General features: G+C 68.9%; 54 protein-coding genes and 7 pseudogenes (1 of these 61 cut by a window edge). 5 read left to right on the top strand and 56 right to left on the bottom strand.

All coding sequences use genetic code 11. The annotated features are described in order from the left end of the window. The 8 genes from HUX88_RS26045 to HUX88_RS26010 form a co-directional block, all read right to left on the bottom strand. Nucleotides 1–63, bottom strand: partial view of a hypothetical protein gene (locus HUX88_RS26045; protein WP_176363645.1) — the beginning only. 780 nt of this gene lie to the left of the window's left edge; only the first 63 of its 843 coding nucleotides appear in the window; it begins with the start codon at nt 61–63; its stop codon lies beyond the left edge, outside the window. Then, nucleotides 56–1,771 (bottom strand): GspE/PulE family protein, encoded by a 1,716-nt coding sequence (locus HUX88_RS26040; RefSeq protein WP_176363644.1) that lies wholly within the window; start codon nt 1,769–1,771, stop codon nt 56–58. Before HUX88_RS26040 ends, HUX88_RS26045 begins: the two co-directional genes overlap by 8 nt. After that, entirely contained in the window at nt 1,768–2,964 is a 1,197-nt protein-coding gene (locus tag HUX88_RS26035; protein ID WP_117014641.1) for a type II secretion system F family protein, read from the bottom strand. Before HUX88_RS26035 ends, HUX88_RS26040 begins: the two co-directional genes overlap by 4 nt. A 30-nt stretch (nt 2,965–2,994) precedes the next feature. Next, nucleotides 2,995–3,438 carry a type II secretion system major pseudopilin GspG gene (gene gspG / locus HUX88_RS26030; RefSeq protein ID WP_117014642.1) on the bottom strand — a complete coding sequence of 148 codons (444 nt, stop codon included), beginning with the start codon at nt 3,436–3,438 and terminating at the stop codon, nt 2,995–2,997. A gap of 117 nt (nt 3,439–3,555) precedes the next feature. Next, a complete protein-coding gene (gene epsA, locus HUX88_RS26025; protein ID WP_176363643.1) occupies nt 3,556–4,347 on the bottom strand; it encodes an XrtB/PEP-CTERM-associated transcriptional regulator EpsA in 792 nt (263 codons plus the stop codon). A 2-nt stretch (nt 4,348–4,349) separates the two neighbouring features. Further along, the gene (locus tag HUX88_RS26020) at nt 4,350–5,090 is read right to left on the bottom strand and encodes a winged helix-turn-helix domain-containing protein (RefSeq protein WP_176363642.1); all 741 of its coding nucleotides are present in this window, start codon (nt 5,088–5,090) and stop codon (nt 4,350–4,352) included. Nucleotides 5,091–5,275: 185 nt separating this feature from the next. Then, nucleotides 5,276–5,905 carry an NF038129 family PEP-CTERM protein gene (locus tag HUX88_RS26015; protein ID WP_176363641.1) on the bottom strand — a complete coding sequence of 210 codons (630 nt, stop codon included), beginning with the start codon at nt 5,903–5,905 and terminating at the stop codon, nt 5,276–5,278. A gap of 10 nt (nt 5,906–5,915) precedes the next feature. Continuing rightward, nucleotides 5,916–8,942, bottom strand: coding sequence for an ExeM/NucH family extracellular endonuclease (locus tag HUX88_RS26010; protein WP_176363640.1), 3,027 nt, complete (start codon nt 8,940–8,942; stop codon nt 5,916–5,918). 318 nt (nt 8,943–9,260) lie between these two features. Here HUX88_RS26010 and HUX88_RS26005 point away from each other — a divergent pair, with 318 nt between their 5' ends. Continuing rightward, complete coding sequence (locus HUX88_RS26005; protein ID WP_117014647.1) at nt 9,261–9,869, top strand: PEP-CTERM sorting domain-containing protein; 609 nt, start codon at nt 9,261–9,263, stop codon at nt 9,867–9,869. On the opposite strand, the gene HUX88_RS26000 is transcribed toward HUX88_RS26005, so the two are convergent. From HUX88_RS26000 to HUX88_RS25950, 11 genes and pseudogenes are all read right to left on the bottom strand, one after another. Then, on the bottom strand, nt 9,829–10,875 hold the full coding sequence (locus HUX88_RS26000) for an acyltransferase (RefSeq protein WP_117014648.1): 1,047 nt from the start codon (nt 10,873–10,875) through the stop codon (nt 9,829–9,831). The genes HUX88_RS26005 and HUX88_RS26000 overlap by 41 nt on opposite strands. 104 nt (nt 10,876–10,979) lie before the next feature. Continuing rightward, a complete protein-coding gene (locus HUX88_RS25995; RefSeq protein ID WP_229213363.1) occupies nt 10,980–11,999 on the bottom strand; it encodes a TIGR03790 family protein in 1,020 nt (339 codons plus the stop codon). A 72-nt stretch (nt 12,000–12,071) separates the two neighbouring features. After that, nucleotides 12,072–12,611 carry an FxDxF family PEP-CTERM protein gene (locus tag HUX88_RS25990; protein WP_117014649.1) on the bottom strand — a complete coding sequence of 180 codons (540 nt, stop codon included), beginning with the start codon at nt 12,609–12,611 and terminating at the stop codon, nt 12,072–12,074. A 251-nt stretch (nt 12,612–12,862) separates the two neighbouring features. Next, nucleotides 12,863–14,277: pseudogene (locus tag HUX88_RS25985) on the bottom strand (mannose-1-phosphate guanylyltransferase/mannose-6-phosphate isomerase). Further along, nucleotides 14,274–15,434 carry a sugar phosphate nucleotidyltransferase gene (locus HUX88_RS25980; RefSeq protein WP_117014652.1) on the bottom strand — a complete coding sequence of 387 codons (1,161 nt, stop codon included), beginning with the start codon at nt 15,432–15,434 and terminating at the stop codon, nt 14,274–14,276. The pseudogene HUX88_RS25985 and the gene HUX88_RS25980 overlap by 4 nt, the downstream one beginning before the upstream one ends. Nucleotides 15,435–15,443: 9 nt before the next feature. Further along, nucleotides 15,444–16,454 (bottom strand): UDP-glucose 4-epimerase GalE, encoded by a 1,011-nt coding sequence (gene galE / locus HUX88_RS25975; protein ID WP_117014653.1) that lies wholly within the window; start codon nt 16,452–16,454, stop codon nt 15,444–15,446. 14 nt (nt 16,455–16,468) lie between these two features. Then, nucleotides 16,469–17,584 (bottom strand): non-hydrolyzing UDP-N-acetylglucosamine 2-epimerase, encoded by a 1,116-nt coding sequence (gene wecB / locus HUX88_RS25970; RefSeq protein ID WP_176363638.1) that lies wholly within the window; start codon nt 17,582–17,584, stop codon nt 16,469–16,471. After that, nucleotides 17,584–18,465, bottom strand: coding sequence for a hypothetical protein (locus HUX88_RS25965; RefSeq protein ID WP_117014655.1), 882 nt, complete (start codon nt 18,463–18,465; stop codon nt 17,584–17,586). Before HUX88_RS25965 ends, wecB begins: the two co-directional genes overlap by 1 nt. Nucleotides 18,466–18,503: 38 nt before the next feature. Next, on the bottom strand, nt 18,504–19,598 hold the full coding sequence (locus HUX88_RS25960) for a Gfo/Idh/MocA family protein (protein WP_176363637.1): 1,095 nt from the start codon (nt 19,596–19,598) through the stop codon (nt 18,504–18,506). A 31-nt stretch (nt 19,599–19,629) separates the two neighbouring features. After that, entirely contained in the window at nt 19,630–20,655 is a 1,026-nt protein-coding gene (locus tag HUX88_RS25955) for a DUF354 domain-containing protein (RefSeq protein ID WP_176363636.1), read from the bottom strand. Nucleotides 20,656–20,687: 32 nt separating this feature from the next. After that, complete coding sequence (locus HUX88_RS25950) at nt 20,688–21,584, bottom strand: heparinase II/III-family protein (RefSeq protein WP_229219556.1); 897 nt, start codon at nt 21,582–21,584, stop codon at nt 20,688–20,690. Here HUX88_RS25950 and HUX88_RS25945 point away from each other — a divergent pair. After that, entirely contained in the window at nt 21,475–21,735 is a 261-nt protein-coding gene (locus HUX88_RS25945) for a hypothetical protein (RefSeq protein ID WP_176363634.1), read from the top strand. The genes HUX88_RS25950 and HUX88_RS25945 overlap by 110 nt on opposite strands. A 108-nt stretch (nt 21,736–21,843) precedes the next feature. On the opposite strand, the pseudogene HUX88_RS33400 reads toward HUX88_RS25945, so the two are convergent. From HUX88_RS33400 to HUX88_RS25905, 10 genes and pseudogenes are all read right to left on the bottom strand, one after another. Next, nucleotides 21,844–22,011: pseudogene (locus tag HUX88_RS33400) on the bottom strand (hypothetical protein); the annotation flags it as partial. 118 nt (nt 22,012–22,129) lie between these two features. Further along, nucleotides 22,130–22,420: pseudogene (locus HUX88_RS33395) on the bottom strand (heparinase II/III family protein); the annotation flags it as partial. A 113-nt stretch (nt 22,421–22,533) separates the two neighbouring features. After that, a complete protein-coding gene (locus HUX88_RS25935; protein ID WP_176363632.1) occupies nt 22,534–22,689 on the bottom strand; it encodes a hypothetical protein in 156 nt (51 codons plus the stop codon). Continuing rightward, a complete protein-coding gene (locus tag HUX88_RS33035) occupies nt 22,670–22,798 on the bottom strand; it encodes a hypothetical protein (RefSeq protein WP_301549494.1) in 129 nt (42 codons plus the stop codon). Before HUX88_RS33035 ends, HUX88_RS25935 begins: the two co-directional genes overlap by 20 nt. Then, nucleotides 22,795–23,382, bottom strand: a complete 588-nt coding sequence (locus HUX88_RS31935) for a glycosyltransferase (RefSeq protein WP_176363631.1) — start codon at nt 23,380–23,382, stop codon at nt 22,795–22,797. The genes HUX88_RS33035 and HUX88_RS31935 overlap by 4 nt, the downstream gene beginning before the upstream one ends. Beyond that, nucleotides 23,367–23,552: pseudogene (locus HUX88_RS33390) on the bottom strand (glycosyltransferase family 1 protein); the annotation flags it as partial. The gene HUX88_RS31935 and the pseudogene HUX88_RS33390, both read right to left, overlap by 16 nt. After that, nucleotides 23,553–23,768 carry a hypothetical protein gene (locus HUX88_RS31930; RefSeq protein WP_217916457.1) on the bottom strand — a complete coding sequence of 72 codons (216 nt, stop codon included), beginning with the start codon at nt 23,766–23,768 and terminating at the stop codon, nt 23,553–23,555. Between the two features lie 9 nt (nt 23,769–23,777). Continuing rightward, entirely contained in the window at nt 23,778–25,211 is a 1,434-nt protein-coding gene (locus HUX88_RS25915; RefSeq protein ID WP_117014659.1) for a phenylacetate--CoA ligase family protein, read from the bottom strand. A gap of 33 nt (nt 25,212–25,244) precedes the next feature. Beyond that, entirely contained in the window at nt 25,245–25,877 is a 633-nt protein-coding gene (locus HUX88_RS25910) for a glycosyltransferase (protein WP_373886845.1), read from the bottom strand. Between the two features lie 2 nt (nt 25,878–25,879). Next, nucleotides 25,880–26,203: a glycosyltransferase family 4 protein gene (locus HUX88_RS25905; protein WP_176363628.1), complete on the bottom strand. Its 324-nt coding sequence runs from the start codon at nt 26,201–26,203 to the stop codon at nt 25,880–25,882. Between HUX88_RS25905 and HUX88_RS25900 the strand changes: the two genes are divergently transcribed. Next, nucleotides 26,202–26,465 (top strand): hypothetical protein, encoded by a 264-nt coding sequence (locus HUX88_RS25900; RefSeq protein ID WP_176363627.1) that lies wholly within the window; start codon nt 26,202–26,204, stop codon nt 26,463–26,465. The genes HUX88_RS25905 and HUX88_RS25900 overlap by 2 nt on opposite strands. A gap of 32 nt (nt 26,466–26,497) precedes the next feature. On the opposite strand, the gene HUX88_RS31925 is transcribed toward HUX88_RS25900, so the two are convergent. Beyond that, entirely contained in the window at nt 26,498–26,641 is a 144-nt protein-coding gene (locus HUX88_RS31925; protein WP_217916460.1) for a hypothetical protein, read from the bottom strand. 9 nt (nt 26,642–26,650) lie between these two features. On the opposite strand from HUX88_RS31925, the gene HUX88_RS31920 reads away from it, so the two are divergent. After that, nucleotides 26,651–26,815, top strand: a complete 165-nt coding sequence (locus HUX88_RS31920; RefSeq protein ID WP_217916456.1) for a hypothetical protein — start codon at nt 26,651–26,653, stop codon at nt 26,813–26,815. Between the two features lie 372 nt (nt 26,816–27,187). Here the strand turns inward: HUX88_RS31920 and HUX88_RS33385 are convergent. The 26 genes and pseudogenes from HUX88_RS33385 to HUX88_RS25785 all read right to left on the bottom strand — a co-directional run. Beyond that, a pseudogene (locus HUX88_RS33385) lies at nt 27,188–27,421 on the bottom strand (Gfo/Idh/MocA family oxidoreductase); the annotation flags it as partial. A gap of 193 nt (nt 27,422–27,614) precedes the next feature. After that, nucleotides 27,615–28,475 (bottom strand): annotated as a pseudogene (locus HUX88_RS33380) (zinc-binding alcohol dehydrogenase); the annotation flags it as partial. 206 nt (nt 28,476–28,681) lie between these two features. Beyond that, complete coding sequence (locus HUX88_RS25890) at nt 28,682–29,695, bottom strand: glycosyltransferase (RefSeq protein ID WP_117014662.1); 1,014 nt, start codon at nt 29,693–29,695, stop codon at nt 28,682–28,684. Nucleotides 29,696–29,797: 102 nt separating this feature from the next. Beyond that, entirely contained in the window at nt 29,798–30,841 is a 1,044-nt protein-coding gene (locus tag HUX88_RS25885) for an NAD-dependent epimerase/dehydratase family protein (protein ID WP_176363626.1), read from the bottom strand. 10 nt (nt 30,842–30,851) lie between these two features. Beyond that, nucleotides 30,852–32,135, bottom strand: coding sequence for a nucleotide sugar dehydrogenase (locus HUX88_RS25880; RefSeq protein ID WP_117014664.1), 1,284 nt, complete (start codon nt 32,133–32,135; stop codon nt 30,852–30,854). A gap of 221 nt (nt 32,136–32,356) precedes the next feature. Then, nucleotides 32,357–33,799: a hypothetical protein gene (locus tag HUX88_RS25875; protein WP_147330498.1), complete on the bottom strand. Its 1,443-nt coding sequence runs from the start codon at nt 33,797–33,799 to the stop codon at nt 32,357–32,359. A gap of 254 nt (nt 33,800–34,053) precedes the next feature. After that, a complete protein-coding gene (locus HUX88_RS25870; RefSeq protein ID WP_117014666.1) occupies nt 34,054–35,046 on the bottom strand; it encodes an acyltransferase in 993 nt (330 codons plus the stop codon). Beyond that, entirely contained in the window at nt 35,039–36,364 is a 1,326-nt protein-coding gene (locus tag HUX88_RS25865) for a hypothetical protein (RefSeq protein WP_176363625.1), read from the bottom strand. The genes HUX88_RS25870 and HUX88_RS25865 overlap by 8 nt, the downstream gene beginning before the upstream one ends. Nucleotides 36,365–36,455: 91 nt before the next feature. Further along, nucleotides 36,456–36,647 carry a hypothetical protein gene (locus HUX88_RS25860; protein WP_176363624.1) on the bottom strand — a complete coding sequence of 64 codons (192 nt, stop codon included), beginning with the start codon at nt 36,645–36,647 and terminating at the stop codon, nt 36,456–36,458. 52 nt (nt 36,648–36,699) lie between these two features. Further along, nucleotides 36,700–38,235 (bottom strand): O-antigen ligase, encoded by a 1,536-nt coding sequence (locus HUX88_RS25855; protein ID WP_117014668.1) that lies wholly within the window; start codon nt 38,233–38,235, stop codon nt 36,700–36,702. After that, nucleotides 38,213–39,475, bottom strand: coding sequence for an oligosaccharide flippase family protein (locus HUX88_RS25850; RefSeq protein ID WP_117014669.1), 1,263 nt, complete (start codon nt 39,473–39,475; stop codon nt 38,213–38,215). Before HUX88_RS25850 ends, HUX88_RS25855 begins: the two co-directional genes overlap by 23 nt. Before the next feature lie 22 nt (nt 39,476–39,497). Next, the gene (locus tag HUX88_RS25845; RefSeq protein ID WP_117014670.1) at nt 39,498–40,661 is read right to left on the bottom strand and encodes a glycosyltransferase family 4 protein; all 1,164 of its coding nucleotides are present in this window, start codon (nt 40,659–40,661) and stop codon (nt 39,498–39,500) included. Further along, entirely contained in the window at nt 40,658–41,776 is a 1,119-nt protein-coding gene (locus HUX88_RS25840) for a glycosyltransferase family 4 protein (RefSeq protein ID WP_117014671.1), read from the bottom strand. Before HUX88_RS25840 ends, HUX88_RS25845 begins: the two co-directional genes overlap by 4 nt. After that, on the bottom strand, nt 41,773–43,689 hold the full coding sequence (gene asnB / locus HUX88_RS25835) for an asparagine synthase (glutamine-hydrolyzing) (RefSeq protein WP_117014672.1): 1,917 nt from the start codon (nt 43,687–43,689) through the stop codon (nt 41,773–41,775). The genes HUX88_RS25840 and asnB overlap by 4 nt, the downstream gene beginning before the upstream one ends. Before the next feature lie 67 nt (nt 43,690–43,756). Next, a complete protein-coding gene (gene epsI, locus HUX88_RS25830) occupies nt 43,757–44,458 on the bottom strand; it encodes an exosortase-associated protein EpsI, B-type (protein ID WP_158568937.1) in 702 nt (233 codons plus the stop codon). Then, complete coding sequence (xrtB, locus tag HUX88_RS25825; RefSeq protein ID WP_117014767.1) at nt 44,455–45,345, bottom strand: exosortase B; 891 nt, start codon at nt 45,343–45,345, stop codon at nt 44,455–44,457. Before xrtB ends, epsI begins: the two co-directional genes overlap by 4 nt. Before the next feature lie 8 nt (nt 45,346–45,353). Then, entirely contained in the window at nt 45,354–46,229 is an 876-nt protein-coding gene (gene epsG, locus HUX88_RS25820) for a chain length determinant protein tyrosine kinase EpsG (RefSeq protein WP_117014674.1), read from the bottom strand. 11 nt (nt 46,230–46,240) lie between these two features. Beyond that, nucleotides 46,241–47,644, bottom strand: a complete 1,404-nt coding sequence (epsF, locus tag HUX88_RS25815) for a chain length determinant protein EpsF (RefSeq protein ID WP_117014675.1) — start codon at nt 47,642–47,644, stop codon at nt 46,241–46,243. A 52-nt stretch (nt 47,645–47,696) separates the two neighbouring features. Then, the gene (gene epsE, locus HUX88_RS25810) at nt 47,697–48,482 is read right to left on the bottom strand and encodes a polysaccharide export protein EpsE (protein ID WP_117014768.1); all 786 of its coding nucleotides are present in this window, start codon (nt 48,480–48,482) and stop codon (nt 47,697–47,699) included. 36 nt (nt 48,483–48,518) lie between these two features. After that, on the bottom strand, nt 48,519–49,466 hold the full coding sequence (locus HUX88_RS25805; RefSeq protein WP_217916454.1) for an EpsD family peptidyl-prolyl cis-trans isomerase: 948 nt from the start codon (nt 49,464–49,466) through the stop codon (nt 48,519–48,521). A 449-nt stretch (nt 49,467–49,915) separates the two neighbouring features. Further along, nucleotides 49,916–50,050: a sugar transferase gene (locus HUX88_RS32760; protein ID WP_373886843.1), complete on the bottom strand. Its 135-nt coding sequence runs from the start codon at nt 50,048–50,050 to the stop codon at nt 49,916–49,918. A 272-nt stretch (nt 50,051–50,322) separates the two neighbouring features. Beyond that, nucleotides 50,323–51,033, bottom strand: a complete 711-nt coding sequence (locus HUX88_RS32755; protein WP_229219554.1) for a hypothetical protein — start codon at nt 51,031–51,033, stop codon at nt 50,323–50,325. A gap of 1,033 nt (nt 51,034–52,066) precedes the next feature. Continuing rightward, nucleotides 52,067–52,258 (bottom strand): hypothetical protein, encoded by a 192-nt coding sequence (locus tag HUX88_RS25795; RefSeq protein WP_176363623.1) that lies wholly within the window; start codon nt 52,256–52,258, stop codon nt 52,067–52,069. Between the two features lie 117 nt (nt 52,259–52,375). After that, nucleotides 52,376–52,633: a hypothetical protein gene (locus tag HUX88_RS32750; protein WP_229219553.1), complete on the bottom strand. Its 258-nt coding sequence runs from the start codon at nt 52,631–52,633 to the stop codon at nt 52,376–52,378. Continuing rightward, on the bottom strand, nt 52,633–52,998 hold the full coding sequence (locus HUX88_RS32745; RefSeq protein ID WP_229219552.1) for a hypothetical protein: 366 nt from the start codon (nt 52,996–52,998) through the stop codon (nt 52,633–52,635). Before HUX88_RS32745 ends, HUX88_RS32750 begins: the two co-directional genes overlap by 1 nt. Nucleotides 52,999–53,129: 131 nt before the next feature. After that, entirely contained in the window at nt 53,130–54,965 is a 1,836-nt protein-coding gene (locus HUX88_RS25785; protein ID WP_373886842.1) for an ATP-binding cassette domain-containing protein, read from the bottom strand. Between the two features lie 228 nt (nt 54,966–55,193). Between HUX88_RS25785 and HUX88_RS25780 the strand changes: the two are divergent. Then, nucleotides 55,194–55,405: pseudogene (locus HUX88_RS25780) on the top strand (hypothetical protein); the annotation flags it as partial.

Genomic DNA, 55,405 nt, shown 5'->3' with positions numbered 1-55,405 from the left:
CAGCAGGCTCACGGCAAAGCCGGAGACGCCGATGCGCAGGGATTGTCCTATTGCTCTACGCATGCAAGGTCACTCGTTTGATTTCAGCCAGCGTGGTGCCGCCGCGCTTGACCAGTTCCAGCGCCGCCTGGCGCAGGCTGCGCGTGCCGTTGGCGTAGGCGGCCTGCTTGATCTGGCGGATCGGCCGCTTGTCGACGATCAGCTCGCGGATCTCGTCGTTCAGCGTGAGGATCTCGGCGATCGAACGGCGGCCCTTGTAGCCGGTGCCGCGGCAATCGCCGCAGCCCTTGCCCTGCATGAAGCGGTACTCGTAGACGTCGGCGCGGGCCAGGCCCACGCTGGCCAGCTCGTGGTCGTCCGGCGTGTACTGCGCCGCGCAGTGCGGGCAGTTGATCCGCACCAGGCGCTGCGCCCAGATGCCGTTCAGCGCCGACACGAAGGCATACGGGTCGATGCCCATGTGGGTGAAGCGACCGAACACGTCGAACACGTTGTTGGCGTGGACGGTGGTCAGCACCAGGTGGCCCGTCAGCGCGGACTGCACGGCGATTTCCGCCGTCTCGCGGTCGCGGATCTCGCCGACCATGATCTTGTCCGGGTCGTGGCGCAGGATGGAGCGCAGGCCCTTGGCGAAGGTCAGGCCTTTCTTCTCGTTGACCGGGATCTGCAGGATGCCGGGCAGCTGGTACTCGACCGGGTCCTCGATGGTGATGATTTTTTCGCGGCCGTTGTGGATCTCGGTCAGCGCGGCGTACAGCGTGGTGGTCTTGCCGGAGCCGGTCGGTCCGGTCACCAGCAGCATGCCGTAGGCCTCCTGCGCCAGCACGCGCAGCGTGACCAGCGACGGTGCGTCGAAGCCCAGCGCCTCCAGCGTCAGCGAGCCGTAGGCTTCGATCATGGCGCGCTTGTCGAGGATACGGATCACCGCGTCCTCGCCGTGGATGCTCGGCATGATGGAGACGCGCAGGTCGATCTCGCGCGAGTTGGCCTCCACGCGGAAGCTGCCGTCCTGCGGCACGCGGCGTTCGGCGATGTCCAGCTCCGCCAGCACCTTCAGGCGCGAGATGATCTGCTCGGCCACGTCGATGCCGTTGACCGAGGTGGCGTGATCGAGCACGCCGTCCACGCGGTACTTGACGGCCAGGCCGCCGGCGGTGCTCTCCAGGTGGATGTCGGAGGCGCCGGCCTTCAGCGCGTCGTACAACGTGGAGTTGACCAGGCGGACGGCGGGACTGGCCGCCTCCGACACCGAGGCGAACGACAGCACGGCGGCGGTCTTGCCGTCGCGCCGGCCCTCGCTGGCGCCGGGCAGCAGCGTGTCGGTGGCGCGCGCGGATTCCTCCTGCTTGGACAGGTAGGCCTGGATGTCGGCCTGCAGCGCCAGCCGCGTTTGCAGCGGCGCGTGCGGCGTGGCGCGCGCCTGCGTGCCCAGCCAGGTTTGCAGATCGAGGTCGAAGGGATCGGCGATCACGCCGACCACCAGGCCGTCGTGCCCGCGCAGCAGCACGCAGTGGCGCGCCAGGGCCTGCGACAGCGGCAGCAGGTCGAAGGCCGGCGTGTAGCCCAGCATGTCGACCGTCTCCAGCACCGCCATGCCGAAAGGCTGCGCCAATGCCTGCACCACCAGGCGCGGTTCCATGTCGGTCAGCGCGACCAGTTCCTCGACCAGCGTGCGCTTCGATTGCTGGCGCAGGTGGCGGGCGCGCGCGACCAGCGCGGTGTCGAGCGCCGGCACCACGGCGGCGATGTGCGGGGTGGCCTGGGCCGTCATGACATGTCTCCGGCCAGATCGAAAATCGGCATATACAGCAGCACCACGATGGCGCCGACCACCAGGCCGATCGCGGCCATCAGCAGCGGTTCAAAGGTTCTTGTGAAGCGTTCTATCCAGCGGCTGATTTCGCCGTCGTAGAAGGCCGCGGACTGGGTCAGCATCGGGCCCATGTCGCCGGTGCGCTCGCCCACGCGCAGCATGCGCAGCGAGATCGGCGTGGTCAGGGCGTTGGCCTCGAAGGCGGTCGACAGCGGCAGGCCCGATTCGACGGCGGCGCGCGCGCTCTGCAAATTCTGGCGGATCCCGGCCGAGACCATGCCCTGCACCGTCTCGATCGCGTGCACGATGGTGATGCCGCCCTCGCTGAGCATGCCCAGGGTCAGGTACAGCCGCGACAGTTCGTAGATACGCACCCGCTCGCCGATGCCGGGCAGGCGCGCCAGCAGGCGGGCGAAGCCGCCGTTGCCCATCAGCTGGCGCACGCCCAGCGCCAGCGCGCCCAGCACGGCGGCGATGCCGCCCAACAGCAGCGTGGTGTGGGCGCCGGCGAACTGGCCCCAGTTGAGCATCTGCTGCGACAGCCACGGCAGGTTACGCCCGGCGCCCTGGTAGACCTCGGCGAAGCGCGGCACGACGTAGCCGATCAAAAACAGGCTGACGCCGCCGCCGACCAGCAGCAGGATGCACGGATAGATGGCGGCCGACACCAGCTTGCCGCGCACCAGGTCGATGCGCTGCTGGTAGTCGATGAAGCGGGACAGGGAACGCGGCAGGTCCGAGGTGCCCTCGGCCGCCTTGACGATGCCGATATACAGCGGCGGGAACAGTTCGGGCTGCTCGGCCAGCACGGCGGAGAAGCGCTGGCCCTCGCGCAGGCCGGCCAGCAGGCGCTCGAGCACGCTGCGCGTGACCGGGCTGGTTTCCTTTTCCAGCAACGCCTCCAGGCCTTCGACGATGCCCAGGCCGGCCGTCAGCAGCGCCAGCAGCTCCTGGCTGAACAGCACCAGCGAGAGGCCCTTGCCGCGCGCCTTGCCGCCGCGCAGCCCAAGGCCGCCGCGCGCCGGCGCGATGGCGCTGACGTACAGCCCGCGCGCCTCCACCTGGCGGCGCGCGTCGGCCTCGTCGCGGCCATCGATCACCAGATGGGATATGGCCATATCGGCCGACAAGGTGCGGACATCGAACTGCATGGCGAAAACGGCTTTCCGTGTCGGCGAGGCTTATTGTGAGGTGATGTCGGCGTCTTCGCCGGTACCGCCGGGCTGGCCGTCGCGGCCCAGCGAAGTGATTTCAAACTCGGCCTTGGTGCCGGGGGCCTTGTACTGGTAGGGATGGCCCCATGGGTCCGGCGGCACGCCCTTCTTCAGGTAGGGGCCGTTCCACTTGGCGCCGGCCGTGGCGGGCGCGACCAGCAAGGCGGCCAGGCCTTCGTCGGTGGTCGGGTAGCGGCCGACGTCGAGGCGGTAGGTGTCGAGCGATTTTTCAAACGCCTCGATCTGCGCCTTGGCGATGGTCACTTCCGACTTGCCCAACTGGGCAAAGTACTTGGGACCGACATACGCCGCCAGCAAACCGATGATCACGATAACGACCAGCAATTCCAGCAGGGTAAAGCCGCCAGCCTTGTGCGCTGCGGTCTGACGGTGATACTTTGCGACTTCCATCCGAACGACTCCTTAATTCGCTAAGCCCTGAGGCTAGAAGTCAAAGGCTACCATGCGGTTTGCATACTCGACAATCTTTTCTTGCGAGTGTGCGCGGGGTGTGCAAACCGTGGGCGTTCAGGCGGCCCTGGCCAGCGGCGGGATGGGTTGCTCGAACAGGTGCAGCGCCATGCCGCGCGCGATCGCGTGGGCGCGGTTGGACACGCCCAGCAGGCGGTACAGGCGTTGCAGATGGTTCTTCACCGTCAGGCCGCTGATGCCGAGAATGAGGCCGATTTCCTCGTTGCTCTTGCCCTCGCGCACCCAGTGCAGGATCTCCATCTCGCGCGCGCTGACCGGCCGTGCCAGCGCGCCGGCGCGGGCCTGGCGCTGTTGCTGGCCCACCCGTTGCAGCGCCAGGTGCAGGTGCGGCAGCAGCAGTTCGAAGAAATAGGCGTGGCGCGGGCGCGGACGGTGCGGCAGGCCGAACAACGCAAAGAAGGTCGAGCCGCCCGGCAGGCGCTCGGTGCCGTGCACCAGCAGGTTGTCCAGGCCCAGCGCGCGCAGCTCATCCATGAACGGCGCCAGCGGCAGTCTGGCTTCGCCGGCGCCGCTGGCGTCCAGCATGGCCGGCAGGCGCAGGCCGTCGCGGCAGTGGCGCGCCAGCCGCAGCGCCAGGCCGTCGGACTTGTCGCCCAGGCGGGCCAGCAGGCCGGCGTCCAGCACCGTGCTGTGCATGCATTCGACATGCTGCACCTCGTCCTGCGCGCCGAATTGCAGGCAGACCATGATCTGGTGCGGCAGCAGCGCCTGGAACTGGCCCTGCGTCCACAGGCACAGCTGGCGCGATTGACGCACCGGCAGCACCGCCTCGATCGCGTGCAGCAGGTATTCCTGCTCCACCTTGCTCAGGATGACCAGCGCCTCCATCGTCAGGCCCGCGCAGTTTCGCGCAGCGCGCCGGCGCCCTGCTCCCAGGCCACGAAGCGGTAGCCGCTGCCGCGCACGGTTTCGATGTGCTCCTGGTGGCCGCTGGGCTGCAGCGCGCTGCGCAGGCGGCCGACGTGGGCGTCCACGGTGCGCTCGTCCAGGTAGACGGCGTTGCCCCAGACCTGGTCCAGCAACTGGGCGCGGGTGTGGACCCGCTCCGGATGGTTCATCAGGAAGTTCAGCAGCTTGAACTCGACCCGGCCCATGGCCAGCTCGCGGGCGCCGGCCGTCACGCGCAGCGTGTGCGGATCGAGCCGCAGGCCGGCCATCTGCACGGTGTCGGCCGCCTGCTCGCGCGGCGCCGGGGTGCGCAGGCGGCGCAGCAAGGCGTGCACGCGGGCCACCATCTCGCGCGGGCTGAAGGGCTTGGTCATGTAGTCGTCGGCGCCGCTTTCCAGCGCCATGATCTTGTCGGGCTCGCCGCAGCGGGCCGTCACCATGATGATGGGCAGGTCGCGCGTGCGCGGCTGCGCGCGCAGGCGGCGTATCAGCGACAGGCCAGACTGCCCGGGCAGGTTCCAGTCGGTCATGATCATGGCCGGCAGGCCGTCTTCCAGCATCAGCAGCGCGCTTTCGGCGTCGCGCGCGCGGGCGACGACGTGGCCCGCCATGCTCAGGTTCAGGGCGATGAGTTCCTGGATCGCAGGCTCGTTTTCAATGACAAGGATATGGGCGGGTGGCATAGCAAATCCGTGCAAAGGAAACACTATGCAACAAGCAATCTGGCAATACTAATATGATTTCCATCGCGGATTCAGAGCTTGGCGATATATATCCAGTGACCGCCTGTCTCGCTTGCGATTTAGAAGTGGCCGTCTAAATGCAAAAAAACGACACCGCGGTGTCGTTTTTTTTGCAGCCGCTAAATTCAGGCCGACAGCTTGCGGCGACGGGCGACGCCCACCAGCGCCAGGCCGGCGCCCAGCATGGCCCAGGTCGACGGTTCCGGCACCGCGCTGACGCCGGCGATCGTGCGGTCGGTGATGTCCGACGACAGCACGCCGGCGCCGGCGGTCGGCTGCCAGGTGATCGACATCAGCGTGCCGTCCTGCGGGTTGAAGTTGCCCAGCGCGGTGGCGCCGTCGGCGCCATACAGCGACACGGCGAACTTGCTCTGCAGTGCGGCCGGCGACGCATCGGACAGGCCGCCGAAGGTGACGTCGAAGCTGACCTTGCCGCCGAACGTGATGCCCTGGAACAGATCGTTGTAGTCGCTGGTGTTGCCGAACACGAAGCCGGCGGCGTGCTGCTGCACGTCGCCTTTCAGGGCGACGCCGGACAGGTCGCCAAAGCCGGACAGGTGGCTGATGGTGGCGCTGGCGAAGCTGGCCGGCACCTGCGACGGATTGAACTGCAGGTCCAGGAAGCCGGCGTCGGCCAGCGACGCGGTGTTCAGTTCGACATGCAGGGTCTGGGCCGAGACCAGGCCGGCGCAGGCGCTCAGCGCCAGCGCCAGCGCGGCATGGCGCAGGGTGAGGGAGAAGTTTGGTTTGAACATGATCGTATCCTTAGAAATTGCCGCTGTAGACTTTGGTGGTGTAGCTGATGTTGGCCGTGCCGGTCTTGCTGAAGCTCAGCGCGAACGAGACGGTGGCGCCCGGCGCCAGCGTGGCGGCGTTGACCGTGATGTACGGCGCGCCGGCGTGGCTGCCGCTGGCGTTGCTCAGCGTGACGCCGGCCGGCAGGCCGTCGAACTCGACCTGGAACGGACCGCTCAGCGCGGCCGCGCCGGTGTTGGTGACCGAGTACGTCGAGCTGTACTTGCCGGCGGCGCGGTTGAACACCAGGCCGGTGGCGGACGTCTTGACGCCGGCGCTGATGTCGCTGTACGGCGCGGCCAGGTTCAGGCTGATCACGACCGGGTCGTGGTCGGAGGCGCGGTACGGCGCGGCGGTGTACTTGTCTTCCGGCTTGCCGTCGGTGTTGTAGTCGACCACGGTCGGCTCGTCGGCGTTGTTGTGCCATTCGGCGGCGTCCACCACGGACGGCGTCAGCGCGGCGCTGGCCAGCGCGTGGTCCAGGTAGCCCGCCTCGCTGTTGAAGACGAAGGAGTACGGCATGCCGCCGCCACCGCGCACGAAGCGCTCCAGCTGGTTGACGTAGCCGGTGTCGGTGATGACCTTGATCGGGTCTTCCATGCCGTAGGAGTTGAAGTCGCCGATCATCAGCACCTTGGCGTCGCCGGCGGCGGCGGCCACTTGCGGCGCGAAGGTGGTGACCAGGCGGGTGGCCTGGTTGACGCGGGTGGCGTTCCAGCAGCTCTGGCCGTCGCCCTTGTCGGCGTCGCCGCCGGAGCCGGTCGGGCAGCTGCCCTTCGATTTCAGGTGGTTGACGATCAGCGAGAACTTGGCGCCGTTGGCGGCGACAAAGGTCTGCGCCATCGGCGGACGGTTGTTGATGCTGTCGGCGTCGGACATGGCGCCGCCCACCATCGTCAGCGCGGCCGGCTTGTAGATCATGGCGACACGGATGGCGTCGGTGCCGGTGGAGGCCGGCTTGGGCACGACCGCGTAGGTCTGGAAGCCGGTGCCCGGCGCGATCGCCTCGTTGAGCGCCTTGACCAGGTAGCCGACCGTGTACTCGCCGCTGTTCTGGATTTCCATCAGGCCGAAGACGTCGGCGTCGATGGACTTGAGCTCGCCGACGATCTTGGCGGTCTGACGGTTGAACTCGTTGAGGTTGTCGGCGCCGCGGCAGTTGGACTTGCTGACGCTCGATCCCAGCGCGCAGCCCTGCCCCGTGTGGCCTTCGACGTCGGTGCCGTTGGTGAAGGTGGTGAAGTAGTTCAGCACGTTGGCGCTGGCGACCTTGATGTTGCCGGCGACCAGGGCCGGCGGCGCGGTGCGCGGATTATCCTGCGAGAACACCGGGGCCACGGTCGGCTGCAGCTTGAAGCCGGCGCCGCCGCCGCCCTTGGCGCCGAAGTCCACCACGCCGGTCAGGCCGGAGACGGTGTCGCCGGCGCGCAGCGAGCCGTCCGCGCCCAGGTAGGGAATGGTGGTCGGGGTGGTGAAGATGCCGTCGTCCAGCACGATCTGGTTGCCGGCGTTGGCCAGCGCCAGCGCCTTGGCTTCGTTGGAGCCGGCGCGGTAGTGGTTGGTCGGCGCCTCCAGGCGGCCGGACGACAAGGTCACCTCGCCGCGGTCGCCCAGGAACTCCAGCTGCGACACGGTCAGCGCGTTGGTGAAGCGCACCAGCATGCCTTCGACCTGGCCCAGGTTGGCGTACGGCAGCTGGATGTTGGTCGGAGTGACGGCGATGCCGCTGCCGGTCTTGACGATGGCGCTGATGTTCTGCAACTCGGTGTAGGCGTGGCCGCCGGCCACCGGCGCGTAGTCGGTGACGGTGCCGGTGATGCGGACCTGGTCGCCGACCTGCACGGTGCCGCTGTTGGCGGCCGTGGTGTAGACGAAGATGCCGTCCGAGGTCAGCGGATCGCCGTCGCCCACCGGGTCCTGCAGGAAGAAGCCGGAGCCGACCTTGGCCGTGACCACGCCCTCGGTGGTCTGCACGGTGCCGGCGTACGGGCTGGTCTCGCCCGGGCCCTGGATCTGCGGAATGCTGTGGGTGACGCCGGTCGGCGAGGCCACGCTGACGTTGATGGTGCAGCTGGCCTGCTGCGACTGGTCGTTGTCGAAGCGCACCACGACCGGATAGCTGCCCTGCGCCACGCCGGCGCCCACGCTCAGGCTGACGGTGGCGTTGGCGCCGGCGGCCGATGCGGCCTGGAAGTTCACCAGGCCGATGCCGGGCACGGCGGTCGAGGTGATGACGGCGTTGTTGACGATGCCGTCGGCGTCGGTCGCGCTCAGGTCGGCGCTGCCGGCGAAGCCGCCCGCCATGGCCAGGCTGGCCGGGCAGCTGGCGACGATGGGCGGCGCCGGCGGCACGCCGCACGAATGCAGCGCGCTGGCGGTGTTGCGCGGATTGGGCGCGCCGGTGGCGAAGTCGCTGCCGTTGTTGTCGGTGTCGGTGCAGCCGCCGTTGGCGCGCAGCGCGGCGGTGGTGTTGCTCAGGCCGGGGCCGTTGGTGCCTTCGAAGTAGCCGGCGTTATAGCCCAGCAGGTCCACCAGCGTGCCGCCGGCCGGGGCGGCGCCGGACAAGGCGTTGCCGTCGCTGACCAGCGCGACCTTGCCGGTGGTGCCGCTCATCGGGATGGTGCCGGTGCTGTCCGGCGTGAGCAGCGCGCCGGCGCCGGTGCCGGCCGCCTCCTGCACCAGGTAGTACTGGCCGGGCTGCAGCACCGGGCTGCCGCTGATCTTGGTGACCTGCCACGAGGAACCGGACGCGCTGGCGTACTGCACGCTCCAGCCGGCCAGGCTGACCGGCTGCGTGCCACGGTTGAACAGTTCGATGAAATCGTTCTTGATGGTGGCGCCGCTGTTGCCGCCGCCGCCGTACACCTGGCTGATCACGACCGGCGAATCGGCGTGGGCCGACGCCGACAGGCCGGCCATCAGGGCGGCGGCGATGATGGTGCGCCGGCCCGGCGTGGAGGCAGCCTGGGCGTTCGGCGAGTGGAAGGTTGTTTTCATGTGTGGGTCCTGGGTAGAAAAAAGGTCGGCGCGCCGGTCTTGACAAAATGATTTCAGAAATTGCATTTTGCATATTAAGCCGGCGGATTGACGCCTTGATGACATCCCTTTAGTCCGTTCGGACTAAGGTTTCCCTCGCATCTGGTCCGGCACCGTGCTACCATTACTTAAACGCAATTAAAATTTCAATTTAGAAATACCCCTGCGATCCATCTTCGTTTCCCGCGCCCCAGCCCCGCGCATGGCCAGTTTAAGAATACGGGCCGCCCGCCCGCCTGCCGCGACAGCGCCGTGCCGCTGCCGCATGGAGTGTGCATCATGAAGACTTTACGCGACTTCGCTATCGTATGCGCCCTGCTGGCGCCGTTGACGGCGCCGGCCGCCGGCCTGCCGGCGGGGTCGTCGCAGTACGGCAGCTGCCCGCTTGCTCAGCCGCCCCAAGCCGGGGCGCCCGCCAAACCGCCCGCTGGAAAGAAACCCGCCAAGCCGCCCAGGAAAATCAATATCGATGTGGTATATGACCCCTGCCGCATGGTTGACGCCGGGCGCGCTGCCGACGAAGCGCTCAACGACGGCCTGTCGCCGACGCAGCGGCTGGCGCTCTATGAGGAGGTCATGGAATGGAATCGCCATCAGAGCGGTGTCGACCAGTCTGAAGCGTGGCGGCGCCTGCCGTCGCGGCCCGGAGCGGCCGACGACGCCGACTACGGCTTGCCGCGCACCGACTGGCCGCCCGGCTGGGTGGCGGCGACTGCGGCCGGCCGCGCGGAGCAGCGCCTGGCGCTGGCAGCGGACTCGGCCCCGCCCCCGGTGCCGGAACCGTACAGCTATACGATGTGGCTGGCGGGCCTGGCGCTGCTGGCGCTGGCTCGCAGACGGGCGCGTATTACGGCTTCACGCCATGGGCAAGTCGCACCTTGTTGCTGAAAGTACGTTTTCGCAAGAAATCAAGCAACGGCTTTTCCACCACAGCGTAGGCGAGGCAACCCAAAGCCACCGTCCCGGCCAGGACGATGCCATAGCTTGCCGCCGCGCCTGCCTTTCCGTATATGCCGGTGCGCAGCACCACCTTCAACAACAATCCTTCCAGCGCCTCGTGGATCAGATAGATCGAATACGAGGCGTTGCCGATATAGTTCAGCACATTGGGTACCCGTATCCAGCCAGCCAGCTCCAGCTTGGTCACGCCCGCCAGAATAAACGCAAACGCCAGCCCCAGCACCAGCGATCCTGAACGATACGGCAAATCTCCCATGGCCAGGCCCAGGCCGGCAAGCACCAGGCCGGCGAGAAGTTCTCGCGCGCCGCTTCCGCCTTTGGTGTAGAGCCAATACGCCCCCATGCCAAAGATAAAGTAGAAATTGTATGCTCCCGTGTAGACGTTCAGCGGCGTCCTGGCCTCGGGGGCGGGGAAATTGTAATGCGCCAGGCACCCCGCCATGAACAGCGCGAACGCCGCGATGCCAAACTGCCGCTTGACGATCAACAACGAGAAAATCGCGTAAAACGCGATTTCATGAAATAAGGTCCAGGATGGCGGCAGGATGGGCGGCGCGTTGGTGAAACGCACCAATGTCAGATCGGTCACCCAGTCGGCCAGCGTCGTCGGCAATTTCGCATCCGTGCCGAATCCCAGCAGCAGCAAAACAATAAATGGAACCGAGTACACCCAGTAAATAGGGAACAGGCGGATGAAACGTTTTCGAATATAGCCGGCCCACTTCTCCGGACGGCCAATATCATCCACGTGCGCGAATAAAATGATGAAACCGGAAAGAACGAAGAAGAAATCCACGCCATGATCACCAAAGCGCGTGTATTCGCCAAAGACGGCTTTGCCGCCGTAGCGCTCGATCCCCATGCTGATCGATAGATGGAAGGCCGCGACCGCGATCGCTGCGAGTGCCCGCCCTGCCTGAAGTGCCTTGAGCATTGCTATCCTAATGTGAAATGAACGACGCAGACCATTTGAGTTGCTATTATATCATCACTTTTCACATACATGTCGCGCTGCGTGGCCGATTCTTCATGGCGGGATCAATGGCGATACGGCGCCGCCAGCGGCTCCCCGACAAATACGCCCTGGGCGGGCCAGGCCACGCTTTTCCAGTAAGCCTCGATCGCGCTGTTGCCGCGCAGGTAATGCGCCAGCAGCGCCGTCGAATTGGGGAATTTTTGCCAGTGGTTGCACGGTTCGCTGACAGTGCCATAGCTGGCCGTGGCGCCGGCGTCCAGCCAGCGCAGACTGCTCATCTGCCCGCCCTCGGCCAGCAAGTCGCCGCCGAACGAGGTCAGGTGGTCGGCCAGCGCGCCCGGCACGAATTTCAGCGTGTTCAGCTTGGGGACGTGGGCCAGCCCGGTCTCATAGACCACGATGGCGTCGGCCTGCTCGATGCTGTCGGTCTGCAGCGTCTTGATCGTCAGCTTCTTCGACGGCACGCCCATCGAGCGCGGGAAGAAGCGTGCGCGGCTGCTGCGCGCCGCGTCGCTGGTGCGCAGGAAGTAGGCGGTGGCGGTGGGCATGGCGAAACCGGCCAGCACGCCGCGGTCGATCAAGGCCTTCGACGCTTCCACCGAGTCGGTCGGCAGCAGCATCGAGATGCGCATCTGGTAGTCGGTGTAGGGCTTGCCGCCCATGGCATTGAAATAGCCGCTGGGCTTGCTCGGGGCGCAGGGCTTGGCGCACAGGCCGCTGTCCAGGCCCAGCGTGTAGGCCGAGGTGATCGAGTTGCACTCGACCGCGTACGGCGCGGTCCAGACCATCAGCACGGCCTGGATGTCCGGGCCCAGCCTGGCGTCGATCTGCGCCTTGAGCGCCTCGAACTGCTCGGCGTCGAGCTTGCGCGGCCGGTGCGGGATGCGCACGTGCACCATGTTGGCGGCCGGGATGGCGCGCGCCTTGCGGTAGTATTCGCCGAGCTCAACGCTGTTGGGTTCGTCGTCGTTGATGACCACCGCCAACTGGGCGGCCGTGAGGCCGGCGACCGGGACGTTTTGCGCGCGGGCCGCGCCGGACAGCGCCAACAGCGCGGCCAGTAGAGGTAAGAAAAATCGCAAGGGAAGTCTATCGCGGTTGAGGGTGATAAAAAAACGGAAGCGGCGGCTTCCGTTGAGATTATAGCGTCATTGTCAGGCTTTGCGGCGGCGCGCCAGCCAGCCGACGATGCCGGCCCCGCCCAGCAGCATGCCATAGCTGGCCGGTTCCGGCACCGCGCTGATGGCCACCGAGCCGACGTAGTTGCCGGCGGCGGCGTTGCGCACCGTGCCGCTGACCAGCAGGTAGTAGCTGTCCGGCACCAGGTGGCGGGCGCTCAGCGTCCAGACCTCGGCCGCCGCGCCCGGCGCCGACTGGCGCGCGCCGTCCAGCGACAGGCCGGCCGAGTTGTACAGCTTGAAGCTGTCGAAGCCGGCCCCGCCCAAGCCCAGGCTGGCCTGGTCCAGGCTGCCGACCAGGGCGCCCAGCGCCGCGCCGCCGTCCACCGTGAAATTGTAGCGGTCGCTGAACGTGTTGCCGGCGTTGCCGGCGCCGAATTCATGCATCAGCACGGCGGCGCCGGCGCTCAGGTCCAGCGTGTGCACGCCCTGGCTGATGTCGGCGGCATGCGCCAGCGGCAGGCCTGCGGCGCCCGTCAGCATCAGGGCCGCCATCACTGTTTGTATACGCTTCATACATCACCTCCCTTAAGAAATGGCGGCCGCGCGCGCTGCCGCCGGTTGCTCGATCACTGCGGATTTATCCAGCATCGGCCCGCCGCGACGATCGCGGCGGCGCGCATATCGCGCGTGCCGGGCCGGCCAGGCGCGGGCGGGGCCGCCGGCTCCAGGAAAACGGGAGGTGGCGGACGGCGTAGGCGAGGGCCACACGCGCGAAGACGAAAATCGGCGGCCCCGCTGCTCGGCCGGGGCCGCCGTGGACTCGCTCAGGCGCGCTGGTAGACGTCTTCAAGCGGACGATGTCGTCCTCGCCCAGGTAGCTGCCGGACTGGACTTCGATGAGGTGCAGCGGCAGCTTGCCCGGATTTTCCAGGCGGTGCGTGGCGCCGATCGGGATGTAGGTCGATTCGTTCTCGGTCAGCAGCGTGACCTGGTCGCCGCAGGTCACGCGGGCGGTGCCGCTGACGACGATCCAGTGCTCGGCGCGGTGGTGGTGCATCTGCAGCGACAGCTTGCCGCCCGGGTTGACGGTGATGCGCTTGACCTGGAAGCGCTCGCCCACGTCGATGCCCTCGTAGCAGCCCCACGGGCGGTAGACCTTGGTGTGGTGCAGGTGCTCGGTGCGCTGCTTGGTCTTCAGGTGCTCGACGATGTTCTTGACGCGCTGCACCTGGTCCTTGTGGCACACCAGCACGGCGTCGTTGGTCTCCACCACGACCACGTCCTTGACGCCGACCACGGCCACGATGCGGCTCTCGGCGCGCACCAGCGAACCGCTGACGTCGTCCAGGTAGACGTCGCCGCGGGTGGCGTTGCGCTGGCCGTCCTGCGGCTGCACCTCCCACAGCGCCGACCACGAGCCGACGTCGTTCCAGCCGATGTCGGCCGGCACGACGATGGCGTGGCGGGTGTGCTCCATCACCGCGTAGTCGATCGAGTCCGACGGGCAGGCGGTGAACGAGGCCTCGTCCAGGCGGCAGAAGTCGAGGTCGCGGTAGTCCTTGCCGACCGCCGCCGCGGTGGCGCCGGCGATGGCCGGCGCGTATTGCTCCAGCTCCTTGAGGTAGCTGTCGGCGCGGAACAGGAACATGCCGCTGTTCCAGTAGTAGTTGCCGGCGGCGACGAAGCCCTCGGCGGTGGCGCGGTCCGGCTTCTCGACGAAGCGCTCGACGCCGTAGCAGTGGGCGGCGGCGGCCGGCGCGCCGCTGCGGATGTAGCCGTAGCCGGTCTCCGGGCCGGTCGGCACGATGCCGAAGGTGGCCAGCGCGCCGCCGTCCACCATGGCGCAAGCGTGGCCGATGGCGGCGTAGAAGGCCTCGACGTTGTCGATCACGTGGTCGGCCGGCAGCACCAGCATGACGGCGTCGGCGTCGATGGCGCGCAGGTAGTGGGCGGCGGCGGCCACGGCCGGCGCGGTGTTGCGCCCGACCGGCTCCAGCAGGATGCCGAGCGGGGCGATGCCGATCTCGCGCATCTGCTCGGCGACCAGGAAGCGGTGCTCGTTGCCGCACACCACCAGCGGCGCCATCATGTGCGCCTTGCCGTGCAGGCGCAGCGCGGTGTCCTGCAGCATGGTGCGCTCCGAGACCAGCGGCAGCAGCTGCTTGGGCATCACGGCGCGCGACAAGGGCCATAAACGCGTGCCGGAACCGCCCGACAGGATCACTGGGTAAATTTTCATGCTCTGAGTCTCTTATCTGTTAAATCACTGCTGTGTTCGGTTCGCCGCTTGCTGCGGCGGTCGCGGGCGTTGGCCCACGAGTCGGGATCGGTCTCGGACACGTGCTTCATCTCGCCGGCGCGGTCGACACTATAGTCCTTAAACACGATCATCTCATTTAAAGAAACATTCGGTAACACCCGGGTGTACTCGAACAGCACGCTGCGCACGACCCGGGCGCCGGCGCAGATGTGGCTGCCATGCCCGATCCAGGTCGGGCCGACGATGTGCACGCCGGCCTCGACGCGGGCGCCGGAGCCGATGTAGACCGGGCCCTCGATGGTGGTGCCCTGCCAGTCGATGCTGGTGTTCAGGCCGACCCACAGGCCGTCGTTGATCTGGATGCCGGGCATGTGCAGGTTGGCCACTTCGCCCATCAGCACGCTCTGGCAGGTTTCCCAGTAGTCGGTCACGCTGCCGATGTCGATCCAGTTGTAGTTGCGGGTCTGGGCGTAGAACGGCATGCCCTTCTCGGCCAGCAGCGGGAACAGCTGGGAGCCGATGTCGAAGGTCTGGCCCGACGGGATCAGGTCGATCACCTCGGGCTCGAACAGGTAGATGCCGGTGCTGACGAAGTTGGACTTGGCCTCGTGCTGGCCGGGCTTTTCCTGGAACTCGGTGATGCGGCCGTTGTCGTCGGCGACCACCACGCCGTAGCTGGAGACCTTGTCCCACGGCACCTCCTTGGTGATGACCGAGGCCAGCGCGCCCTTGCGGCGGTGCTCGAACAGCGCCGACTTGATGTCGAGGTCGATCAGCGCGTCGCCGCACAGCACGATGGTGGTGTCGTCGAAGAAGCCGCCGAACTCCTGGATCTTCTTCATGCCGCCGGCCGAGCCCAGCGGCTGCGGCACGACCTCGCCGTCGTCGGTGGTGTAGCCCTCGAAGGAGTAGCCGATCTGCACGTCGTACTGGTGGCCCTCGCCGAAGTACTCCTCGATCTTTTCATGCAGATAGCTGACGTTGACCATGATCTCGGTCACGCCGTACTTGTGCAGGTGCTCGATCAGGTAGGCCATCACGGGCTTGCCCAGGATGGGGATCATGGGCTTGGGCAAATCGTACGTCAACGGGCGCACGCGGGTGCCCTTGCCTGCCGCAAGTATCATCGCTTTCATGCTGGTCTCCTATTCAGTGGGCGTGGTCTGCCAGCGCCAGGAGTCGGTGCACATTTGTTCGACGTTGCGCCGGGCCTTCCAGCCCAGCTCGCGTTCTGCCAGGCTGGCGTCGGCGTAGCAGGCGGCGATGTCGCCGGCGCGGCGCGCCACCACCTGGTAGGGCACGGGACGGCCGCTGGCCGCCTCGAATGCGCGCACCATCTCCAGCACGCTGTTGCCTCGGCCGGTGCCCAGATTGTAGGTGAAAACGCCGGCGCCGGTCGCCAGCTTGGACAAGGTGGCCAGGTGGCCCAGCGCCAGGTCGACCACGTGGATGTAGTCGCGCAGGCCGGTGCCGTCCGGGGTCGGGTAGTCGCCGCCGTACACCGACAGCTGCGCGCGGCGGCCGTCCGCCACCTGGGCGATGTAGGGCACCAGGTTGTTGGGGATGCCGTTCGGCTCCTCACCGATCAGGCCGCTTTCGTGCGCGCCCACCGGGTTGAAGTAGCGCAGCAGCGCGATGCGCCAGCCCGGATCGGCCTTGTGCAGGTCGCGCAGCATCTCCTCGATCATCAGCTTGCTGCGGCCGTAGGGATTGGTGGCCGACAGCGGGAAGTGCTCGAGGATGGGCACCGAGGCCGGGTCGCCGTACACCGTGGCCGAGGAGCTGAACACCAGCGTCTTGACGCCGGCGCGGGCCATGCCCTCGAACAGCACCAGGCTGCCGGTGACGTTGTTGTCGTAGTAGCGCAGCGGCTGCTCGACCGATTCGCCCACCGCCTTCAGGCCGGCGAAATGGATCACCGCGTCGATCCGGTGGGCGGCGAACAGCGCGTCCACCGCGGCGCGGTCGCGCACGTCGCCCTCGACCAGCGTGAAGCGGCGGCCGGCGATGCGCTCCACCCGCGCCTGCACCGAGGCCCGGGCGTTGCACAGATTGTCCAGCACCACCACCTCGTGGCCGGCGGCCAGCAGCTCCACCACCGTGTGCGAGCCGATATAGCCCATGCCGCCCGTCACCAATATCTTCCTTGCCGCCATTGCTCGCTCCTCGATCACGTTGTGGCGCCAGCGGCCGCCAGTTGCCGGTCCAGCACCGCGACGATGCGCTGCGCCGCCTGGCCGTCCCACAGGTGGGGACGGCGGCCCTGCTTGCCCTGGCCGGCCAGCACCTTGCGCGCCTCGGCCACGATGGTGGCCGGGTCGGTGCCGGCCAGCACGTTGCTGCCCTCGTCCACCGTCACCGGCCGCTCGGTGTTGTCGCGGATGGTGATGCACGGCACGCCCAGCGCCGTGGTCTCCTCCTGCAGGCCGCCGCTGTCGGTCAGCACCATGACCGCGTCCTTCCACAGGTTCAGGAAGGCCATGTAGCCCTGCGGGCCGACCAGCGTGACGTTCGGCCCGAGCGCGATGCCGAAGCGCTCCAGGTTGGCGCGGGTGCGCGGATGCACCGGGAAGATCAGCGGCAGCTCGGCGGCGATCTCGGTCAGCGCGGCGCCGATGCGGCCCATCATGGCGGCGTCGTCGACGTTGCTGGGGCGGTGCAGCGTGACCACGCCGTAGCGCGGGTGCGCGGCCTTGTAGGCGCTGCCCTCGTAGCGGCTGCGGTCGCCGGCGGCGAGCTGCTCGGCCTGGTACAGCACGTTGTCGACCATCACGTGGCCGACGTAGTGGATGGCCGCCTCCGGCTTGCCTTCGCGCCGCAGGTGGCCGACCGCGCTCGGCTCGGTGACGAAGAACCAGTCCGAGATGCTGTCGGTGACCAGCCGGTTGATTTCCTCGGGCATGGTCATGTCGCCGCTGCGCAGGCCGGCCTCGACGTGGGCCACCGGGATGTTGAGCTTTTTGGCGACGATCGAGCACGCCAGCGTGGAATTGACGTCGCCCACCACCAGCACCGCGTCGGGCCGCTCGGCCACGCACAGCTGCTCGAAGGCCAGCATGATCTTGGCGGTCTGCTCGGCGTGGCTGCCGCCGCCGGCCGCCATGAACAGGTCCGGCGCCGGGATGCCCAGCTCCTCGAAGAACACCTCGTTCATGTCGCGGTCGTAATGCTGGCCGGTGTGGATGATCTTGTACGCCAGCCGCGCGTGGCCCCGCAGCGCCCGCACGATGGGGGCGATCTTCATGAAGTTGGGGCGCGCGCCGGCCACCAGGTAGATGGTCTTCATCACGCCGCCTCGACCTTGCCGGACGGCCAGTGGCGGTCCACCAGTTCGCGCGTGTTCCGGATGTTGCCGCGGCCGGAGGCGCCGAACACGATGGACTCGATGTTGGGCTGCCGGCACACCCATTCGATCGCCTCCTGCGGCGCGATCGCGCCGGAGGCGAACACCGACATGGCGATCGCGCGGAACTTGCGCTCGCGCAGCGCCGCCTCGTAGGCCGCGAAGCCGCCCGACATGCGGAAGCCGATCTTGTTGATGTTGGCGCAGACGATGGGGTTCTCGATGCCCAGCTCGTCGAGCACGTCGAGCAGCTTGGGCAAATTCATCGTGATGAAGCCCGGCTCGGCGTTGTAGCGCTTGCGCACGTGCTCGGCGAAGATGCGGAACGCATCCTTGAAGCCCAGCCCCAGCAGCAGGTCGACCACCACGTTCTGCAGGAAGATCACCGGGGTGTTGAGGCCGGCGAACATCTTCATCTCGGCGTCGATCAGCAGCGTGGTGATGCCTTCGATATCCTTGGTCGCCAGCGACATGCCGCCGCGCAGCGCGGCGTTGAGGAAGCCCTCGTCCGGCATGAAGCGCTTGAGCGCGCCCAGCATGCCGTCCTCGGTGACCGCGTTGGCGTACTTGTGCGCGTACGGCATGCAGGGCATGAACTTGAAGTCCTTGTAGCGCACGGGGTCGGCGCGCATGTGCTCGCACACCTCGGCGATGCGGTCGTGGGTGGTGCACATGAACGACTGCACGCCCTCGTCGTAGGCGTGGTCCAGCACCTCGATGATGGCGCCGGTGTCCTGGAAGCGCATCGCCTGGGCGCGCGCCTTTTCCTCCGACATGTGGTTGACGCCGAAGAACTGATTATCACCAAATAACAAACGATCCATATTGCTGCTCCAGTATGCTGTGTAGAAAAAAGGCCGGGTCAGCGGCTGCCGAAGAAGAAGCCCTTCTTCTTTTTGGGCGCTTCCGGCAAGGCGTCGCCGGCCAGCACGGACGGCCCCTTGGCGGCGTCGGCGATCAGCTGCGAGATCACGCGGTCGGTCGCCATCGCGGACTCGAAGGAGTTGACGTTGCTGGCGGCGGCGCCGTTTTCGATGCAGCGCACGAAATAGTCGAGCTGGGCCGAGTACTCCTCGCCGCGCAGGTAGAAGTCGACCGGCTCGGTCAGCTCGGTGGTGTAGCGCACGTTCCAGCCCTGGCGGTAGGGCGCCGGCAGGCCGTCGGCGCTGCGCAGGTAGACCTGCACCTCCTGGCGGTCGGCGACGATGCGGCCGTTCTTGCCCCAGATCGAGATCTTGGTGCTCATCTTGCGGAACGACTCGTCGCTCCAGTTGACCGACAGCTGGGCGCTCTTGCCGCCGTCGAAATACAGCGTGGAAAACACCTCGTCGTCGGTGTCGGCCGAGAAGATGTTGTTGAGGACCGAGCCGCCGACGCCGCGCGGCGCGCCGAAGTACCAGTTGAGCAGATTGAGCGGGTGGGCCGCGTAGTCGTACAGGCAGCCGCCGCCCTCGGCGCGCTGGGTGCGCCAGGTCGAGCCCTTGGGCTTGAGCACCACCGGGCCGTAGGCCTCGGCCAGCATGTGGGTGACCTCGCCGATGGCGTTCAGCTCGAGCAGGCGCTTGACCTCCTGGAAGGCGCCGACGAAGCGGTAGTGGTAGCCGACCTGGTTGACCAGGCCTTTTTCCTCCGCCAGCCGGGTCACCGCTTCGCCTTCGGCGGTGTCCAGGCAAAACGGCTTTTCGCAGAACACGTGGATGTTCTTCTCCAGCGCCGCCTTGACCATGCGCGCGTGCATCGACGACGGCGTGGCGATGATGATGGCGTCGAGCTCGACCTCGCGCAGCATGGCGTCGAAGTCGGTGTAGGTCGGCACCCCGGTATATTTTTTCAGCACATCGAGCACATAGCCGGTGGCGTCGCACACGGCGGCCACCTTGACGCGCGCGTGCGCGTTGATCATCGCGTGGTGCGACAACCCCATTTTGCCCAGACCTACTACAGCGAGACGTATCATTTCATTTTCCTCTGACAGGTGATTGGTGTGTTCAGTGTTGGTTGAGCAGCGTGCGCTTGACCAGCGCGTAGGCGTCCTTGCCCTTGTCCAGCAGGCCACGGTTGGGCGGCTGCTGGGCGGCGCGGCGCAGGCACTCGAGCGCCTGCGCCGCGGTCAGCTGCGGCAGGTGCAGGAAGGCGCCCTGCTGCAGCAGATGCAGGTCGACGTCCAGCAATGCGTCCTGGTAGACCGAGATGGTCGGCACGCCCAGCACCGCCATCTCGCGCGTCATGGTGCCGCCGGCGCCGATGAACAGGTCGCAGTCGGGCGCGATGTCGGCGATGTCGAGCGCCGTGGCCACCACCCGCACGCCGGCGAAGCGGGCGTGCTGGTAGTGCACGCCCTGCTCTTTGCCGCGCGGCAGCAGCACGACGTCGACGTGGTCCTTCATGCCCAGCACCAGCTCGTCGAGGAAGTTGCGGCTGCCCTTGTAGTACTGGGCGGTCCACGGCTCGGGGCGAATATACACGGTCTTGCGCGCGCGCGTCGCCCGTTCGGCCGGCGCCGCCTGCGCCAGGCGCTGGTCCAGCTCCCACAGGTACAGCCCCTCCTTGACGCCCGGGTAAGGCAGCACCTTGCGCGGGTTGGCCCACTGCTTGCGCAGTTTCTCCATGCTGAGGAATTCCGGCACCATGATGCGGTCGGCGCACAGGAAGGCCGGGATGTTGCCCATCGCGTGTTCGTTGTCGTTCATGTAGATCGAGCGTATCCCCATCAGCCGCGCCACCACCGGCGAGTGGAACGAGCTTTGCGAGATGGCGACGTCGACCCGGCGCCCGGCCAGGAAGCGGCACAGCTGCCACACCCGCACCGGGAAGCCGAACAGCTTGGCCGACAGCTTGCCGCCGTAGTGCTGGCCCACCACCGTGTAGCGGAAACCGTGCAGGTCGAGCAGGTCGATGGTGTTGGCCAGCGGGCGGCAGGTGATGATCACCTCGTGCTCGCGTTCCAGGTCGCGGATCATGGCCGCGAACATATTGATGTGGGGCGAATTCGTCAGTTCAAACCAGATGCGCATGCCTGTCCTTGTGTTCTGTGGGTTCGTGGTCATCAGCGCGGCAGCAGGGTGAAGCGGCTGCGCAGGCGGCTGCCGGCGTCGACCGGACCGGCCACCCGCAGCACCGGGCACGGCTGGCGTTCATAAAAGCGCGGCGAGCACCAGCCCAGCGGCGGCTGCTGCTGGCCGCACACCAGCGTCACGCCGCAGCCGGGGGCGTCGAACTCGATGCGCAGCGTGGCGCCGGCGCCGTGCGCCAGCCAGGCCGCGCCGTCGGCCTCGAGCCGGCAGTGCGGCGCGAAATGCCAGTGCAGCGCCGCCTGGTGGGCGGCGCCGCACTCGAAGCGGTCCTCCACCGCCAGCACGCCGGCGGCGCGGTCCAGCGTCACGCCGCGCACATGGCGCAGCGGGTCGGCCAGGCGCAGGTAGCCGTCGTGGCTGGCCTCGATCCGCAGCAGCGCGCCGTCGTCCTGGTGGCGGTGCACCCGGCTGGCGACGTCGCGCAGCCACAGGAAGCTGCCGCCGTAGACCGACTGGTCGTCGGCGTCGATCTGCACCGTGTTGTGGGCCGCCGTGCCGCGGAAATAATGGCGCAGCGCCGGCGCCGCGTTGTAGCAGTACGTGCCCGGATCGATCAGGAAGTCCTCGCCCTCGGCCGCCAGCAGCAGCGCCAGCGCGTCGGCGTGGCCGTGGCCGGCGATGCGGTTGTAGCCCAGCGGGCCGACATCCATGATCAGGCGCAGCGCGGCGTCGGCGGCCGGGCCGTGGTCGGCCACCAGGTAGCCGCCGTCGGCAAACAGGGTCGGCCAGGCCGCCGAGCCATAGCTGCCGTAGGCCGAGATGAAGGCCGGACGCCCGCAGGCTGCTGCGCGCCGGCGTGGCAGCGCGCAGCGCGTCGAGCTTGGCCTGCAGCAGCGGCGCCTGTACAGCCGGGCGCCGGCCGCCAGCATCTGCCTCGTAGAGGGCGTGCCGGCGCCGTCGCCGGCCAGCCGGAACGCCTTGCCGTCGTCGGCGTCGCCGATCAGCTCGCCAATCGTAGCGGTCCAGCATGGCGGCCAGGAACAGCAGCGCGGCGTGCATGCGGCGGTCGAGCGGCGCTGAAGCGCTGGCCGGCGGCGGCGCCACGGCCAGCCGCATTTTATCAGCGAATTCCAGCGAAAACTTGTGGTAGCACAGCGCCTGCTCGAGGTTGACGCCGTCCGGCGCGTACTGGCGCACGATCTCCTGCTCGAGGATGGCGGCGGCGCGCCGCCCCAGCGCGCGCACCGGCGTCCAGCGGTCCCAGGTGACGGCGCCCACATACACGCCGGCCGCCTCGCCGATCAGGTGGTTGTCGGACGAGGAATGGAAGGAATAATTGTCGCTGGCGAAGCGGATGTGCTGGTAGATGCAGGCCAGCCAGCGCGCGCGCCGGGCGCCGCCGGCCGCGCCGGCGAACAGCGGAAGCCCGTCGGCCGCCGGTCAGGTGCCAGACGATGCTCCAGTTGATCAGGCGGATGCCGTGCTCGACCGGCGACGACCAGTTGGCGCCGCGCGCGTAGGGGCAGGCGTCGAGCCAGCTGTCGATCAGGCGGCCGAGCAGCGCCAGGTAGCGCGCCTGGCCGCTGACCTGCCAGGCCTGGGCCAGCGGCACCCACCAGACATGGCGGTTGAGCTCCCACAGGTACTTGATGTCGAGGCCGTCGCCGAGGTGGCGGAAATCGATGTCCAGCCCAAAGCTGAGCGGGATCTCGGTGCCGGTCCGGGGGTCGCGGTTCCAGGCCGGGGCGCCGTCCTCGAGCGGCACCACGGTGTCGAACACCGGCACGCCAAGCGATCAGGGCGTCGGCGGCGGCCAGCACTCAGCGCGGCCGCCGGCGTCGGCCAGGGCGCTCAGCCAGAGACGGGCCCCAGCCGGCGTCAGCGGCGTCGGCGGCACCGCGCCGCGTCGAACCAGCCGCGGCCCTGGGCGGCGGCGCGCAGCACGCCGTGCACGCGGTACGGCACCTCGGCCGGGGAAATGCGGCTGAGCCGGCGCAGTAGCCAGCCCAGACGGCTAGTGGGAATTGCTGCCATCGTGATCCTCTTGTACGCCGTCCTGGGGGGACGGCAGCCCGCCGGCGTGGCGCGCGCCGGCCGCCATCGGCGCCAGCCGCGCATACACGCCCGCCAGTTTATCGGTCATGGCCGCTGCCATAGCCGACCCTGTATCGTGCCGCGCGCCGCCGCGCCCAGCCGCGCGCGCAGCGCGTCGTCGTCAGCCAGCGCCGCCAGCGCCGCGGCCAGCGCGGCGGCGTCGCCCGGCGCCACCAGCACGCCGTTGCGGCCGGACTCGACCAGCTGCGGATGCCGCCCCACCGGCATTAGCCAGCACCACGCGCAGCCGCTGGCCATCGCCTCGGCAGCGCCATCGGCAAGCCCTCCCTGGTGCGACGGCAGCACGAACAGCGCCGCCTGCGCCAGCTCGGCGGCGACCTGTTCGCGCCCGAGCCAGCCGGGCAGTTCGAGCCGGTCGGCCGCCCAGCGCTGCGCGCGCAGGCCGGCGCCGGAAATCGCCGTCGCCGCCCACCGCAGCCGCAGCCGCAGCGCGCGCCGGCGCCAGCGCCGCCAGCGCCACCAGCGGCTCGTCGATGCCCTTGGCGGCCTCGGCGCGGCCGAGAACAGCAGGCGCTCGGGCCGCCGGCCGGCGCCAGGTCCCGCACGAACCGTGCCCAGCTGTCCGACAGCACCAGCACCGCGCTGGCCTGCGCCAGGCGATGCCGGATCCACCAGCGCAGCAGCGGCCCGGCCTCGCGCGTGGCGTACTGGGCGAAGGCGCCGCCGTGCAGGTGCAGCACGGTGCGGCAGCCCAGCCGGCGCGCCAGCGCCAGCAGCAGCGACTTGCGCGAGAAGCTGGCGCGCGAGGCGCTGTGCGCGTGGACGATGGCCGGCCGCGCCACTCAGCCGCGCCACAGCAGCGTGGCCAGCGCCGCCGAAGGCGGCAAGCAACAGCGCGCCGCCGTCGCGGTGGCTACAGCTACCAGCAGCACGCCGTGGCGCCGCGCGACGCCGTGCGCGGCCAGCCCGGCCACCGCCGCCGCCACGCCGCCGCGGCCGCCGGCGTCGGTGCTGAACATCAGGACCCGGCCGGGCGGCCACGGCGCCGCGTCGTGCATGGCGCCGCCCTACTCGACGCGCGAGGCGCCGAAGTAGTCGCTGATGTCCAGGTGCTGGATCAGCATGCGCTGCTTGCCCTGGTTGGTGCGCGCCAGTTGCGTCACCTCCTGCACCTCGGCGCTGCAGCCGCCCTGCGTCTTGTCCTCCACCGCCTTGACGATGCGGGCCCGCACCTCGTCGCCCAGGTGCTTGGGGGTGACCACCTTGAGCACGAAGTGGCCGGGCCGGTGCTGCTCGTACTGGATCAGGTCGAAGTCGGCGATGTCGGAGAAGTGCGCCGCGCCCATGGTGCAGATCGAGATCAGCCGGTGGTCGCTGCAGACCAGGAATTCCTGCAGCCGGCCCTCGATGCGCTCGACCGCCGGGAAGCCCGGCAGCAGCGGATGGGGGCGCGCCGACAGCACCGCCATGTCGCCCGTGCGGTAGCGCACGAAGGGCATGACCTGGTTGTCGAAGCCGGTGCCGACGATCTCGCCGAGCACGCCGGGCGTGGTGATCGGCACGCCGTGCTGGTCGACCAGCTCGAAGTGGCCGTACTGCGGCCAGAAGAAGCAGCGCTCGTCGTCCGGCATCGAGGCGGCCATCAGCACCCGCTCGGTGTGGCCGTAGTGCTGCAGCACCGGGCAGTCGAACACCTCGCGCAGCAGCGCCTTCTGGTTGTCGTAGACGTTTTCCGAGAACAGCATCACGGCCTGGATGCGGCCCTGCACCTCGGGGTCGGGATGTTCCTTGAGCCAGCGCGCCAGCGGGTACACCGCCGACGGGAAGGCGCTGATGTAGCGCGGCTTCCAGATCCGCATGGCCTCGATGTACTCGGCCATGTTGTCGCGCACCAGGTGGTCCGAGCTGAGGATCAGGTGGCGCTTGATCGGCTCGTACATCCACAGCGCGCCGCCGTCGCGCGCGGTCGGCACGTTGCGCCCGCGCAAGGCCAGGATGACGTCGCTGTCGCGCAGGCCCACGCGCGCGTGGAAATTCTTGACGTAGGCGTGCTCCTTGGCGCGCGACACGCCGCGGTGCAGGTACAACATCATCGGCGTGGCGGTCGAGCCGCCGGTGAAGGTGGGAAAACGCTTACTGGCCGGCAACGCGGTCGACAGGTAGGCGTCCGGCTGGCGCTTGATGTCCTCCTTGCCGGTCAGCGGCAACTGGCGCAGCACCGCCTCGGGGTCGTCCAGCCCGGCCAGCAGATGGCGGTAGCCGGCGTAGGCCGGCACCGTCTCGATCGCCCAGCGCAGCGCCTTGGCCAGCTTGGCGCGGCTGAGCGCCCGCAGCGCGGCGCCGTCGCTGATGCCCGCCTCGGCCAGATAGTGGCCGTAGCTGGCGCCGTGGCGCAGCGAGGCCGGCAGCACCGCGTACAGGCGGCCGACCGTGGCCTTAAGCCATTGCGGCGAGTTGATGTACGCCGCCAGCAGCGGGTGGAGGAAATCTTCAATCGGCATGCATGCCCCTCAATAGGTCCGGCGTCGGCCGGCTCACGCCAGGCTGGCTGCGATCGCAGCCTCGGTCTTGGCCACCATGGTGTCGACGGAGTAGCGCGCCAGCACCAGCGCGCGGCCGCGCTCGCCCATGCGGCGCCGCAGCGCGCCGTCCGCGCCCAGCGCCAGCATGGCCGCGGCCAGCGCGCCGCTGTCGCCGGGCGGCACGATCAGGCCGGTCTCGCCGTCCAGCACGGCCTCGCGCGCGCCGCCGCGGTCGGAGGCGATCATCGGCACCTCCAGCGCCAGCGATTCGAGCATGGCCAGCGAAAACGTCTCGGCCACCGACGGCAGCACGGAGAAGTCGGCCGCCCCCAGCACCGGCCGCACGTCCGGCAGGTTGCCCAGGAAGCGCACATGCGCGGCCAGGCCGAGCTGGCGCGCCTGCTCGGTGATGCCGGCGCGCAGGGGCCCGTCGCCGGCAAACAGCACCACCAGCCGCGGCAGCGTACGCACGGCCACCGCCAGCGCGGCCAGCACCCAGCCCGTGCGCGCCTTCTCCGGCCGGGAACGCCGCCACGTGGGCCACCACCAGCGCGTCGCCGGGCGATGCCCTGCGCGCTGCAGCTCGGCGCCGCGCCGCGCCGCCGCTGGGTCAGCGGCCGACGTCGATGCAAAGCCGTTGTGCACCGTCAACAGCGCGCGGCCATGAAGGGGTACTTGGCCTCCCAGTGGGCGCGCTGGGCGTCGCAGACAAACACGATGCGCGCGCACCGGCGCATCAGCCACTGGTACAGCAGCCGGTCCAGCCATTCGGCCTTGGCGTGGCGGTTGATGGTGGTGTGCACCGCCACCACCAGCGGCGGCCGCCGGCGCGACAGCCGCACGCCCAGCCAGCCCACCAGCAGCGCGATCTGCAGCGTGCAATGGACCACGTCGATGCCGGCGGCGTCGATCTCGCGCGCCAGCGCGCGCCGGCCCCAGGTCGAAGCGGCCCGCGCGCAGCCCGTGCACATGGCGCACCCGGCGCGCGTCGAGGCGCGCCAGCTGGTCGAGCTGGGGTTCGAAGGTGAACAGATGCACGCCGAAGCGCGCCGGATCGATGCGGTTGGCCAGATCGACCACCTGGTTTTCCGCACCCGCCCTGAGCAAACTGGGCAATACCATCATAAGCTGAGACGTCATTTCCTGGTTCCAGAGTGCGCAAGCGCGTCACATCGCGGCGCCGCCGGCGGTGTGCCCGCGGCCCGCGATAAAGCAACATTATATAGTATTTAAACAACAGACCGCCAGCAATCGGGCGGCCCCGCTCACGCCGCCGACAGCGCGGCGTCGAGTTCGAGCGCGGTGCCCAGCGCCAGCGACTCGACCGCCAGGATGGTCGCCAGGTTGCTGGCCAGCAGCGTGCGCGGCCGGCACGTACGCAGGCAGTTGAGCGCCAGCCTGGCCACCACTGCGCCAGCATGGCCTTCTGGCCCTTGTCCTGGGTCGACAGCTTGTTGACCTGGACCTTGTTGTCGCCGACGTACAGGGTGGTTTCGCGGAAGTCGTCGATGACCGCGCTGCGGCCGCCGCCGAACACCTCGACCCGCTCCTTGTGCATGGCCTTGGCGCCGTCGGCGGTGTAGACGATGGTGGCGATCGAGCCGTTCGGGTAGCTCAGCGTGATGATGACGTTGTCGTTGAGCATGGCCGACACCTGGCGCTTGGCGCTGCCGACCGTGCTCACGCGCAGCGGGTCGGCGCCCCACCAGCGCCGACGCCAGGTCGACGAAGTGGCAGGCCTCGCCGATCACGCGGCCGCCGCCCAGCAGGGGATCCTGGATCCAGTGGTCGGCCGGGATGGCGCCGGCGTTGACGCGGATGCACACCACCAGCGGGCTCTGGACCGCGGCGAAGTGCTGGCGCACGTCCTGCGTGGACGGCGCGAAGCGGCGGTTGAAGCCCACCATCAGCTGGCTGGCGCCGGCCGCCAGCGCCTGCCGCACCGTGGCCAGCTCGGCCACCGTCAGCGCCAGCGGTTTTTCCACGTACACGTGCTTGCCGGCCCGCAGCGAGGCGACGGTGGCGCCGGCGTGGGTGTCGTGGCGGGTGGTGATCAGCACCGCGTCGGTGTCGGCCGCGTGCAGCTCGTCGAACGCGCCGGCGCAGAAGGCGAAGCCGAACTGGCGCGCCACCCCCTGGGCGGTGCGGCCGCTGGCCGTGACCAGGCCGCGGAACTCGACCTGGTCCATGTGCTTGAGCAGCGGCAGCAGGCTGGCGGTGGCGTAGTTGCCGGCGCCGAAGAACGACAGGCCGATCTTGGCGCGCGTGACCGGCAAGTGCGCCGGGGGGGGGGGGGGGGGGTTGGCGCCCCGCGGCCGGCGCCTGGCCGGCGGCGGCCGCGTACTGGATCACGATGCCCAGGTAGGGCTCGGTCTTGGCGCCCTCGATCAGGTGGTAGGCGTCGGCCGCCCGGTCGACCGGATAGCGGTGGCTGATCAGCGACCGCACGTCGACCTTGCCCTGGGACACCAGGTCGAGGAAGGTGGCCATGTTGCGCTGCTCGGTGAAGCGCACATAGGGCAGCGGGTAGTCGTTGCCGTTCTCCTCGTAGAACGGGTCGTAGCGGCCCGGGCCGTAGGAGCGGGAGATCACCACGCTGATTTCCTTCTTGAAATAATCCTCGCGCGGGATGTCCATCCGCACCGCGCCGACCACCACCACCCGGCCTTTTTCGCGCGTCACCGCGCCGCACAGTTCGATCGGCTGGTTGCTGGCGGTGCCGGCGCACACCAGCACGCCGTCCACGCCGTGGCCGCCGGTCAGCTGCGCGCACAGGTTGGCCAGGTCGACGCCGGGGCCGGCGCCGATCGCGCCGAAGCCTTCGGCGCGCGCCACCTGGGCCGGGTCGAGGTCGTTGGCGATCACGGTGCAGCCGTTGGCGCGCAGCAGCTGCACGGCGATCTGGCCCAGCAGGCCCAGACCCAGCACCAGGAAGGTTTCCCCCAGCTGCGGCGCGGCCAGGCGCACGCCCTGCAGCGAAATCGAGCCCACCGTGGCGAACGCCGCCTCCTCGTCGCTGACGTTGGCCGGCACCTTGACCAGCAGGTTCTTGGGCACGGCGACGAACTCGGCGTGGTTGGCGTAGTTGACGCCGCCGCAGGCGACGCGGTCGCCCGGCTGGATGCCGTCGACCAGGCCGCCGGCCGCCACCACCGTGCCGGCGCAGCTGTAGCCCAGCGGCGACGGCGAGTTCAGGCGCGAGGTCACCGTCTGCAGCGTCTTGCCCAGGCCCTCGTTCTGCATCTTCTTGAGCACCTGGCGCACCAGGTCGGGACGGGCCATGGCTTTTTGCAGCAGGCTCTTCTTGCCCATGTCGATCTTGGTCTTCTCGGTGCCGGCGCTGATCACCGAGGCGGCGTTGCGCACCAGGACGAACTTGTCGGTCAGCGTGGGGATCGGCACGTCATTGATTTCAACGATGCCGGTCTTGAGGGTTTGAGTGATTTGCTTCACGAAAGGGTTCCATATAAATTGACAAGGGATAGGTCGAACGAGTCGACGTCGGCGGCGCCGTGGCGCGCGGGCGCCTGCAGCAGCGCGGCCAGCGCGTCGGCGTCCCGGGTGGCGAACAATTCGGCGCCGGCCGGGCGCGCCACGCAGTCCGACGCCAGCGTGCGCTTGCCGTAGGACAGCGATTCCCGCACGGACAGCGCGTCGCCGTCGGTGTTGGTGGCGCGCACCGACACGTCGCAGCGCTTGAGCAGGCCGGCGAACGGCATCGGCTGGTGCACCAGCAGCACCTGCTCCTGCAGGCCGCGCTCGACGATGCGGCGCTGGTAGCCGGCGTAGGCCGCCTCGCAGCCGTCCACGCTGGCCACCACGAACAGCAGCGCGTAGCGCCGGCGCACCGGCGCGCGCTCGAACACCTCGAGCAGCGTGTCCAGGCCGTACAGGTCGGCGCCGTCGAAGCGCGCCAGCTTGTAGGCGTTCGACACCAGCAGCAGCCGGCCCTGGCCGCGCTGGCGGTCGATCCAGTCCTGCAGCGCGGCCGGCACCCACTCCTCGTCGGCGCCGGGGGCGATATAGGCCGGGATCACCAGCGCGGCCGGACAGACGGCGTCGCGGATCACGCCGTTGACCGCCACCACCGCCTGCGCCAGCGCGCAGCACAGCCGCGTCAAGCCGTGCTCCAGGCGGTGCCGCGGGCGGTGCGAATGCAGCGTGACGATCACCGGCTTGCCCAGCAGGCGCGCGCACAGCACATGGAGCAGGCGGAACAGCGTCACCGAGCTGTGCACATGCACCAGGTCGGCCCACCACAGCAGGCGCAGGTAGGCCCAGGCGTTGAGCGAGCGCAGGTTGAACAGGCCCGGCTTGCGCCGCCCCGCCTCGTCGACGCAGCGCACCGTGTAGCGCGGTTGCGCCGCCAGCGCCGCCAGCAGGCGCCGCAGATGGATGCTGACCCCGCCCACCGGCTCGGGGAAGGGGCCGCACAGCAACAAATGACAATGTTCTCGCTTCACAGCCTGGCAACCTCTTCATATGACCGGCGCGACAGCCCGCGCAGCATAGCATTCAAAAAACGGCCGGCGCAACACGGTTGACCGCGGGCGCCGGCGGCCGGCTCAGGCGCCGCCCGCGGCCCCGATCGCGGCCAGGTAGTAGGCGGTCGCCTCGTCCAGGCCCTGCGCCACCCGGTGGCTGGGCTGGTAGCCCAGCAGGCGGACGATCTTGCCGGTGTCGGCCTGCGAATGGCGCACGTCGCCGGCGCGGAACGGCCGGTACTCGGCCTGCGCGGCCGCCACCGCCGGATGGCGGGCGGCGACCCGGTCGCGGATCAGGTGGAACAGCTCGTTGAGGGTGGTGCGGTCGCCCAGCGCGATGTTGTACACCTGGTTGAGCGCGGCCTCGTCGGTGCTGACGGCGGCCAGGATGTTGGCCTGCACCACGTTGGCGATGAAGCAGAAATCGCGGCTGGTCTCGCCGTCGCCGTTGATCTGGATGGTCTCGCCGCGCAGCAGCGCGCCATACCACTTCGGGATCACCGCGGCGTAGGCGCCGTCCGGGTCCTGGCGCGGGCCGAACACGTTGAAATAGCGCAGGCCCATCGACGTCAGGCCGTAGCAGCGCGCGAACACGTCGGCGTACAGCTCGTTGACGTACTTGGTCACCGCGTAGGGCGACAGCGGCTTGCCGATCAGGTCCTCGACCTTGGGCAGGCCCGGATGGTCGCCGTAGGTCGAGCTCGACGCCGCGTAGACGAAGCGCGCCACGCCGGCGTCGCGGCTGGCCACCAGCATGTTGAGGAAGCCGCCGATGTTGGTGCTGTTGGTGTGCACCGGGTTTTCCAGCGAGCGCGGCACGCTGCCCAGCGCGGCCTGGTGCAGCACGTAGTCGACCCCGGCCACGGCGGCGGCGCAGGCGGCGCCGTCGCAGATGTCGCCGTCGATGAAGCGGAAGCGGTCCCATTGCTGGGGCGTGACCAGCGCGCGCACCTGCTCCAGGTTGTGCCGGTGGCCGGTGGCGAAGTTGTCCAGCCCGACCACCCGCTGGTCCAGCCGCAACAGCGCCTCCAGCAGATTGGAGCCGATGAAGCCGGCCACGCCGGTGACCAGCCAGGTTTTGGGCGCGGCGCGCAACCGCGCCTGCGCCTGTGCGTAAATCGTCATCGTCCCGCCCTTACAAGCGCCACAGGGCGATGCCGGCGGCCGCGAACGGCGCCTGCGGGCACAGGCCCTTGACGTCCACCACCACCGGGCGCTCGCCGAGCAGGCGCTGGAAGGCCGCCACGTCCCACGCGGCGTACTCGGCATGGGCCACCGCCACCACCAGCGCCTGCGCCGGCGCCAGCTGCGCCACCGGCGTCAGCGTGATGCCGTACTCGTGCTCGGCCTCGGCGTTGTCGGCCTCGGCGTCGGTGACCTGCACCGTGACGCCGAACGACTGCAGTTCGCGCACCACGTCGACCACCTTGGAGTTGCGCAGGTCCGGGCAGTTTTCCTTGAAGGTCAGGCCCAGCACGGTGACGGTGCAGCGGCCGACGTCGTGGCCGGCCAGGATCAGCTGCTTGATGGTTTGCTGGGCCACATAGGCGCCCATGCCGTCGTTGATGCGGCGCCCGGCCAGGATCACCTGCGAGTGGTAGCCCAGCTTTTCAGCCTTGTGGGTCAGGTAGTAGGGGTCGACGCCGATGCAGTGGCCGCCCACCAGGCCCGGCTTGAACTTGAGGAAGTTCCACTTGGTGCCGGCGGCCGCCAGCACGTCGTTGGTGTCGATGCCCATGCGGTCGAAGATCAGCGACAGTTCGTTCATCAGCGCGATGTTCAGGTCGCGCTGGGTGTTCTCGATCACCTTGGCGGCCTCGGCCACCTTGATGCTGGCGGCGCGGTGCACGCCGGCCGTCACCACCGAGCCGTACACGGCGGCCACCACGTCCAGCGTGGCGGCGTCCTGGCCCGACACCACTTTCATGATCTTGGTGAAGGTGTGCTCCTTGTCGCCCGGGTTGATGCGCTCCGGGCTGTAGCCGACGGTGAAGTCGGCGCCGCAGCGCAGGCCCGACACGCGCTCCAGGATGGGCACGCAGATGTCCTCGGTCACGCCCGGGTAGACGGTCGACTCGTAGACCACGATGTCGCCCCGCTTGAGCGCCTTGCCCACCGTTTCCGAGGCGCGCTCGACCGGCGTCAGGTCCGGCTGGTGGGCGTCGTCGACCGGGGTCGGCACGGCGACGATGTGGAAATCGGCCTGGGCCAGCACGGCACAATCGGCGGTGTAGACCACGCGGGCGCGCGCCAGTTCCTCGCGGTCGACCTCATTGGTCCGGTCTTGCCCGTTGCGCAATTCGGCCAGGCGCGCCTGGTTGATGTCGAAACCGATGGTTTCAGCCACCTTGCCGAAGGCCACCGCGACCGGCAACCCGACATAGCCCAGCCCGACCACTGATATTTTCCGATTATGCATGGTGTAGAACGTCCTTATTGCTTCCGGTGCCACGAAGACACGTTGATATGGGGAGGGGAAATGTGACAGCCGCTACGCCCGCCGTCACGCGTTGCAATTATAACTACGTCTCAGGGCAGGGACAATACGGCATGCAGGAAAATAGCCACTCCCCACGAAAAAACACCCCGCGCCGCACCGAAGTGCCGCGCGGGGTGTCCGCGGAGGGTGCTGCGCCGGGGTTAGTCGGGCAGGCGTATCCGCAGGTAGACGACGCGTTGCAAGCCACTGCCGTCGGCATTATAGCAACTGCCGATCACATTCGGCGGCACGTACTGTGCGGTGCAGGCGTTCATGATGGCGTCCACATACAGGCTGGGGGCGTTGCCGCCGCGCGGCGCGGCGATGAAGATGGTGCCGTCCAGCGCGTAGGTGCCGAGCTGCTTGCTCAGGTCGAAGTACGGGCCCAGCGTGAACTTGAGCGTCGGGCTGGTGGTCTCGATGATCGGGTAGACGCGGATTTCCGAGGTGCGGCTGCCGCGGTTGCTCCACAACAGCCACAGCCGGCCCTTGGCGTCCTCGAAGATGCGGGTCGCGCCATAGATCTCGAGGCCGGCCCACTTGGCCGAGTACAGCACCTGGCCGGAGGGCGAACTGACGGTCAGGTAGGTGCCGTAGACCGTGCTGTCGAGCGGATCTTCCTTGTGGTGGCTGGAGAAGATGCGGTTCTTCGAGTCCATGTAGGCGTCGGTCAGCTTGGCCATCGGCGCCGCGGTGGCGCCGACCGGCGCCGGGATCGGCTGGATATGGTCGAACTGCGCGAACGTGTCCGGGCTGGTCGGCAGCACGCCGAACTTGCCGGAATAGGTGCGGGCGCCGTCGTACACATAGGGCGGACGCGCCGGGTCGAGCAGCGGCACGTTGGAGGCCGACTTGTGCAGGTCGCGCTGGGCGGTGCCGTACAGGCCCTGGTCGAGGCCGCGCGGATTGGGGAACAGGTAGTCGTAGGTGTGGCGCAGGCCGATGTAGGACGACACCTGGGCGCGCCAGGTCCACAGCTTGGTGGCGGCGTCGTACTTGCCGCACGCGTATTCCGTCTTGTCCTGGGAGGTCACCGGCAGCACGTTGATTTCGCGCGAAGCCTTGAGGCAGACGGTGCCGTCGGGACCGATGCCGACGTTGCCATACTGGCGGTACTTGGAGGGCAGGATCTGCCAGCTGCCCGGCACCTTGGCCGAGTTATAGGTCGGGCCGGCGTAGGCGGTCGGCACGCTGCCGGGCCAGGCCATCACATAGGCGCGGTCGTCGCGCGGGTCGCGCAGCAGGCCGACGTCGTCGGTCGACGGGCCGGACGCCTCCTGGCCCCAGACGCCGGCCGGGGTGCGGCGCATCAGGTGCCAGGTCAGCATGGCGGTGCTGTCGACGGTGATGTACAGGATGCGCACCGTGCCGTCGGCGTGGCGGGTGATGCGCGGCTGGTGGCCGCCCCACAGGTTGGGGATGGTGCTGAGCGCACCGGTGCTGGCGTCGGTGGCCACCTGTTCCAGGCGATCGACGCTGGCCACGGTCACCGTGGCGGCGCTGCTCGCCGACACCGCGCCGCCGAGCAGCGCGGCCAGCATCAGCGGGCGGACTGGCCGCCGGAGCGGCCGTCGGCCGTCGCGTATCGAGTCAATTACTAGCATTTCATTTCTCCCATTCCAAGTCTGCACAGCACGGCGTAAGGCTGCAATCACGTCTTGGAGTCAACATCACCAATCCACGCCCCTCAGCAACCGTACTCAAGGCAGCCGCGATCAGTCAATTCATCAAGACCAGACGCCCATCGTAGCAAATAAAATTAACCAATGGAAATATAATTTGTATCCGTTGCGTCGAAAGGACGCTTTATATACAGGGAAACAATGTTGCCGACAGGTTACTTCCAACAGCGTAGTCGCTAGCGCGTCATCCGGTCCAGCGGCGGCACCCGGCGCAGCAGGTGGCGCTTGATCCAGATCGGCCCCAGCACGCCCGCCAGGAACAGCGCCGGCGCGAACAACAGGAAATGCGCCCCATCCCACGACCCTATTTTAAATCCGATTGCTTTCGCAACGCCAATACATATTGTATTCAGTAAGTAGATCACAAAAGAGTAGCGACCCGCCGTCAGCAGGGGCGCGGTCCAGCGGCCCGGTCGGCAATTACGTACAAGATACATCAGCGCCGGGATCGAGAACATGCCAACGATCAACTTTCCCTCATCCGGCTGCCAGACCATGACGGCGCTCAAGGCGGCGCCGAACAACAGCAGCGCCAGCCGGCCGTGGCGGTCGATGCGCGCCATCACCGCCTCGTAGTGGCGGCCGGCGCCGAAGCCGAGCGCGAAGAACACGAAGAACTGGCAAAAGCGGTTGAGCATCAGCCATTCCGGCCCCGGCACCCAGTGCAGCAGCAGCCCGAGCGCGATCAGCGCCGCGGCCCGCTGCCCCAGCAAGGCCAGCAGCGGATGCAGCGCCACATAGAACAGGAACAGCACGTAGATGAACCACAGCGATTTCGAGCTGCTGCGGTCGGGCTGCCACAGCACGTCGCCGATGCCGCCCCACAGCGAGCTGGGAATATTGTCGACGTAGACCACGCGCGAGGCCAGCAGCTTGCCCGCCACGATCAGCACCCCGATCAGCAGATAGGCCGGCATCAGCCGCGCCATCTTGCCGCGCACAAAGGCCAGCCAGGGCGCCAGCCCCGCCACCGGCCGGTAGCCGTAGCCGGCCACCGTGCCGCTGAGGAACATGAAGAAGGGCATGTGGAACAGATAGACCGCCTGCTGGCTCCACAGATACCACTGGTCGCCGCGCGGATGGGCGCCCGCCACCACATGCCCCCACACCACCAGCAGGATGGCCAGTCCCTTGGCCAGGTCAAGTTCTTGCAAACGCGTATTACTCATGCTGGTCTCCCGCCTGGCCGGCACGGCGCCAGGACTTGTGGTCCAGCACGGTGATTCCGCCGAGGCTGCTTAAATGATGGGTGCCGGAGATGCCGGGCGCGAAGTCCGGATCGATGCGGCTCACTTCGCGCTCGGCGTACTCGGTCGGGCTCAGGCGCAGCACCTCGTGCACGATCAGGCCCTCGCCGTAGTTGCAATAGCCCTGGCGCTGGCCCACCCGGTAGAGCCGGCCCTGCTCGCGCAGCAGGCCGCCGTTGCGGGCGCCGACCGGGTCGACCGCGATCGGATTGCACGGGTGCGGCGTCCAGTCGCCGCCCAGCGGGGTCGGCGCCCAGAACAGCTGCAGCTCGGAGCAATGGTCGCCGCCGTGGGACAGGTCGAGATTGGTCAGCATCCACCAGCGCCCGTCCTGTTCGAACAACATGGTGTCGGCCGCCGACACGCCCTCCATCAGCACCGCCGCCAGCTCCCAGCCGAGCGGGAAGGCGCTGCTGCGGTAGACCCGGATCTGGCCCGACTGCGAGCTCTCCGGGCACATGTACAGCTGCCCCTGGTACTCGAACAGGTAGGGGAAGGACAGGTGGAAGGGTTCGACCAGGCATGCGCCGAGCTCGGTCGCGCGGTCCTGGTGCAGTTCCAGCACCGCGATATGGCCGAGCGCCCGCTGGTAGTCGTAGTCTTCCAGGAAGCAATAGGTCCGCCCGTCCCGCCGCCACAGGAAGGGATCGGCCCAGAAATGGCCGGGCGGCACCGGCGGCGTGATGCGCCGGGCCAGGTCGGCGCCGCGCCAGCCCGCGTGCAGGAAGGAGATGCCCCACACCTCGGTGCGGCGCAGATACTGCTTGTACAGCTTGTCGTGCAGCTTGAGCCCGGCCAGCCGCAGCGCATAGCGCAGCAGCGCCGCCAGCGGCACCGCGGCGCGGTCGGCGCCGTCGTCGTCCGCCGCCAGCGCGGCCGGCAGGCGGTCGGCCTCGGCCACCTCGAGCAGCAGGCGCTGCAGGTGGGGGACGCTCTTGTAGCGCAGCTCGGCCTGGTTGAGCAGGTAGCGCGCGCGGGTCGCGTAGTAGCCGCGCGCCAGCAGCGCCGGCGCGTGGCCGTCGGGCGCCGGCTGGCGCGCGCGCAGCCGGTCCTGGCGGCGCCGGTAGGCGGCCCAGAAGCCGCTCAGCGCCAGCGGGCACGGCGGCGCCGCCGGCGTCGCCCAGCACCAGCGCTCCCCAGCCGCGCGCGGCCGCGCCAGCGCGGCGCGCCGTCCGGCGCCCCGCCCAGCTGCAGCAGCAGGTCCAGCCCCCAGCGCGCGCAGCGCCGCCTGTGCCGGCACGCGCCCGGCGCCATGTCAGCGCCGGTCGCGGCGCCGCCCTCGTGGTCGCGGTGCAGCCGGTGGTGGTGCAGGTATTTAGCCTCCCAGCCGATCAGGCGCCATTGTACAGGGCGCAGGTGCCGCCGGCCGGCGCCGGCGCCGGCCGCACGATCAGGGTGGCGTCCAGCAGGCCGGGGTGGCGCCGGCAGAACGCCAGCACGCCGGCCACGTATTTGTCGATCGCCGGGCCGGGAACGACGACGCCGAGCCGCAGCGGGGCCGGGCGCGAACTTGCGCTGCTCATGTACACTCCTTGTTGGATGACGGCCCGCCGCGCGGGCGGCGGGCCCGGGGCCTCAGTCGCCGCCCACCCGGGCGGCCTCGGCCTCGGCCGGGGGCGCCGGGCGCACCCGGGCCGGCCATTCGGGGATGGGTTCGACCAGCGCCGCGCGCCGGCGGCGCGCCTGGCGCGCCCGCATCAGCGGCGCCATGGACGGCATCAACATGCCGATGCCCAGCCACAGGATCACCTGCTCCGGCCCGGCCAGGTAGTGGCCGCCGGCGAAGTCGCCGATGAACATGGCCACCGTGGCGGCGCACACGCCCTGCCCCAGCGCCACCATGGCCGGCGGCGTGTCGGCGCCGCGCGAGAGCGCATAGGCGCCGCGCACCACGGCGCGGAAGAACAGGAACAGCGCGCCGAAGCCCAGCACGCCGACGTCGAGCAGCGCGCGCAGGAACACATTGTGCGGGTGGACCACATAGAACATGCCGCGCTTGACCGGGTCGGACCAGGCCACCGAACCGACGCCGTTGCCCCAGAGCGGGCTGTGCCAGAAACCCGGCGCCAGCTGGCGCCACAGCCACAGCCGGCCGGCCGTCAGGGCGTCGCTCTTGCCCGGCACCATGTGCGGCTGCGGCCCGCTGTCGGACAGGCCCATCAGCAGGCGCCCGACCACGGCGTCCGGCAGCACCAGCGCCAGCAGCACCGCCGCCACCAGCAGGATGGCGGCGTAGCGGAACTTGCGGTGGATCACCACGAACGCGGCGGCCCCGACCAGCGCGACCACATAGCCGCCGCGCGAGAAGGTCAGCATCAGCGCCAGCGACACGCAGCCCAGCGCGAACAGCAGGCCCAGCTTGTCGCGCGCGCGCACCGCCAGCGGCGACAGGAACAGCAGCACGGTGAAGGCGATGCCGAAGAACTGGCCGAAGCCGTTGGCGTGCATGCCCAGCACCCCCAGCACCTCGCGCGAGGTCGCGCTGCCCAGCACCTGCAGGCTCATGCCCGAGCGCACGACGAAGGCGAAGATCAGGAAGGCCGGCAGCACCATGGCCGCCACCAGCGGCACCAGGAACAGCTGCGGCCGCTCGCTCTTGAGCACGGCCGTGCCCAGCATCCACGCCACCAGCACCGTGAACAGCGGTTTGATCAGCGTGTTGGTCAGGTACAGGTAAGGCGACAGGTAGGCCGCCAGTTCCTGCACCGGCGGCACGCCCTTGAGGTGCAGCAGGCCGAAGGCGCCGCCGACGGCGATCGGCCCCAGGTAGCACCAGTAAAACACCGGCGGCCACTGCGCGTAGGCGGTGCGCCGGGAAAAATGGCTCAGCGCCAGCGAGGCCAGCGTGGCCAGCACCATGAAGTTGATCACGTTGAAGCCGGAGAACTGCGGGATGATCGGCGAGTTCTGGAAGGGCAACAGGCACATCAGCAGGACCACGCCCAGCCGGAAGTCGCGCAGCACGAAGATGATCGGCAGGATGGGCGCGAACAGCAGCAGCGCGAACCAGCCGCTGATCACCGCGCCGATCAGGCCGAACAGCACCGCCAGCAGCAGGCCGCCGGCCACCAGCAACACCTGGGCGGAATTAATGCGTTGGACGCGAGCCATACAGATATCCCTTGTTTGAAAATAGTAAGATGAGCAGGGCCGCGCCGTAGGCGGCCGCGTAGGCCGCGGTCGCCCCGCGCACGCCCATGCCGGGCAGCCACAGGTAGGTCAGGCCGATCTGCAGCGCGGCCACGCCGATCTCCACCAGTATGTACCATTTCGCCCGCAGTTTGATCACCAGCGCCATGCGCAGCGGCCAGGCCGCCATTTTAAAAACATTTCCCAGGAAAAGGAAATCCAGCAGGCCGCCGACCGGCAGGAATTCGCGCGTAAACACCACCGCGATCACCAGGTCGCGCAGCAGGTAGACCGACAGCGCGCCGGCTGCGGTCAGGCCGGCGACCTTGAGCACGGTGCGCGCCAGTTCCCGCCCGAAGGCGCGCTCGTCCTTGATCGAGGCCAGGTGCGGCATCAGGTACATGGTGACGGCGGTGGTCAGCACCAGCGTGTACATGTCCGACAGGCGCAGGCCGGCCTGCCAGAAGCCGGCGTTGGTGGCGCCCAGCTGCACCACCAGCGCGTTGCGCATCAGCAGCGGCGCGATCGGCTCGGCCACCGCGTGCACCAGCAGCATCGGGAAGAACGCCGCCAGCTGGCGGGCCACCGCCCCGTCCCAGCGCGGCGCGAACTGGCCCAGCGCCAGGCCGTCGGCGCGCGCCACCACCACCAGCGCCACCAGCAGCACGCAGCAGGTCGACAGCGCGTACGCGGTCAGGCCGCCGCGCACGCCCCAGCCGTAGCACAGGGGGATGAAGATCAGCGCGCCCACCAGCGCGCCGACGATGCCGATCACCCCCAGCATGCCGATCCGCTTGAGGCCGTTGATGGCGCCGGTCATGACGGCGCCGCACATCGCCATCGGGATGCTCAGCGCGCCCAGCACGATGGCCGGCCAGTAGGCCGGGTCCTTGAGCAGCCAGTCCGCCAGCGGCAGCGCCAGCAGCGCCACCACGGCCGCCATCGCGCCGCCGATCAGCAGCGACAGGTGCATCGCGGTGCGCCACACCGCGGCCTGGCGCGGCCGGTCCGGCTCGTCCTGGGCGGTCAGGTTCATCACCCCGGTGTTGAGCGCGCTGCCCGCCACGCCCTGGGCCAGCGTAAAGAAGTTGCCGAATTGCCCGACCAGCGCCAGGCCCGCCGGCCCCAGGTAGACGGCGGTGATTTTAATGCTGAGGAAGCTCAGCGCCATGCGCGTGAGGGTTTGCGCGGCGCCCCAGCTCAGTGCTTTTTTCAGGGCCATGCGGCCCCCGGCCAGACGGTATTCAACGGCGATGCTCCATCAAGGTGGCGATCAGCTGCTCGAGCGACGCCAGCGTCGCGCTCACATGGTGATGTTGGGTGTAGTAACGGTGGCAGCGCCGGCCCAGTGCCGCGCGCGCCTGCGGGTCGGCCATCAGCGCGGCCAGCGCGGCGGCCATCTGCGCCGGGCTGTCGACCACGGCGCCCAGCCGGCCCTCGGCGTCGCGCGCGCCGCAGTCGAAGAACGACAGCGACGGCACGGCGCGCGCCCAGGCCTGCAGGAAGGTGTTGGGGAAGCCCTCGATCTCGGAGGTGTTGAGCAGCAGCGCGGCCTGGTCGAAATGCGCCTCGGCCTCGGCGAACGGCACAAAGCCGAGGAATTCGACGTTGGGCAGCGTGCGCGCGCGCGCCGCCATCTGCTGGTAGTAGGCGTCGGCGTCGCCGCTGCTGGAGGGCCCGCCGATCAGGCGGAAGCGCAGCTGCGGCAGCTGCTCGGCCAGGTCCAGCACCAGGTGCGGCTGCTTGGCCACGCGCATCACGCCGACCCACAGCACCAGGCTGGCGTCGGCCGCCGGCCGCGCCTGCGGCGGCAGCGCGTAGCAGCTGGCGATGTGGTGCCCGGCCCGGCCGGTCCAGTCGCGGTAGCGCTGCATCTGCAGCGGATTCTGCACCACCACCGCGCTGGCGTGGCGCAGGCCGTAGCCGAACAGCTGGCGGTCGCGCCAGCCCTTGTTGGCGTTGGCCGGGCCGGGCAGCAGGTCGATGTCGCTGGCGGCCGAGAAGATCGCCGCGCGGCCGTGGCGGCGCGCGTAGGCCACCACCACGCCGGTCAGGGCCGAGGCGCAGCGCTGGTAATAGATGTCGGCGTCGGCCGCGGCCATCGCGCGCCACACCGACGTCAGCCGCGGGTGCAGGTAGCGCAGCCCGGGCAGGCCGCGGCCGCGGCCGGCCTGGCGCACCCGCAGCACGCGGATGCCGTCGACCTCGACGCACGCCGCCTGGCCGTAGTCGCCGGTCAGGATGGTGACGCGGTAGCCGGCCCGGGCCAGGGCGCGCGCCATGAAGCATTGCTGGACCTCGGCCCCGCCCACCACCGTCACGCCGGGGGCGCCGACCAGCACCGGGTAGATCGACAGCGCGACGAAGCAGACGTGGGGGCGGCCGGCGGCCGGCTGCGCGCCGCTCATGCCGCGCGCTCCGCCGGCGCCAGCACGCCGGCGTAGGCGCGCAGCGCCGCCTGCGGCGTGTGGTGGGCGTCGAAATACGCGCGCACGCGGGCGCTGGCCGCCTGCCACGCGGGCGGCGCGCCCATCAGCTGCTGCAGCTGGGCGGCCATGGCGTCCAGGTCGGCCACCACGCAGCTGACCGCGCGCCCCTCGTGGCGCGAGCCGTTGTCGAAGAAGCTCACGCTGGGCACGCCGCGCGCCCAGGCCTGCAGGAAGGTGTTGGGGAAGCCCTCGAACTCGGAGGTGTTGACCAGCACGCGGGCGCCGTCGAACTGGGCGTCGATCTGGGCGTACGGCACGAAGCCGGCCAGCTCCAGGTTGGGCAGCGCGGCCGCCGCCTGGCGCAGCGCGGCGTCGGCGCCGCCGCCGACCAGGCGAAAGCGCAGCTGCGGCAGGCGCCGCGCCAGCGCCAGCAGCAGCTCGGGGCGCTTGAGCGGCTTGACCGTGCCGGCCCACAGCACATAGCCGTCGGGGTCGGCGTGCGCGCCGGCCGGCGCCGCGTGGCAGCTGGGCACGATGGTGGCCTGGCGGCCGTAGCGCGCCAGGCAGTCGCGCTGCTGCGCCGGATTCTGCACCACCACCGCGTCGGCCATGCGCAGGCCGCGCCGGTAGCACCATTTGTCGCGCGCGTAGCGGATCAGCGGCAGCTGCGGGTAGAAGTCGGCGTCGGAGGCGGCCGCGTAGACGAAGCGGCGGCCGCGCGCGGCGCAGAACTGCGCCACCAGGCCGGTCAGCATGCCGGAGGCGCGCTGGTAGTAGACGTCGGCGTCGGCCAGCGCCATCGCCTGCCACAGGCGGGTGATGCGCGGATGCACGAAGCGCAGGCCCGGCAGGCCGCCGTGCGGCGTGTGGGCGCGCAGCACGCGGATGCCGTCGATCTCGGTGTCGGCCGGCTGGCCGTAGTCCATGGTCACCACGGTGACGCGGTAGCCGGCCTGGCGCAGCGCGCGCGCCAGGATGGTCTGCTGCACCTCGGCGCCGCCGACGGTCTCGATGCTGGTGCTGCCGGAGAGCACCGGATAGATCGCCGGCGCCACGAAGCACACATGCGGCAACGCCGCCGCCCGCCCGCTCATGCCCACCGCTCGTGCCACAGCTGGAACGCCAGCACGCTCCAGACCCGGTTGGTCATGCGGTCGTCGCCGGCGCGGAACGCCGCCACCGCCGCCGCCACCTGCTCCGGCCGGAAGATGCCCTGCGCGCGCAGCCGCTCCGGCGCCAGGTGCTGGTCGATCAGGTGCGCCAGGTCGCCGCGCAGCCATTCGCGCAGCGGGATCGCAAAGCCCATCTTGGGCCGTTCGATCAGCTCGCGCGGCACGTATTTGTACAGGATGCGGCGCAGCGCGTGCTTGGTGCCGAGCGCGCCGCGGCGCATCGCCAGCGGCAGCCGGAAGGCGAATTCGACGATGCGGTGGTCCAGCAGCGGCTCGCGCCCCTCGAGGCCGACGGCCATGGTGGTGCGGTCGACCTTGGCCAGCACGTCGCCCGGCAGGTAGTGGTGCAGGTCCCACAGGCCCATCTGATCGGCCGGCGTGCCCGGATAGTCGTCGGCGCTGGCGCGCACCGGCGCGTAGCCGGCCACCAGCGTGGCCAGCTCGCGCGCGCGCCAGATCGAGAACTTGGCCTCGTAGGCCTGGCCCAGCGAGCGCGCGCACACCACGTCGCGCAGCTGGATGGCGCGCTCGATCAGGCGGTGGCGCAGCAGGTGGCGCAGGGCGCGCGGCAGCGGCAGGCGGGTCACCAGGCGGTCGGCGCCGTCGATCGGCAGCAGCGCCAGCAGCGCGCGCAGCGCCGCCAGCAGCGGCGCCGGCAGCGCCGCGCGCTGGCGCCACTTGGCCAGCATGAAATCGTAGACGCCGTAGCCGCTGAAGCTCTCGTCGCCGCCGTCGGCCGACAGCACCACCGTGACCTGCTCGCCGGCCATGCGCGAGACCAGGTAGGTGGGCAGGCCGGACGAGTCGAAGAACGGCTCGTCGAACAGCTGGCCCCACTGCGGCAGCAGGTCGCGCGCCTCGTGCGGCTGCATGATGCGTTCGGTATGGACGGTGCCCAGGTGCTCGGCCACCTTGCGCGCGTGCGGCGACTCGTCCACCCGCGCCTCGGAAAAGCCGATGGTGAAGGTGTGCAGCGGCGTGCCGCGGCGCTTTTGCAGCAGCGCCGCCACCAGCGAGGAGTCGACCCCGCCCGACAGGAACACGCCGACCGGCACGTCGGCCACCATGCGCAGCGCGAAGGCGTCCTCCATCAGCGCCTCGAGCTGGTCGCTCAGTTCCTGCTCGCTGCCCTGCAGCGGCGTCTTGAGCGCGTCCAGCACCGACCAGTAGCGCTGCAACTGCGGCGCGCCCTGCGGCGCCAGCGTCAGGTGGTGGCCCGGCTCGAGCTTGCTGACCTGGCGGTAGATGCTGCGCGGGGCGTTGATGTAGCCGAACTGCAGGTACTCGGCCAGCGCCTGCTGGTCGATGGCCGGGGTCCACTGGCCGAACTGGCGCAGCGCCTTGAGCTCGGAGGCGAACCACAGCGTCTCGCCGTCCCAGCCGTAGTACAGCGGCTTGACGCCGAGGCGGTCGCGCAGCAGGTGCAGCGTGCGCGTGGCGCGGTCCCACAGCGCGATGGCGAACATGCCGATGAAGCGGTCGACCGCCGCCATGCCCCACTGGCGGAAGGCCGCCAGCACCACCTCGGAGTCGCCGCTGCCCTTGAAGTGATGGCCCAGCGCCTCGAGCTCGGGGCGGATCGCGGCGAAGTTGTAGACCTCGCCGTTGAAGGCCATGACGACCTGGCCGTCCTCGGACACCATGGGCTGGTGGCCGTTGCTCGACAGATCGAGGATGGACAGCCGGGTCTGGCCCAGGCCGACGCCGGCGTCACGCAGCCAGGTGCCCTGGTCGTTGGGGCCGCGGTGGCGCAGCGCGCCGACCGCCAGCTCCAGGTCGGCCGCCAGGCGCGGGTGGCGCCCGGCGCGATCCACATACCCTGCAATTCCACACATTGACGCTTACCTTGTGATTTGTGATGTGATTGAAAAGAAACCGGGCCGCCGGCGGCGGCCCGCCACGCTAGCGCAACACCGCTTGCGGGCTGGCGCCCAGCAGCTGGGTCACGGCGCGCCGGTCGACCCGCGCCATCAGGTCGTTGAGGAAGGCGGTCTGCTGGGCGTAGCCCTGCTCGGCGTCGGGGGTGATGTTGGACACGCGCACCAGCATGCCGTCCGGGATCACGCCGGCGAACGAGTACTTGATCTGCACCATCAGCCGCTCGATCCGGCCCATGACCACCTCGTCGCCCATGGTGAACCAGTAGGTCACCGGCTCGGTGCGCTGGCCGGCCACCGCGAACATGCGCGTCACCGGCACCTGGTGGTGCTGCACCGAGATCACGTCGCTGCGCAGGCCGCGGATCTCGAAGCCCTGGGCGCCGTAGCACACCTCCTGCCGGTGCGCCTTCAGGTCCTGGGTCTGGGCCGAGCCGTAGGTGATGGTCAGCATGATGGCCTGGCCGTCGCCGTTGCGGTAGGTGCGGCTGAGCACCTGGTCGTAGATCTTGTCCGAGATCGCCTGGGCGCCGGCGTTGGGCGCCACGCTGGCGGCCGCCTCGCGGTCCAGCGTCCAGTCGCCGAAGGCGGCCGGGATCATGGCCTCCAGGTCGACCTTGGCGCGGGTGTCGGCGATCTTCATCGTCGGCGTCAGCCAGCGGGCGGCGCCGGCGCCGGTCACCATGCACAGCGCCAGCACGGCGCTGGTCACCACGGTCTTGCTCATGGCCGGCCTCCGTCGTGGCGGCGCGCGCGCCGCTTGACCATCCATTGCAGGAAGGTGTCGACCCCGAGGATCAGCGACAGCGCGCTGACGAACAGCACCATGCCGGCGAAGCCGTGCAGGAAGCCCTGACCGGCGGCGTCGCCGAAATAATAGGTGATCAGCGTGAGCACGATCACCCGGATCACGTTGGCGGTAAACGAGATCGGCACGATCAGCAGCGCGATGCCGATGTTGCGCAGCGCCGAGGTGTGGCGCACCACGTTCAGGTAGAACAGGCCCAGCGACTCGAGCGTGAGGAAGGTCTGCAGGCCGGCGCAGGCGTCGGCCACCAGCAGCTGGTACTGGCCGATCTGCAGGATCACGCCGGTGCGGGCGATCGGGTAGCCGGCCCAGAACAGCAGGTGCTCGACGACATACGAGACCGCCATCTTCATCGGCATGGTCAGCATGCTCACCAGCGCGCCCGGCAGCGGTATCATGAACAGCATGAAGAAGAACGGGAACCACAGCTGCGCGAGGGCGCCGCCGCCGCGCTTGACCAGCAGGACCCCGGCCAGCACGCAGATGAAGGCGGCCAGCTCGAACAGCGCGATCTGCTGCGAACGGCCCAGCACGTACATCAGCAGGCCGGCCGCGAACAGCGGCCAGCCCAGCGCGTGGCCGCCGGCGCCGGCGCTGCGCGCCATCATGGCCGGCCAGCCGCGGTAGAGCAGCCACAGCGACAAGGCCAGGATCACCGGGCCGTGCGCCTGGTCCTCGGTCGACCAGACGCCGCGGAACAGGTCGACGAAGGTCGGCACGAACAGCAGCAGCAGGCCGGCCAGCGGCAGCAGCCATTCCGGCCTGGCCAGCGGGCGCAGGCCGGCGGCGGGCGGAGAGTTACTCATCTCCAGCATCAAAAGTCCACCAGCACCGAGCCGACCACCTGGACGCCGGCCTGGCTGAGCTGCTCGTTCATGGCGCCGATCTCGGCCAGCATGGTCTTGTGGCGGCGCGCCACCAGCAGCACGCCGCCGGTGCGCATCGCCACGGCCAGCGCGTCGGCGCCCTGCTCGAACGGCGCGACGTCGTACAGCACCACGTCATAGCGCGCCTCGAGCTGGGTGGCGAGGCTGCCGAAGCCGGGACGGCTGAGCATTTCCTGCGGATTGGGCGGCAGCGTGCCGGCCGCCAGCACCGACAGGTCGATGAAGGAGTCGATCTTGGTGACGGCGTCCTGGCCGGCGCGGCCGGCCAGGATGTCGGACAGGCCGCTGCGCGAGCTCAGGTCGAAGATCTGCTGCTGCTGCGGCGCGCGCAGGTTGGCGTCCACCAGCAGGGTCTGCTCGCCCAGCTGGGAGAACACCACCGCCAGGTTGGCCGCGAACAGGCTGGCGCCGTCGCCGTCGCCGATCTCGACGATCGTCAGCGCCTTGCGGCCGCGGGCGAACCAGCGCAGCATCAGCTGGCTGCGGATGGCGCGCAGCTGCTCGACCTGGTGGCTGAACGGCTGGTAGGCCGCCACCAGCTTGGGCGAGAACTTGCCCTCGCCGGCCTGCAGGTAGGGGTAGTCGAACTGGCGCGCCAGCACCTGCTGGATATCGGCCTCGGTGATCAGGCCCAGGCGCTGGGCCGCCTCGCCGAAGCGGATGCCCAGCTCTTTTTGCATGCGCAGCACGCGTTCGGCGTTTTCCGGCGTGATCTTGCCCGATTCGAGCAACAGGCCGCCGATGCTCGAATCGGTGCCGCGCGGCGCGCCGGGGGTGGCCACCGGATGGACGGGAGCGTTCATAGTTTTTCCTCTTAATTCAGACGCAAGGCGCGCGGCGCCAACAGTTTTTTCAAGCCCGACGGCTTGCGCTTGGTGGCGTTCCATTCGATCACGCCGAACACCGGAATGTCCAGCGCCTCGGCCAGGTCGGCCTCCGAGCGCACCCGGCGGTCCAGCATTTCGCTCAGCAACGCCAGGCCCAGGCCCAGGAAGCCGCCCAGCACCACCGACAGCAGGGTGTTGAGCACCACCCGCGGGCCGGACGGCTCGATCGGCGCCACGGCCGGGTTCAGCAGGGCGATGTCGGACTGCTCGGACTGGCTCTCGATGCGGGTCTGGGCGAAGCGCTGCGAGGTGGCGTCGAAGGCGCGCTGGGCGCTTTCGACATCCTTGGCCAGCACGTTGAGCTCGTCGCGGGTACGGTTCAGCTCGAGCACCTTCTTCTTCTGCGCCTCCAGCGCGCTGCGCACCTCGGCCTCGCGCCGGCGCAGGATGGCGGCGTTGTTGCCGACGCTGTTGGAGGTGGTGCGCACCGCGTTGGCCAGATCGCTGCGCAGCTTGTCCACCTCGGCCTTGGCGCTCTGGTATTGCGGATGGTTGTGCTCGAGGCGCTGGCCCAGCTCGGCCAGCTTGGCCTCGGCCGCGCCCAGGCCGACCTTCAGGTTCTGCACCAGCGGATTGCCGGCCACGTCGGGCGAATCCTGGCCGCCGCTGGCCATGCCGGCGCGCGAGCTGGCCTCCATCAGCTGGCCCTGGGCCCCCACCAGCTGGGCCGACAGGTCGTTGAGGCGGTTGCTTTCGACGTCCAGGCGGTTGTCGACGCTGACGATGCCGTTCTCCTGCTGGTATTTGGACAGGCGGGCCTGGCTGGCCTCGACGTTATCGCGCAGCAATTTCAACTGGTCGTTGAAATACGCCGCGGCCTTTTTCATCGGCTCGACCTTGAGCTGGATGCTCACCTTCTGGTATTCGTCGGCGAAGGCGTTGGCGATGGCGGCCACGAACACCGGGTCGGCGCCCTTGAAGCTGATCTCCACCACGCTGCTCTCGCGGGCCGGCACGATGTCGAGTTTTTTCAGCAGCAGGTCGGCCAGCCAGTCGCGCACCGTGCCCTTGCCGCCGGAGGACTCCTTGAACTGTTCCTGGACGGCGGCGTTCTTGTCCAGCCCCAGCTGGTCGACCACGCGCAGCGCGACGTTCTTGCTGCCGATGATGTCGACCTGGGTGGCGACATAGCCGGGCAGCAGCTGGCCCGGCATGGTGATGCCGGTGACCGGGTCCACGCCCTTGGCGTTGACCAGCACCGAGGCGGTGGCCTTGTAGGTCTTGGGCAGCATCAGGCTGACCGTCAGCGTGCACAACACGGTGGTGAACAAGGCGGCCAGGATGATCCATTTGCGCGCTTGCAGGATGAGGAGGAACTGGGACAAATTCATGATGAGACTCTCGGTGTGGTTCGCGGGCCGGGGCGCGGCGCTCCGCCTAAGGTTAGAACAGGCTTTCCTTGACGTAGACGACGTCGTCGGTCTGCACCAGGTCGTCCTGCTTGACGTCGATCACCTGCTGCTTGCCGTTGGCGTCGCGGCGCTTGATGATCAGGCCGCGCTCGGTGCCGCGCGCGGTCAGGCCGCCGCCGGTCGAGAGCGCCTGCAGCACCGTCATGCCGCGCTCCAGCCGGAACGGACCGGGACGCTGCACCTCGCCGTAGATGTAGAAGCGCGGCGCCCGCTCGACGTACAGCACGTCGTTGGCCGACAGCTCGAAGTCGTTGGCCAGCTGGCCGCTGCGCACCATGCCGACCACGTCGATGCTTTCCTTGGTGGTGGCGCCGTTGCGCTTGCGGATCAGCGAGACCGTGTCGCTGCCCTCGGGGGCGATGCCGCCGGCCAGCGCCAGCAGGTCGAGCACGCTGCGGCGGCCCTCGATCGGATAACGGCCGGGGCGGTTGACCTGGCCCAGCACCGACACCTGCTGGTTCTGGATCTGGGTGATCAGGATGTTGACCTGGGCCTTGCGCAGGAAACCGCCGCTCTCGAGCAGGCCGCCGAGCTTTTTCTCGGCGCCGGCGCTGGTCAGGCCGCCGATCTCGACCGGCCCCAGCAGCGGAAAGGTGACGGTGCCGGCGTCGCTCACGCGGGTCTCGGTGGTCAGGTCGGGGTTGTTGTACACGGTGATCTTGAGCACGTCGCCCGGTCCCAGCACGGCGTCGGCGGCGGCGCTGCCCACCGCCGACAACAGGGCCAGCGCGGCCAGCCACTTCATCAGTTTTTTCATCATATCGTTACCTCAAGCTAATTGGGAATGGCGGGGTTATTTCAGGCCGGCGACGCCGCGCGCCTGGGTGTCGTCCTTGCTGGCGTCGGCGGCCGGCGCCTTGGCCCCGTCCTTGTCGGCCTTGGGCTGCTCGGCCGGGGCGTTGCCGTTCAGGTAGACGATCTTGGCGGCCGCGCGCAGGCGCTTCAGCTCGGCATCCGCCACCTCCTTGTTCTTCTTGTTGAACAGGAATTGCTCGATCTGCGGCGTGGCCTGCTCCAGCGTCACCGGCGCGTCGCGCACCTCGGCGATCGTCACCAGCACGCTGCGCTCGCCCTCGCGGATGATGAACAACGCCCCCTTCGGCAGGCTCAGCAGCTTAGCCGACAGCTCCGGCGCCAGCTCCGCGCTGTTGCGCGAGAGCTGGGCCCGGACATATTTGACCTGGTGCTGATCCATCCACGCGGCCGCCTCGTCGAGCGTCTTGGCGCCGTCGATGGCGGCCTTGAGCTGCGGGTCCAGCTCCTTGCTGGCCAGCACCAGCTGGCGCAGCTCGAACTGCTTGCGGTTGCTGAAGAACTCGGGATGCTGGCTGAAATACTGCTCGACCTCGGCCTTGGCCGGCTTGGCCGGGGCGCCGATCTTCTTCTGCATATAGGCCTGGGCGATGATCAGCGCCTTGGCGCGCTCGATCGCCTGCACCACCTTGGGATCGCGCTCCACCTTGTCCTGCAGCGCCTGGTTGAGCACCAGCTGGCGGTCGATCAGCGACTCCAGCAGCTGCTTGCCGGCGGCGGCCTGCTGGGCCTGCGGAACGTTGGCGCGCTGCAGCTCCTCGTTCAGCTGCAGCACCGTCACCTCCTCGCCGTTGACGCTGGCCAGCGCCTGGCCCGGCTTGGACTCCTTGCCGCCGCAGCCGGCCAGACCGGCCGCCACCAGCGCCAGCACCAGCACAGGGCGGCGCGCCGCCGTCAGGGAAAAGCCTGCTTTGTTGATCTGATTCAAATTGATATCCTCGGTTGTCCTGGTGGCGCCCGCCTGTCGCGGCCGGCCGTGGGGGGGCGCCGCCAACAATAAAAAAAACACAATAGGCTAACAAACCCACAACATCAGCGACGAAAGTGGCGCACGCCCGGCGGGCTCTGTCAATCTTATAAATTGCCGCGCGCAGTGCCCACTATGCTACAGCACGCCCCCTGCCGTTGGTAAAAGTGTCACTTAACGTGCGCTTAAAAACCGCCGGCTAGTGGGCGTTTTCGCGCTTGAGCACCACCTGCACCGTCTTGAGGATGATCCACAGGTCCAGCCACAGCTACCTGCGTTTCAGCAGGTAGTCGAGGTCGAAGGCGCACCCGCGCCTCCATCTTGTCGAGCGTCTCGGTCTCGCCGCGCAGGCCGTTGACCTGGGGCCCAGCCGGTGATGCCGGGCTTGACCAGGCAGCATAGCCCCTTGATCAGCTTGCGTACTGCTCGTTGTTGAATAACGGCGGCCGCGGCCCGACGACGCTCATGCGGCCCTGCAGCACGTTGATAAACTGCGGCAACTCGCCGGCCGAGCTGCGGCGGTGAAGGCGCCTTACCCGGGTCACCCGCCGGTCGTTCTAGTGGCTCGCACCACGGTTTGGGCCGTCGTCGGTCACGGTCATCGAGCGGAACTTGTAGACGATGATCTCCGCCGTACAGGCCGTGCGGCGCTGGCGGAAGATCACTCCCCGGCCCGGGCGAGCTGAGCTTGACGGCCAGCGATCACCAGCATCACCGGCAGCAGCAGGATCTGGATCAGGCCACCGAGCACGATAAAATGCTGACCCGCTTGATCACGCTGTTGACGTGCCGGTGAACGGCGACTCGCAGATGGCGATCACCGGTGCATGCCGCCGACGTTGTCGAAGCGCGCCTGCATCAGGTCGAACACATAAATATCCGGCAGGAAATACACCGAGGCGGTGGTGTCCTGCAGTTCGTCGAGCAGCTTGTGCACGCGGCTGCGCCGAGATCGGCTGGCTGATGAAGACCATCTTGGTGTTGTTGGCCCGCACATAGGCGGCGATGTCGCCTCATCCGGCCCAGCATCTGGCTCGCGCGCGCCGGACGGGAAGCGGTCCTCCACGCGGTCGTCGAAAAGCCCACCACCTGCATGAACAGGTTCGTGGCGCTGCAGACGCCGGCGAACTTCAGGCCGACCTCGTTGACGCCGATGATCACCACCGAGCGCGACCCGTTGCCGCTGTTGCGCCCCAGCGACGTCGCGCCTAAGGCCAGATGGCTGAGCAGCAGGATCAGCGGCGTGGCCAATGAACCAGGCCAGCACCACGTCGTGGTCGACCCGGTGGTTCAGGCTGGCGGCGCCGATCAGCAGCAGCACGCCGACCGTGATCAGCCAGCCCACCACGGTGTCGCGCGTAGGCCAGCATGCGCCCGCTGTGCCAGGTGCGGTAGGCCGACGTGCTGGTACACCGCCGACGATGAAGAAGGCCAGCATCATCAGCACCAGCAGATAGCCGGTGAACGGCGCCCTTCGCGCCATGCACACCAGGTACAGCGCGCCCATGATGATCAGCGGATCGAGCACCCGCTGGAAAACGAAATGAGGGGGATGTCATTCAATGTCATGGCGGCGGTCAGTATTATTAGCATTCAGGTTCAGGCTCACCCCGCACGATAGTTGCCGTTGTTGATAGCCGGCGACGCCGCCGCGCCGACTCTCCGCGGAACAGCGACGCGGTCAGCTGCACCTGGCGCCACGGGGTGTAGCTCAGCCTCCCAGCGAGTTGTAGTGCGAGCGGTCGGACAGGTCGAAGCCGGCGCTGTCGGCCAGCAGGCCCTTGGCGCGCTGTGGCGGGTCTGGGCGTCGAGCTGCAGCTTGGCGTCAGCAGCCAGCTGGCGCCGGCGCTGACGCCGGTGTTCAGGCTGCAGCTGACGAGGCCGCCCTCGACCGGCGCGAATTCTGCGCCACAGCGACGCGTTGGCGCACCGCGCCGCCCAGCAGCGTGCGTTGCCCGACAGGTGGCGTTATGCCGCTCGAATCGCGCTGGTCAGGTAGGCGTGCGTGCGGTGCGCCCAGCCGCCGAGGAACTGCAGCTCGGTCACCGGGGTCACGCGCCAGCCCACCTGAGCTTGAGTTCGCGCTGGCGCGAGTCGTTGTCGATCAGCTGACGGCCTGAGCAGGCGCGGCACGTCATGCTGCTGCGCAGCGAGCGCGCCTGCAGGCCGATGGTGCTGCCGGACGAGGCCAGGTAGTCGACGCCGGTCCGAACTGGTTGTCGGTGCGGTCGCGTTGTAGGCCTGGCTGCTCAGGTCATAGACGTAGCGGTTGCGGCTGTAGCCGGCGCCACCCAGCTCGGATGAGTCTAGTTGCCTTGCGCGTAGGCGCGTTTCTGCGCGCAGACGTTCTGGTGACCACGTCGGTGTAGGGCGCCAGCACTCGAGGTGGCGCGCCGCCCAGGTTGCCGCCGAGGCGGTTGCCAGATGCCAGGCCAGGTCGGCTTATAGGTCCTTGCTGCTGTAGTCGAGCGGTGGAAGTGGCTGAACGTCACCTGGTTTTCGACCTTGGCCTGGGCGGTGAGCACCTCGCGCCCGTAGGCCTGGTTGAAGGGACAGCCCGGCTACCAGCTGGCGCGAGGTGTCGGCGCGGGCGCGTCGTAGCCGGGCTGTCGGGCAGGCGGGAACAGATTATCGTCGTAGGAGTACAGCAGCCCGGCGTAGGGGTGCAGGCCGTCGTCGCTGGTGCGGCGCGGGCGCCGCCAGCGGTCAGGCGCGCACGCGGCTAGCGCCAGCCGCGCCGCCCAGGTCAACACTGGTACAGGCGCGGGCGGCGTAACATGCTAATGGGCTCAGGTCGGGATGCGAGGAACTCAACATGTGATATTTGTCTTCTAGAATTGTTAAAAAAACAGCTGAGGAAAAATACAATATTACCAGTAAGCGCCCAGCTCCCGGCAGGTGCGGATAATCCACACCCCCAGCACGCCGTTGGTCACCGCGTGCGCCGCGATGGCCACCCACAGCTTGCCGGTGCGCATGTACAGCAGGCCGTGGCCACCGCGCCGGCCACCATGCCGGCGAGCCACTGATTGCAGCTCAACACCAAATAATATCACGGTGACAATAAAACCACGAAACCTTAGCTGCCGGCGCCACGCCGCGAAGTCCTCGGCGGTCAGCCAGCGCATCAGATAGAACGCCAGAACAACTCTTCCATCACCGGCACCACCAGCGCGGCGCCGGCCAGCCGCACCAGCATCAGCGGCCACGTCAGCGCGCCGGCGCCGCGCGCGGGTCGTAGCCGGTCGGCTTCGGCCCACCACCATCCAGCCGGCGTCCAGGCCGGACCACAGCACGAACACCAGCACGCCGGCGGCGGCCGCCAGCGCGGCCGCAAGCCGCCGGCCCCAGCCGCGGGGGCCGCAGCTCCTGGTACCGGGCCAGTAGCGCAGCAGCAGCAGCGCCACCAGGCCGATCTTGAGCGGGTACAGCCAGCGCAGCTGCTCAAGGCGTCCGCCCGCGCCAGCAGGTCGGCCACGGCGATGAACACCATATAAGGTCAGAACGGCAGCATCGCGGCGAGAGCGCGGCGCGGCTAAACACCGGTTCTCTGCGCTGGCAAGGCGCGGCGGGCGGCGATCGTTTCAGTCCCATGCCAGTCTTCCGTGCGGAGGGCGCGCCGGCTCAGCCTTTGGCGCGCGCCTCGGTCTGCTCCCCATTTTTCCAGCGCCGCCAGCAGCTCGCCTCGATCGCCTCGACGCGGGCCGTCATGCGCTTGGCTTCGGCCGGATTCTGCCTGTAACATCCGGTGCGGTGCGCGACGCCAGCGTCGATTGCTCGTCCTCCAGCGCGGCGATGAGCGCCGGCAGCTCCTCCAGTTCGCGCTGCTCCTCGCAGCTTGCTTGCCCTGGGCGCGGGCGCCGGCGCCGCGGCCGCGCTCTTCGCGGGCGCCTGGGCCGGCGCCGCGGCGCCGGCGCTGGCCCGGACCCGCTCCCAGTCGCTGTAGCCGCCGACGTATTCGCGCCACCGGCCCTGCCCCTCGGCCACCACCACCTGGGTCACCACGTTGTCGAGGAAGGTGCGGTCGTGGCTGACGAGAAACACGGTGCCGGTGTAGTCCTCCAACAACTCCTCCAGCAGCTCCAGCGTGTCGATGTCCAGGTCGTTGGTCGGCTCGTCCAGCACCAGGCAGTTGGCCGGCTTGGCGAACAGGCGCGCCAGCAGCAGGCGGTTGCGTTCGCCGCCGGACAGCGACTTGACCGGCGAGCGGGCCCGTTCCGGCGCGAACAGGAAATCGTTCAGGTAGCTCATCACGTGCTTGCGGGCGCCGTTGATCTCGACCCAGTCGCTGCCCGGGGCGATGGTCTCCATCAGGTTGGCCTCCTCGTTGAGCTGGGCCCGCATCTGGTCGAAGTACGCCACCTGCAGCTTGGTGCCCAGGCGGGCGCTGCCGCCGTCGGGCGCCAGCTCGCCGAGTATCATCTTGAGCAGGGGGGTCTTGCCGGCGCCGTTGGCGCCGATCAGGCCGACCTTGTCGCCGCGCAGGATGGTGCCGCTGAAGTCGCTGACGATCACCTTGTCGCCGAAGCGCTTGCTGACGTTTTCCAGGTCGGCGACGATCTTGCCGGAGCGTTCGCCGGCGCTCACCTCCAGCCGCACCTGGCCCTGCTGGTCGCGGCGCGCGGCGCGCTGCAGGCGCAGCGCCTCCAGCCGGCGCACCCGGCCCTCGTCGCGCACCCGGCGCGCCTTGACGCCCTTGCGTATCCAGACCTCCTCCTGGGCCAGGAACTTGTCGAACTTGGCCGCCTCCACCTCCTCGATCTCCAGCTGTTCGCTCTTGCGGGTCTGATAGGCGCTGAAGTTGCCCGGATAGGACAGCAGGCGGCCGCGGTCGAGCTCGATGATGCGGGTGGCGACATGGTCCAGGAAGCTGCGGTCGTGGGTGATGAACAGCACCGAGCCCTTGAAATCGCGCAGCAGGCCCTCCAGCCACATGATGGAAGTGAAGTCCAGGTGGTTGGTCGGCTCGTCGAGCAGCAGCACGTCCGGCGCCGAGACCAGCGCCACGGCCAGCGCCACGCGCTTCTGCATGCCGCCCGACAGCGTTCCCATCAGCGACGCCCCGGCCAGGTTCAGCTTTTGCAGCGTGGTGTCCACCTTGTTGGCCAGGCCCCAGCCGTCGGCCGCGTCCAGCTGCACCTGCAGTTCGTGCATGCGGTCCATCAGCGCCTCGTCGTCGCCCTGGCCGAACCGCCCGGTCAGGGCCTCGTATTCGGCCAGCATGGCCTGCTGCCCGCCCATGCCGGCGGCGACCACGTCAAACACCGAGGCGGCCGGATCGAACGTCGGCTCCTGCTCGACATAGGCGATCTTGAGGTTTTGCTGCATCACCAGCAAGCCGTCGTCGAGCTTGAACCGGCCCGAGATGACCTTCAGCAGCGAGGACTTGCCGGTGCCGTTGCGGCCGATCAGGCCGACCCGCTCGCCGGTTTCCAGTGAAAATTCCGCGTGATCGAGCAACGCGACGTGTCCGAACGCAAGTTGCGCCGAAGAAAGAGAGATGACAGCCATAGGAGATAAACCGTGTGCGCCGCGCCGTGCGCGCCAGCGGCACGAGGCGGAAAATTGAAAGAAGCCGTATTGTACCGACAAGCACCGCCGCGCGGCCATTTTTCCATCGCCGGCCGGCGCTGGTCAAGGCCGGGGCGATCGGTTAAGATCGGCCATCGTCAGACTTCCCGGGCCCCGATGCCGCCTGCCACCCGCCCCCGCCGCCGCCAGCGCGGCGCCGCCCTGCTGTTGCTGCTGTTGCTGCTGAGCGTGAGCATGGCGACGGTGGCGTTGCGCGCGCTCGGCGACGGCCAGTTCGACGCCCGCCGGAGCGCGCGCAGCGTGGCCGCGCTGGGCCAGGCCCGCGCGGCGCTGCTCGGCTATGCGCTGACCCCTGGCCGCCGGCCCCC

The organism is Duganella sp. BJB1802, assembly GCF_013369445.1.
Classification (GTDB): domain Bacteria; phylum Pseudomonadota; class Gammaproteobacteria; order Burkholderiales; family Burkholderiaceae_D; genus Rugamonas; species Rugamonas vulcania_A.
This window is presented reverse-complemented; position numbering and strand designations above follow the sequence as displayed.

Coding starts and splice junctions, on each gene's coding strand:
- HUX88_RS26040 (WP_176363644.1), bottom strand. CDS start 1,771: ATGACGGCCCAGGCCACCCCGCACATCGCCGCCGTGGTGCCGGCGCTC.
- HUX88_RS26035 (WP_117014641.1), bottom strand. CDS start 2,964: ATGCAGTTCGATGTCCGCACCTTGTCGGCCGATATGGCCATATCCCAT.
- gspG (WP_117014642.1), bottom strand. CDS start 3,438: ATGGAAGTCGCAAAGTATCACCGTCAGACCGCAGCGCACAAGGCTGGC.
- epsA (WP_176363643.1), bottom strand. CDS start 4,347: ATGGAGGCGCTGGTCATCCTGAGCAAGGTGGAGCAGGAATACCTGCTG.
- HUX88_RS26020 (WP_176363642.1), bottom strand. CDS start 5,090: ATGCCACCCGCCCATATCCTTGTCATTGAAAACGAGCCTGCGATCCAG.
- HUX88_RS26015 (WP_176363641.1), bottom strand. CDS start 5,905: ATGTTCAAACCAAACTTCTCCCTCACCCTGCGCCATGCCGCGCTGGCG.
- HUX88_RS26010 (WP_176363640.1), bottom strand. CDS start 8,942: ATGAAAACAACCTTCCACTCGCCGAACGCCCAGGCTGCCTCCACGCCG.
- HUX88_RS26005 (WP_117014647.1), top strand. CDS start 9,261: ATGAAGACTTTACGCGACTTCGCTATCGTATGCGCCCTGCTGGCGCCG.
- HUX88_RS26000 (WP_117014648.1), bottom strand. CDS start 10,875: ATGCTCAAGGCACTTCAGGCAGGGCGGGCACTCGCAGCGATCGCGGTC.
- HUX88_RS25990 (WP_117014649.1), bottom strand. CDS start 12,611: ATGAAGCGTATACAAACAGTGATGGCGGCCCTGATGCTGACGGGCGCC.
- HUX88_RS25980 (WP_117014652.1), bottom strand. CDS start 15,434: ATGAAAGCGATGATACTTGCGGCAGGCAAGGGCACCCGCGTGCGCCCG.
- galE (WP_117014653.1), bottom strand. CDS start 16,454: ATGGCGGCAAGGAAGATATTGGTGACGGGCGGCATGGGCTATATCGGC.
- wecB (WP_176363638.1), bottom strand. CDS start 17,584: ATGAAGACCATCTACCTGGTGGCCGGCGCGCGCCCCAACTTCATGAAG.
- HUX88_RS25965 (WP_117014655.1), bottom strand. CDS start 18,465: ATGGATCGTTTGTTATTTGGTGATAATCAGTTCTTCGGCGTCAACCAC.
- HUX88_RS25960 (WP_176363637.1), bottom strand. CDS start 19,598: ATGATACGTCTCGCTGTAGTAGGTCTGGGCAAAATGGGGTTGTCGCAC.
- HUX88_RS25955 (WP_176363636.1), bottom strand. CDS start 20,655: ATGCGCATCTGGTTTGAACTGACGAATTCGCCCCACATCAATATGTTC.
- HUX88_RS25945 (WP_176363634.1), top strand. CDS start 21,475: ATGAAGGCCGGACGCCCGCAGGCTGCTGCGCGCCGGCGTGGCAGCGCG.
- HUX88_RS25950 (WP_229219556.1), bottom strand. CDS start 21,584: ATGCTGGCGGCCGGCGCCCGGCTGTACAGGCGCCGCTGCTGCAGGCCA.
- HUX88_RS25935 (WP_176363632.1), bottom strand. CDS start 22,689: ATGGCAGCAATTCCCACTAGCCGTCTGGGCTGGCTACTGCGCCGGCTC.
- HUX88_RS33035 (WP_301549494.1), bottom strand. CDS start 22,798: ATGACCGATAAACTGGCGGGCGTGTATGCGCGGCTGGCGCCGATGGCG.
- HUX88_RS31930 (WP_217916457.1), bottom strand. CDS start 23,768: ATGCACGACGCGGCGCCGTGGCCGCCCGGCCGGGTCCTGATGTTCAGC.
- HUX88_RS25915 (WP_117014659.1), bottom strand. CDS start 25,211: ATGCCGATTGAAGATTTCCTCCACCCGCTGCTGGCGGCGTACATCAAC.
- HUX88_RS25900 (WP_176363627.1), top strand. CDS start 26,202: ATGGCGCACCCGGCGCGCGTCGAGGCGCGCCAGCTGGTCGAGCTGGGG.
- HUX88_RS25905 (WP_176363628.1), bottom strand. CDS start 26,203: ATGTGCACGGGCTGCGCGCGGGCCGCTTCGACCTGGGGCCGGCGCGCG.
- HUX88_RS31920 (WP_217916456.1), top strand. CDS start 26,651: ATGGCCTTCTGGCCCTTGTCCTGGGTCGACAGCTTGTTGACCTGGACC.
- HUX88_RS25885 (WP_176363626.1), bottom strand. CDS start 30,841: ATGACGATTTACGCACAGGCGCAGGCGCGGTTGCGCGCCGCGCCCAAA.
- HUX88_RS25880 (WP_117014664.1), bottom strand. CDS start 32,135: ATGCATAATCGGAAAATATCAGTGGTCGGGCTGGGCTATGTCGGGTTG.
- HUX88_RS25875 (WP_147330498.1), bottom strand. CDS start 33,799: ATGCTAGTAATTGACTCGATACGCGACGGCCGACGGCCGCTCCGGCGG.
- HUX88_RS25870 (WP_117014666.1), bottom strand. CDS start 35,046: ATGAGTAATACGCGTTTGCAAGAACTTGACCTGGCCAAGGGACTGGCC.
- HUX88_RS25860 (WP_176363624.1), bottom strand. CDS start 36,647: ATGAGCAGCGCAAGTTCGCGCCCGGCCCCGCTGCGGCTCGGCGTCGTC.
- HUX88_RS25855 (WP_117014668.1), bottom strand. CDS start 38,235: ATGGCTCGCGTCCAACGCATTAATTCCGCCCAGGTGTTGCTGGTGGCC.
- HUX88_RS25850 (WP_117014669.1), bottom strand. CDS start 39,475: ATGGCCCTGAAAAAAGCACTGAGCTGGGGCGCCGCGCAAACCCTCACG.
- HUX88_RS25845 (WP_117014670.1), bottom strand. CDS start 40,661: ATGAGCGGCGCGCAGCCGGCCGCCGGCCGCCCCCACGTCTGCTTCGTC.
- HUX88_RS25840 (WP_117014671.1), bottom strand. CDS start 41,776: ATGAGCGGGCGGGCGGCGGCGTTGCCGCATGTGTGCTTCGTGGCGCCG.
- asnB (WP_117014672.1), bottom strand. CDS start 43,689: ATGTGTGGAATTGCAGGGTATGTGGATCGCGCCGGGCGCCACCCGCGC.
- epsI (WP_158568937.1), bottom strand. CDS start 44,458: ATGAGCAAGACCGTGGTGACCAGCGCCGTGCTGGCGCTGTGCATGGTG.
- xrtB (WP_117014767.1), bottom strand. CDS start 45,345: ATGAGTAACTCTCCGCCCGCCGCCGGCCTGCGCCCGCTGGCCAGGCCG.
- epsG (WP_117014674.1), bottom strand. CDS start 46,229: ATGAACGCTCCCGTCCATCCGGTGGCCACCCCCGGCGCGCCGCGCGGC.
- epsF (WP_117014675.1), bottom strand. CDS start 47,644: ATGAATTTGTCCCAGTTCCTCCTCATCCTGCAAGCGCGCAAATGGATC.
- epsE (WP_117014768.1), bottom strand. CDS start 48,482: ATGAAAAAACTGATGAAGTGGCTGGCCGCGCTGGCCCTGTTGTCGGCG.
- HUX88_RS32750 (WP_229219553.1), bottom strand. CDS start 52,633: ATGCGCTGGCTGACCGCCGAGGACTTCGCGGCGTGGCGCCGGCAGCTA.
- HUX88_RS32745 (WP_229219552.1), bottom strand. CDS start 52,998: ATGGTGTTCATCGCCGTGGCCGACCTGCTGGCGCGGGCGGACGCCTTG.